Genomic DNA, 57671 nt, shown 5'->3' with positions numbered 1-57671 from the left:
GTAGCGGTGCTGGCTTCTACATTATGAAGGGCTACATGGATACTATTCCAAAGTCTTTGGATGAAGCTGCATACTTGGATGGATGCACAAAGTGGCAAGTATTCTGGAAGATTATTGTTCCAATCTGCAAGCCTATGATTGTGTTCCAAGCAATTACTGGATTCTTGGGACCATGGCTAGACTTCGTTATGGTGAAGACAGTAGTGAGAGACAATAAGGAAAACTACACAGTTGCTTACGGATTAATGGAGATGCTTACCAAAAAGTATCTACCTGATTGGTACGCTGCATTCGCGGCAGGTGCTGTGTGCATTTCCATACCAATCGTAATCCTGTTCATTATTATGCAGCGCTTCTACGAAGAGTCCATGTCTGGCTCCGTTAAAGGCTGATAATTTACAGGATATAAATTTACTGAAGGCTGAGACGCTTTCGAGCGTTTCAGCCTTCTCTTTCGCTAGACAACACGAACACATAAAAATAAAAAATAACTTAACACACTCGCCGTTTGACTTAATACGATAATGGCTATCGCATAAACCCTACCGTGTTTAGCCAAATAGTGCCGCAAAACATAAAAAAACTTGATAACAGAACAATAAGTAAATAATAAAATTTAAAAAACTGTATAATGACTAATACGATTAGATAATTTAGAAAATTTAGACAATTCGCAAAATAGCGAAAGAAGAAGGATACCCTATATGACGACTCCATCTTCGGCAACATGGCCTGTATACGAAGGACCTCTTGGATTTACTTTAAATGCTAAATCTACAACATTTACCGTATGGGCACCAACTGCACAGAATGTGACGTTAAGACTTTTTGAAACTGGAAACAACAGTGAGCCAATTCAAACACACGAATTGAAACCGTTGCATGACGGAGCTTGGCGGATTAATTTCCGTAAGCGTTTAGACGGCATATACTACGATTATCTTGTTACTTTCCAAGATGGCACAGTAAATCGAACTAGTGACCCTTGGGGTGTAGCAAGCGGTGTAAATGGTGAGCGCAGCCTTGTCATAGACGATGAGCGAGTGTCTCCTGCCAATTGGCATAAAGATAAGTCTCCTAAGTTTGTGCGCCATGCAATGGTTGTGTGGGAAACGCATGTTGCAGATTTCAGCAGCAACCCTAATGGTGGCTTTAAGCCAGAGCATAGAGGCCAATATCTCGCTTTTACTGATGAACATACATCTTTGCAAAATCCAAATTCTTCTGAATACAACTTCCCTACTGGCTTGGATTATTTAAAGCAGCTTGGCATTACTCATGTGCAACTCGAACCTATTTACGATTTTGCAACAGTTGACGAATCCACAATCGACAATGCGCGCAAAAATGGTGCTTCAGCAGAAGAATTAGATTCTCTATACAACTGGGGCTATGATCCTCACGCTTACAACGTTCCTGAAGGTGCTTATTCTAGCAATCCTTACGATGGCACTGCGCGAATTCGCGAATGCAAGGCAATGATTGCGGCATTACATGCTAATGGTCAACGCGTAATTATGGATGTTGTTTATAATCACATGTACAAGTCCGCAGAAAACGCTTTCGAATGCATGGCTCCTGGGTATTTCTGCAGGCGAGACTCTGACGGATCTTTTGCTAACGGCTCTGGCTGTGGAAATGAAATGGCTTCTGAACATCCTATGTTCCGCAGGTTTATTATTGAATCTTTGCTGCATTGGGCACGCTGCTATCACATTGATGGCTTCCGTTTCGATCTTATGGGATTGACTGATACTGAAACCTTAAATCAGGCACGAACTGCATTAGACAAGCTTCCTGGCGGTAAAGATATTGTTATGTATGGAGAACCGTGGGGTGCTTCGGATCCTGCTGTTGATGAGAAAGTTCCGATGGGAGATAAAGACGGCAGAGGCACTCTTAACGAGCGCATAGGCTGGTTTAGCGACGAGTCTCGCGATTCCCTCAAAGGCAATGTTATGAACCATCGCGACCGTGGATATGTTAATGGCAATGAGTTCTGGTGCTCAGATGCGGCTCGCCAAACTCTTAATGCATGGCGTGATACTCCTTCTGCAGGTAAAGAAGTTGGACAGATTGTTCAATATACTTCTGCTCACGACGATTTGACTTTGTGGGATAAGCTTTGTATCTCTATGCGCGAGAATGCTAGCGATTTTGAGTTTGACGCTCAAGATGTACAACAAGTTGCGGATATTTTGAACGCTAATATGTTTGCAGCTGGAATTGTTTTGTGCTCTGCAGGCACGCCGTTTATGCTAAGCGGAGAAGAGTTTGGACGCACTAAGCACGGTTGCGATAATTCTTATAATCGCGGTGTACTAATGAACCAGCTTGACTGGGCGCGCACTGAACGTTTCAATCCGCTTGTTCAATGGTATCGTGCACTTATAAAGCTTCGCGCTGAATATAGCTCATTGTATGACGGCAAACGCAAACAACTTGAAACGTCTAACCATACTGTTTTGGCTACGCGCATTGGCAATAATCTAATTGTTTGCGCAAATCCTATGTATCATGAAGATGCAACTATTCAACTACCTGCAATTCATAGTGCAAAATCTCAAGAGTGGCATTGCGTACTTAATTCAAGTGATTATTTTGCTAAGTGGACTGGAAAACAGCCTGACACCAAGGTAAATATTACAACTGAAAAAAGCGCTGCTACCCTACACTTGCCTATCAGAACTTTTGTTGTGCTTAGCAACAAGTAATTGCGTTTTAGTAAGTAAAAAAAATAATAAACTATCAGACGATTGCAACTAAACATGAGTAATCACAACACTTGTGTTTAGTTGCAATTACTTATAAAAACTAGCAAATATGTCGCAACGCTAATTTGCAAACGATGTCAGGTATTTATATAATTGACAGGCAGGGTGTATTTCAATCCAGAGATGTATTGATTTACGCACTATCGCCATAGTTGCACATTTGGCACGCTTACGACGATGTTAGGAATGTGCCAAATCATAAAGTAGAAGGAGCACCATGACAACAACAGCTACTGGCAAAGCTGATGCTGATAAGCCTATGGAAGAAAGCGCAGAACGTCTTGCACGTCCACTTATTAAGCTTGCTAAGGCGTGCGGCGTTGCCACTTTTTATATTGATCAGCAAGGAAGCTACACCGAAATTACAGATGAAGCATTAGTTGGAGTACTTGATGCATTAGGCATGCCTGCCGACACTCAAGACAATATTGCAATTTCATACGAGAAGGTTCAGCGCAAACGCTCTAGCGAATTATTGCCACCAACTGTCGTTTCGTTTAATGGCGCAAAAACTTGCGTACCAATTCACGCAGGAGATGCCAAAAAAGAGCAAATTCATATTTCTCTTACACTCGAAGATGGAACAGATTATGAAGGCTCGTTAGGCGATATTCAATCCGAAGACAATGGAGATTTGTTCATTGAGCTTCCGGATGATTTGCCAATGGGCTACCACACTTTGCATGCTAAAGTAATCAACACGAATGGCGAGACAGCTCAACACGCTGATGTTACATTGATTGCTGCACCTGCGCGTATTCCGTTGCCTGAAAGCGTTAAGCAAAAGCATCGTTGGGGATTCATGACGCAAATGTATTCTGCGCGTTCAAAAGATTCTTGGGGAATTGGCGATTACGGCGATTTGCGTCGCCTACTTAAGGATGCTGGAGAAATTGGTAAGGCTGATTTTATGCTGATTAATCCAATTCATGCGTGCGCTCCAGTAACACCTCTTGAGCCTTCACCGTACTTGCCTGAGTCTCGTAGGTTCTTGAATGTCACTTATATTCGTCCGCAAGATATTCCGGAATATGCTGAATTAAGCGGAGAGGATCTTGCCAAAGTGGAGCAATTGCATGAGTCTATTGCTCCTCAAAACAATAATCCAAATCCTATAGATATCAACGCTGCATGGGATGCCAAGCTTCCTGCGTTGCGTATTATTTTCAAGCAACCTCGTTCTACCGAACGCGAGCGCGAGTTTAGTGAGTTTAAGCATCGTTCTGGTGAAGATCTTGACGCTTTTGCAACTTGGTGTGTTGCGTTTGAAGTTTGGGGTGCTCCTTGGGGCGAGAATTTGTGGTTTGACACTACAGGCAAAGGCACTCCGCAAATTGAGCGACTTAAGCGCGAACACGCTGATTTGTTTGAGTTCCATCGTTGGCTTCAGTGGATTGCTGATGAGCAAGTTGCTGCAGCTCACGCTGAAGCTAAAGCTGCTGGTATGGCAATTGGTCTTATGCAAGACATGGCAGTTGGCGTACACGGCTACGGTGCTGACGTTTGGTGGAGTCCGGAACGATTTGCTAATGGCGTAAGCGTTGGTGCTCCTCCTGATTTCTACAACCAGCAAGGTCAGGATTGGGGTCAACCTCCATTCGATCCAAATTATTTGGATGAAACTGGCTATATTGCTTACCGAGACATGGTTCATAACGTGTTCTTGCACGCAGGAGCTGCTCGTATTGATCACGTTCTTGGATTGTTCCGCTTGTGGTGGATTCCACAAGGACAAGGTGCTAGAAACGGCGCATATGTGTACTACAACGTAGATGCAATGCTCGCAGTTCTTACTGTTGAAGCAACTCGCGCAGGCGGCGTTGTTATTGGCGAAGATTTGGGCACTGTTCCGAAGTATGTTTCTAAGGTTCTTGCATCTCATGGCGTGCTTGGCACTGTTGTTGAATGGTTCACTCACGACGACGAAGCTGAAGCTGCTACTAAGAAGGCTGGAAAGAAGCAAATTATTTTCGCTAATCCGTCTACATATCGAGAGTATGCTCTTGCTTCCGTTACTACGCACGATATGCCACCTACAGCTGGTTATCTTGCCTTTGAGCATGTCAAGCTTCGCGAGCAGCTTCATCTGCTTACAGACTCCGTAGAAACGTTCCAGGAGGCTGCTCAAGCTGAACGCGATGCAATGATGAAGATGCTTCTTGAGAACGGCTGGATTAGCAAAGATGCTGCTGAGGATGTTGAAGGCCATGTACAAGAGATTGTGGAAGCTATGCATGCGATTATGCTCACTTCCCCATCTTTGCTTTTGCAAGTTGCTTTGGTTGACGCTGTCGGCGAGAAGCGTTCACAGAATCAGCCTGGAACTAGTACAGAGTATCCAAACTGGCGTATTCCACTTGCTGATGCTGATGGTCGTGTAGTTCACACCGATGAAGTATTTAAGTCACCACGAGTGCTATCTATGACGGCAGTTATGCGCGGCGAAAATACACGGAAGCATGTATAATCTAATAGTTGGTTTACTGATGAACTGACTCTATTCCCCCCTCGTAAGGAATATGATTTGCATAGTAGCAAATTAAAATATTTCTTACATGATGTCCTATGTGAGGCGAGCATCTATAATAGTGCTCGCCTCATTAATTTTTTGCCGATTACCCCAATTTTTTAATTATTCATATAACTGTCAACTACTCTTGCTTAATATACTTTGCAAATACCCGCTCTAAAATCGGAGTATGCAGCATAATAAGCGATCCCCAACCAATGAATACCAACAAAGGCAAACCCTGCGGCAAATATACGATTGATGCAAATATTAACACAATAAACACTATATCTAGCAGTGTCATTATAAGAGTTTCTTTCCAATACGAAATACCAAAAATAAGAGAATTAACCACTGTTTTATCAATTGAATTTTTAAAACGCGCTTGTAGTGCAAACACCCATTCGGCAACAATAACCCACAATATGCTCAGAATAAATTTAATAATTAAAAGTGGAGTAGACCACACGCAAAGCCATAGCCAAATAATAGCAAGCAAAACTGGCCCCATTACAGCCCAAATAATAGTAGATTCCAAAAAATTGCTAGCAAACGCGCGAAAATAAGCTGCAGTAATATGTCCTTCACCTTGCTCTGTACGTCTTGCAGCATCATGACCGGCACAAAGAGAAGCACCGATAGTAATTAAAGGAATGCTTGTTAAAATCATCAATATTGTAAGCCACACGGCATCAGCAAATGTTTCCATGCTTTGCGCAAACTTTGAATCTGGGCTTCCAAACGAGAAAATCATTCTATACTATCTCCTGGTTTTATGACGCAATTCCTATGCTCTACTATCTATAGATACCTTTAACAACGAACTCTACCACCTAATTACAAACTAGCGTAACTATTAAAAAAATAATGACGGTGTGCACAAACGTAATAGTATGTGCACACCGCCGCTTTTACTGCCACTTGAATTTTGGAGGAGAATTAATTTATCCCTTTACTGCACCAGACATAACACCTTTGATAATGTACTTCTGGCAGATGAGATAGAAGATTATGATTGGAACAATTGCCATAACCAAGCAACCCATCATGGCACCCATCTCAACAGATCCATAACCACCCTTCAAATACTGAACAGCTATAGAAATCGTCTTATACTTGTTGAGATCGAGCGTCAAGAATGGAAGCAGGAAGTCATTCCAAATCCACATTGCCTGCAAGATTGAAACCGAAATAATAGCAGGTCGCATAATCGGCACAATAATCTGGAAGAATATACGTGGTACAGAAGCACCATCAATCATTGCAGACTCTTCGAGTTCTTGCGGAATACCCTTAATCACACCAGTGAAAATAAACACTGCAAGTCCTGCACCAAAGCCTAAGTAAATAATCCACAATCCCCATGGAGTATTCAACTTTAAAGTGTTCGTAATGTAAGCAAGGGTGTACATAACCATCTGGAACGGCACAATCATGTTAAACAGGAACAAAACGTATAGAAGTTTTGCTGCCCAATTGTTCACACGAACAATCCACCATGCACACATTGACGTGCACAGAAGAATGAGGATTACAGAACCAACAGTTACAACAATAGTCCAGAGGAAACTCATTGGAAAATCAGTACGATTTGAACCTAATACGTAGTTAGACATTCCAACAAACGATTTTGAACTAAAAGTAAAAGGATTGCTTGCAATATCAACCTTAGACTTGAAAGAATTCAGTACCACTAAAGCTATAGGGAAAATCCATAACAAGCTTATAAGAGTGAACAGCACAGTCCATAACGCAGGATGCTTTGTTTTCTCGTTCATGCCGCTACCTCCTTTGACCTAGTGAGCATATTCTGAACCATAGCAATAACAGCCACGACAATGAAGAACATGACTGCCTGAGCCTGACCAACGCCTTCACATCTTGGAGTAGTGAAAGTTCTATAAATATTAAGAGCTAACATCTCTGTTTTCCTTGACGGACCACCGTTAGTTAATGCGAAGTTCTGATCGAAAAGCTTGAAGCCGTTGGTAATTGTTAAGAATGTGCAAACAGTAATAGAAGGCATCATCAATGGAATAGTAATCTTGAATAAAGTCTGCCTTGGGCTTGCACCATCGACAGCAGCTGCTTCCATAACATCTCCAGGAAGAGCCTGCATTCCTGCGATATAAATAATCATCATATAGCCAATTTGCTGCCAGCAAACAACAATCACAAGGCCCCAGAAACCGAATACTTCAGAGAACGTAATCGTACGATTGAAGTAGCCGAGTATACCATTTAACAAGAGCTGCCAAATATAGCTTAAAACGATACCGCCAATAAGATTTGGCATAAAGAACACGGCTCTGAATATCGTCGTGCCCTTGAACTTCTTAGTAAGCATGTACGCAATTGCAAAAGCAATAACATTAATAATTATTGTTGTAATAACTGCAAAAAGCGTTGTGAACAAAAACGAATAAACAAGATGCGGATCTTTTAAAGCTCTATAGTAGTTACGAAAACCCACAAACTTACCATCAGTCACAGTAGTGAATTTTCTAAAGCTCAAGTACACACCCATAATAAATGGCACTAAGAAGCCAACAACAAACGCAGCAAACGTTGGCAGCGCAAATAACCACCACCATTTACGTATTGCTTTTCCGCTCATACTAATCATGACTCGTCACTTTCTCCTCCTTGAGAGCGACATCCACGTAGACATCGCTGTCCCGAACCAATAACTTCATTCTACTACATGAATTAGCTATGTCAAACGTTGTCATTTTCGATATGTCACTTCAAACAAATATCAGAATTTAATTTTAAAAAATTGCTTATTATCGTTGGCATTCCAGCAAAATTTGCTAGAATAGAAATGTCTGCAAACGTTTGTTTGTTTCGAACTATAAAAGTTCGCACTAAACAATTAAACACAAGGCTGTGCTACACGTTTGTTATACGCGAATAAAGGAGTTCACATGTCGGCAAATATTCAAGATGTAGCGAATAAAGCTCATGTGTCAGTTTCTACTGTGTCACGCTCATTTACACGACCAAACTTAGTATCTGCATCCACTCGCAATAAAGTATTGGCCATTGCCGAACAATTGAATTTTTCTATTTCGAAATCTGCAGCAGCACTAAAATCTGGTAAAACCTTGCGCATCGCTTTATTGATTAGCGATCAAATTCGCCTATGGTTTTCTGCATCTATTATTCAAGGATTGAATCAAGTATTCCACACAGCTGGATACGATTTGTCAATTTTTCAGATTTCCAGCAGCAAAGAGCGTAGCGAATTTTTCACAATGCTCCCAACTAGACGTAATGCTGACGCTGTTGTTGTGTGTTCCTTTGACGTAAATACCAACGAAATCGCACAACTTAAATCAACAGGCGTGCCAATTGTTGGCATAAACTGCTTATATCCACAAAAATGCGATTTTGACGCGACTATCAATATTGACGATGACCAAGGTGCAAGACTTATGGCACGCCACTTAATCGGTTTAGGGCATCACAATATTGCATATGTGCGCACAACTCGTGACGTTTCACTACATTTCAGCGTATTGCAGCGTTACCATTCTTTTATTGATGAATGCCAAAATAGCGGAATCACACCTACAGAAATTGTGGCACCTGCTAATTCTGATCGCATAAGTGCCATAGTTTCTATGCTTCTTGGAAGTTCAATTATGCCAACAGCAATTGCATGCCAAGAAGATGGGATTGCAATACCACTTATGTTTCAGCTTGCCCGCAGCGGGTATTCTACTCCAAAAGATGTGTCAATTATTGGTTTTGACGATAGTTTTTATGCGCATGAAACTGGCTTAACTACTATTAGACAGGATCCAGTTGATATTGCTTCTACTGCGGCAAATATCACGCTTGCGCTTATAAACGCAGAGAAAGTTGAAGATCAGTATCGCATCGTTCCAGCGCAACTTATTGTGCGTTCAAGCACAGCTGCATTATTAAAAGAATAGACCTTTTGTAGTTTTCTAGAAAATATCGAAATAACAAAATATCGAAATAACAAAATCCGCTAGGACTTAGCACTATGATGTGCCAGTATCCTAGCGGATTTGCTTACGTCACCTTTGCTTGCTTACGTCAGCAGGTGCAACGTCTATTTATTTATTAATGGATCAGTCGTCATCTTCATGAGCCTGAGAATATTCCTTAGCCCAACCATCCACGAATGCTGTCTTAACCTTATCCCACTTGCCGGTGCCCTGAGCGTACTCAAGCAAAGCAGAGCCGAGGTCGTTCTTCCAGTTATCAGATGGCATTACGGTGAAGTTCCAGCTTACTGGAGTCTTACCAGACTTAGCATCTTCAACAGCTGCCTGAGTCAATGGGTTGTCGGACTTGATATCTGCGAAGCTCTTGAATGGAGTGGTGAAGCCCATCTTCTTGGACAAAGCATCCTTACCAGCATCGGAAGTAAGCAGCCACTTCAAGAAGTCCTTAGTTGCCTTCTTGTTAGCGTCAGACGTCTTCTCATTGATGCACCAATAGTTCTCAGAACCAGTTGCCAAACCTTGCTTCTCTTCGCCCTTAGCGCCAATATAAATTGGAAGCATACCAAGGTCTTCAGCCTTCATACCAGCCTTGGAGAGGTCACCCCAAGCCCAAGTACCATTCTGGTAGAACACAGCTTTACCCTGGGAGAACTCAGCATTAGCATCTTCACCAGTCTTGGAACCAATCTTTGTTGCTGGTGTAGTGGAGTCAGTAATGTAAAGATCGAAAATCTTCTTATAACCGTCAAGGAAGCTACCCTTTACCTTTGCAGGCTGCTTGGTAACATGATCTTCCTTGAACTCATAGTACAAAGGAAGATTTGCAAGGTGGGTCTTAAAACGCCAATCAGAGCTGGAATCAAAACCAGCAGAAGTGAACGCGCCTTCAACACCAAGATCTGACTTGTGCTTTTGAATATCATCTGCAACAGCCTTCAACTTATCGAAGGAGTTGATTTCTTCAGCAGACTTTACCTTAGCATCCTTAAGCTCGGTGTACTTCTTGAGCAAAGCCTTATTATAAATCAAGCCGTAGGTTTCCATTGCATATGGGATACCAACAACCTTATCTCCATCCTTCAAAGCAATATCCTTGTTCTGAAGTTGGCTATAAAGCTCAGTATCCTTCAAATCAGCAGTGTAATCCTTCCAGCTTGCGTAACCAACTGGACCGTTGATCTGGAAGAGTGTAGGAGCTTCATCACCCTTACTGATTTCGCTCTTCAAAGACTGCTCATAAGTTCCGGAAGCAGCAGTTTGAACCTTAACCTCAACACCTGTTTTCTTGGTGTATGCCTTAGCTACTTCCTTCCACTGATCTGCAGCTTCTGGCTTAAAGTTCAAGAAGTAAACCTTACCTTTAGCAGAGCTGTCACTTGAGGAGGATCCGCAAGCTGCAAGCGCGCCAAAAGCCATTGCCGAGCAAGCTACCAGTGCAATTGTTGATTTAATTGTACGATTCATCATCGAACCTTTCTCCTATGCCGACAATCCCGTCATTGGACTGCCACACCTCTAGGTGTCCTTATCGACAATATTTATTATGCCTCAACTGCTGCAATATTGCAAACGATAGCATAACTAAATTAACGCGTGTCGTCATAAAAACACTACACTCTAATATATTCGATAAAATTAGCACGTATTTTTGGAAATAATTAAAGGGATTACGCAACAATTTGGCAAACGATTGCGCAATCCCTTAAGGATCATAGTTTAAAACAAATTATTCAATTAAGTTAACTCTGCCCATGAGCAATCTTATATTCCTTAGCCCAGCCGTCAACAAATGCGGATTTAAGAGTAGACCATGCCTTATTAGCGCCAATAGAAGCCATACCGTCTTTTGTTGCTTGAGCGTATGTAAGCAGATCAGAGCCAACATCGTCTTTCCAACCGTTAGATGGCATAGTAACAAACACCCATTTAACAGGCACTTTGCCTTCTTTAGCAGTGTAATCAGAAGCAGCCTGAACAAGAGGATTTTCTGCTTTAGGGAAACCTTTGAAAGGAGTAGTAAAGCCCATTTTATTAGCTAAAGCATCCTTACCATAATTTGTAGTAAGTAACCAACTAAGGAAGGCATTAGTTGCCTGCTGATTCTTTTTTGAAGCCTTGCTATTAATGCACCAATAGTTTTCAGAACCGGTTGCCATGCCTTGTTTCTCTTCACCAGGAGCACCAATGTAAATTGGTAGCATGCCAACATCGTCAGGCTTTATGCCAGCTTTTGAAAGATCACCCCAAGCCCAAGTACCATTCTGGTAGAACACAGCTTTACCAAGAGCAAACTCATAAACAGCATCCTCGCCAGTTTTAGTGCTTAACTGACTTACAGGAGTTGTGGAATCAGAAATATAAAGGTCAAAAATCTTCCTGTAATTATCAAGGTAGTCGCCTTTTATTGACTGCGGCTGGCCATTAATATTATATTTAGCAAACTCATAATACAAAGGCATATTTGAAAGATGCGTCTTAAAACGCCAATCAGAGCTTAAATCAAATCCCGCAGACGCAAAAGCACCGTCAATTCCAAGCTCATCCTTGTGTTTTTGCAAATCGTCTGCAACAGCCTTCAACTTATCAAAATTAGTTATTTGATCTTCAAAAGATGTGCCGTCTTCTTCCGGCTTCAACTTTGCGTCTTTAAGATCCGCATACCTAGCGAGTAAAGCTTTGTTGTAAATCAAACCGTAATTTTCAGTAACGTATGGAACACCAACAACCTTATTGCCATCTTTAAGAGCAAGATTTGAATTAGTAAGCTGCGTATAAAGAGGAGAATTAGTTAGATCCGCAGTGTAATCCTTCCAGTTAGCGTAGCCAACAGGACCGTTAATTTGAAATAACGTAGGCATTTCATCTGGATTATTTTTATATTTCTCGACTGCGGTTTTTAGTCCCTTTTCGTACTGACCGCCAGTTGGTGTATTTATGCTTACTGTAACACCAGTCTGTTTCGTGTACTTTTCAGCAACTTCTTGCCATGCAGCAGTAGCTTCAGGCTTAAAGTTGAAGAAAATAACTTTCCCATTAGCAGACCTATCGGTATTTGCTCCAAAAGACTTAGAAAAACCGAAAGCAGTAAACGCGCAAGCCGCCAAAACAGCGCAAACCACTAGCGCAATAATCGACTTAACTGAACGACTCATCATCGAACCTTTCCACATACTGCTAATCTCTTCCAAACTAACTAATTACTGCTATTGAATACTGAATAAATCACAGTAGTGAGCTAATATTACAGCAAACGCAAGACTCAAATAGATAAATTCTTTGCAAAAAAATTTGCGCAAATCGCACTAAAATATATGAAAATATCTGAAATTCTAAACCGTATTTCAGCAATTCCAATGCACAATCACATTGTCGCCTTTGTACTCGCCAAGCACAGAATAATGCGCAGTATCCATACGAAGAAGTCGCGCAAAATCTGGGTTTACTCCAAGCCAGCGCGCAGTAAGAATACGCAACACATGAGCATGCGCAACAATAAGCACGTCCTTACCTAATTTCAATTTAGGCATTGCCATATCAATAATCTTTTGAGTACGATCCGAAACCTCTTGCAAGCTTTCTCCAGAAGTTCTGTGCACATCCACTGCTTCTCCACTAGGAAGCACTTCTTTAGCATCACTAACCATGTGGGAAGGAAGAACTTTAGGACCATGCTTCCACACATCCCAAGCCTCAACTCCACTTAGTTCAGAAATATCAGCGCGCGTGCGCCCTTCTGCAGCACCATAATCCCACTCCAGCGCACTATCGCAAATAGTATACGAATCAAAACCAGCAAACTGAGCTGTTTGCTGCGCGCGACGAAGCGGACTTACAAGCACACAATCCTTATCAAAACCTTTTGTGAACGCACGCTGCAATCTAGCGCCAGCCTCTTTTGCCTGCTCGACACCGACTTCAGTAAGCGGCAAATCCGTGCGACCAGTATGCTGGCCAGACACACTCCAAGCTGTTTGACCGTGACGCAGTAACACCAGGCAACCCTGCTTTGAGCATTCTTTCTGAGAGGATTCTCTAGTGCCGTTATTTTGCATAGTCTTCACATTCCTCACCAGCGCCATGTACACACATCGCACTGGACGCCTAGCAGCACGATTGTTTTACGTAAGCATTTCTTAACATGCAGCTACTTTGCCGCAAATCAAGATCACTGTTCCATGGTACCGCCAAAATTGGTATTTCGTTACCACTAACATAGAAAATATGACGCAATTATCATCGGCTAATACTAAAACTCAACGAAGCCATCGTGCGGCTCAAGCTACCGTACAACGACTTAATGCAGCAAATCGTAAGATTGAGGCCCTTCGCGAGCGCCGATTGAGAAATCAAAATACTTTAGGAGATTCATTACTAAAATCTGTACTTCCTTCTTTTGCAACGTTTATTGCAGGGCAGATTGCGCATTTAATATGGGAAAAACATGTTGATACTAGAAAAATCAATTTAAACTCTAATAGTCGTTCTAACAATCTTTCTAAAGAAAAAATTGCGCAAAAGCAGCGTATTAAGCAAGAAGAGCCGCTGCTACTGTCTCTTGGATTTGCAGTATTTTCTGCGATTCTTACTACGATTGTTGGTCGCTTAGCAAGCCACGGAACCTTGTTTTATATTGCGCGAAGGCAAAGAAAAAGACAATTGCGCTCACAAAAACGATTTTAATTTATTAAATTTTATAAACTAAATGGCCTTATTTTGAAACGAGAATGCTGAAAGGAATAAGAAATAACGTGCCAAATTTACGCCACAACGAAACTATCGATACTTTACTGAATCGCCGCTCCATTCGCGCTTTTTGCAACGAAGCAATTGACAACGATACAGTTGTCACTCTTGAAGCTGTAGCTCAGCGCGCTGCTTGTAGCCAGTTTTTGAACGACTGGTCAGCGATTAAAATTACGGATAGCTCAATTAAGCAAAAGCTTTCCGAAATTGGCAACCAAACATATATTGCTACAGCTCCACTACTGTACGTTTTTATTATTGATCAACATAGAAACGCTGCAATTGCGCACAAAAATGGCGTAGATACCAGTAGCGACGAGTTTATGCTTAAAACTCGCTACCGCTTTACACAGGCTCAAAATGACGTTATTTTGGCGCTTCATGCCATGGAAACTGCCGCGGAATCTTTGGGGCTTGGTTGCGTAATTCTCGGTTCAATTTTGAACAGTAGAACTCAGCTTATTGATATTTTGAATTTGCCTAAATACACGTACCCCGTGCTCGGCCTGGCAATTGGTAAGCCTGCGCAAAGCCCAGAATTAAAGCCGCGAATGAGCGCTGACATGCAGATTTTTGAGAATACCTACCCTGCTGACGACGCTGAATTATTAGAAAATCTTGCTGATTTCGACAATCGCGTGCATCAATATTACGATTTGCGAAATGCTAGCAGACCAGTTGATGCTTTCAGCGCACAAATTCTTGCTATAGCAGCAGACGATATTGCCAAAAAACACGAAGCAGAAGATGTTGAGCAGGTTGCAAGGCAAGGTTTTAACGTTGCGTAAGATTTAGCACCGTTTTAATTTAGTGCCGTTTTAACTTAACGCCGTCTTGGCTTGTACCCGCGCTTTCTAGATTTCGGCTTTGCGCTTGCGGATGGCGAGCGCATATCGGAATACATGCGATCTACCGGATTCTTATGCGTCAAATGCCAGCAACCGCAATATTCACAAGCATAAACCCACAACTGCGCACCGCGCTCTCGTAGACTCTGCTCCGCAGCCATAAGAGCCTGCCCTTTATTCTTGTACATGATTTTTTGGGTAGATTCGCAGCGCCTCGGAGTAAAGAAATACATAGCTTTTATGGTAGCAAACCGCTTAACAGAGCTTATACAAAACGCACGCAATGGCGTAAATCATGCATTATTCCTGAACTTAAGCCATAAAACACATTCACAAAAGTTCAAAATAAATTCAATTTATTATAATTTAGTTCAATTTTTCTACTATATTTCTACTATTTTTTACTATTTCTCGTCATTTTTTGAAAAATTACTATACAAAAATAATTTTTGCGACTAATATTGAGCAAATAGTTCAATTTAATACTTATATTTTGAACTTTGTTATAAACTTGTTCAATTTATAAATGCCGATTTTACAAGAAAGACAGATTATGGCACAGAATTTTGCTGATGAGCTTAAGAAAGCTATGAAGCGCAAAGGGTACAAGCAGATTGACGTAATCGAGCTTGCAGCAAAAAACGGTCATAAGCTTGGCAAAAGCCAGTTAAGCCAGTATTTAAGCGGCAAAACTGAGCCTCGCAAAGACGTGCGTAACATGCTAGCTGAAATTCTTGGAATCAGCGGTGACGGAGTAAAAGGCGGTCATTCTTGCGCAAAAGTCGAGCAAAACTGCCAGTCTGCAGAAGAACCACAATTAAATCAGCCACAGCTTACAGAAGCTGAACTTTCCCAAACACTCAAACATAGAACCTTCAACAAATCCACCAAACTTGAGCACGTGCTTTACGACGTTCGAGGCCCTGTTGTTGAAGAAGCAAACCGCATGGAAGCAAACGGAACACACATTCTAAAGCTAAACATTGGAAATCCTGCGCCTTTTGGCTTCCGCGCTCCAGACGAAGTAATTTACGACATGCAGCAGCAGCTTATTGACTGCGAAGGCTACTCAGATAGTCGCGGACTTTTCTCTGCGCGCAAGGCGATTATGCAATACGATCAGCTTAAGGGCATTCCAGGCGTGCAAATGGAAGATATTTACACCGGAAACGGTGTTTCCGAGCTGATTAACCTTTCTATGCAAGCGTTGCTTGATTGCGGCGACGAGATTCTTATACCAAGCCCAGACTATCCTCTGTGGACCGCGTGCGCGAGCTTGGCTGGCGGCACTCCTGTGCACTACATATGTGACGAAAAGTCGCATTGGTACCCAGATATTGCCGACATTCGCTCTAAAATCACGCCGCGCACTAAAGCAATCGTGATTATTAACCCGAATAATCCTACGGGCGTGCTGTATAGTCGCGAAGTTTTGGAAGAGATTGTTAAGATTGCGCGCGAGTTTAATTTGATTATTTTTGCGGACGAGATTTACGACCGTCTTGTTATGGACGGCAAGAAGCATATTTCGATTGCTTCTCTTGCTCCAGACGTGTTCTGCGTAACTTTTAGCGGACTTTCTAAATCGCATATGATTGCTGGCTTCCGCATTGGTTGGATGAGCCTTTCGGGAGATAAATCCAAGGCTCGCGACTACATTATGGGACTTAACATGCTGTCTAATATGCGTTTGTGCTCGAACGTTCCTGCACAGTCGATTATTCAGACTGCTTTGGGCGGATACCAAAGCGTTGAGAAGTATTTGGAGCCGGGAGGTCGCGTGTATGAGCAGCGCGAATACTGCTATAACGCGCTTCAGGAGATGGATGGCGTAAGCGTTGAGCGACCGGATGCTGCTTTCTACATGTTTGTAAAACTCGATCCAGACCGCTATAACATTCACGACGACGAACAGTTTGCGCTTGATTTGCTACGCGATCAAAAGTTGCTGATTGTGCACGGAAAAGGTTTTAATTGGCAGACTCCAGGCTACTTCCGCGTAGTTTACTTGCCGCGCTTGCAAACGCTTCGCGACGCAATGAGCAAACTCTCCAACTTCCTCTCCTACTATCGCCAGTAACAGCAACCCCCACCTATAAACTGCGACAAAACACTCATTTCGCTCACGGTCCATAAAAAGGTGTATATCAAGAGGCATATATTATTCAGAATATGAAAGACATTCATAACATGAAGAAAGAAAAAAGAGAAGGAAATGAACGCTGCGGCACGAATTCGCACAACTCTTATTATTGCCGTTTTATCGCTTAATGCCTTTCTTATAACAAGCTGTAGATTTGGCGTAAGCCTATATCTTTTAATACATGTCGACTTATCTCACGCAGCGCTTAACGCGGTATCAGTAGCGCTTATGACCTGCATAGCAGCACCGCTTGGCGGCATTATCGCAGATAAATATCCACCAACTAGATTGTTTATAGCTCTAACGTTCTGCTTTGCCTTGCTGTGTACTGGATACGGTTTCGCTTTAGTAGCACAGCATAATCTTATTGCTATTACGGTTACACTACTCGGCATAATATTCGGGTTCTTTACTGCATTTTCTTCGCCTAATCAAAAAGTATTAATGGCATATAGCGCGCCAGCTGGCGAAAAAACCAAATTTTTAGCAAGCATGCGCATGTGGATTAATCTCAGCAGGCTTGCTGCACCTGCTATCACTGGCATATTTGTTGATATATGCAATCCGCTCATTTTCTTTACGAGCATTGCTATTGTGATGATACTAGCGGCGCTACCTCTACTGTTAGTTAATCTAAACCAGCAAGCACAAAATAGCGCAAACAATACGAAGACAGGAAGCAGTAAAACTGCTGGTTTTGCAGCTTCTCTACACTATATGAAATCTACACCATGGTTAATAGTCTTAGGAGTAGTATCAGCATTACAATCTGGATCATGGCTTGCTGCATTTAGACTAATGGGAGCACACCATTGTCTCACACTTTTTCATTCGGCATCCACGTGGGGATCAATAGTCAGCATATTTAACATTGGCATGATTGTAGGTTCGCTATTATGCAAATATATTGTGCTGCATTATGAGATTTTATACTCTATTTTACTACCTGGATTCCTTTCTATTCCTTTACTTATTTTCGCACTTAATAATTGGATTGCTCTTTTTCTTTGCTCTGCTTTCATTGCAGGTATTATTTTTGACGCCACTATTGTCTATGGGCAAACAGCTCTTCTCGACGGCATACCAACACACATTCTCGGCGCAACTACTACTTTTACTTCTATTATGGAGCAATGCGGCATTATCGTAGGGTATGCAAGCGTACTAGCATGGGGAAATCTAAATTCATCATTATTCATAATGATTGCAGCTGGCGTAATACTTGTTTCAACAGGTATAGCCTTATGGATTATTCAAGCTCGTAAACAAACATACCCATCAATGCTTACCAAAGATTATTGGACACCATCAACATGGGTAAAAAGAAGCATATAACAAGCTATTTAGTGCGAAAGCACAATAAAGCTATACAAATGCAATTACATCACAGGACAATTAGCTTGCACATCCTGTTGGAATCCTGACGGATCTCCCAGTTTTGCTTTACGCATGTGCTCTTTAAAAAAGTTTCGCGTTGCATCATCACAACGGTCTGGACCCATAAACGGCATGCTAGGCACTTTTTCAAGCTCATGCAGAGCTTTACTTGCCGCTTGCTCATCATTAGCATACGTGTCTAACCATTGCCGTTCCCAAGCACACTGATAATAATTAGATGCTTGCGTATCACCATATCCACTCTGGAACTGGCCGTCTTTTTCTTCTCCAACCAAGTTTGCAGGAGCTTTATATTTTTCAGGCCAACTAAGCTTTGCCACAGATTCCTGATATTCCTTCTCTATATGAGCAAAATCAACAATCTCTCTAGGCGAACTATTTTGCGAGCGCGCACCACCCACACCACTCGCATCATTATTGCCTATTCCTCCACACGCATTAAACATAAGAAGCGCACTAAGCACACCAACAATAAGAGTTGCTTTACCAATAGTATGATTATTCATTATTCCTTCTTTCTTATTTTTTGAAAATTAACGCAATGCTAATGCTGGTTGTAAACGTGATGCTTTTATTGCCGGCACCACACTTCCAGCAAGCGCTGTAATAAAAGCCGCAATAACAGCTCCAATAGCGGCTTCATATGGGTAAACTGGCGGACTAACTGGGCTTGCTACATCCCAAAAACTTGATGCTATAGACACAAGGCCAAAAGAAACAGCGACAGCAGCAATCGAAACTATCAGCGCTAAAATAATCGCACTGCCTAACACGAGTGAAGCAATCGACCATCTAGTAGCACCCAAGGCTCTGCGTATAAGCAGTTCATGCGTGCGCTGCTCCAACGATGCTAAACCAATATTGATTAAACCTAACGCGGAAACAAAAAGCAATAATGCTGCTACGATAGCAAAACTTAATTGCAATACTGTTATAACATTCTCGTAATCATCACTATTATCATGTCTTCTAATTTCGTTTACTTGTCCATCGCAACAGTCGTAAAGAGCATCTGAAACATAAGATTTAATTGATTTTTGAGAACGATTTTCTTTATTCAACCAGTAGATTGAGCCTTGAGTTTCTTTTCCAGAATATTCCCAAAGAGTTGGAGCGTAACGTAATAATCCTAGAATATTCACGTATACTTTTGCTGAGTCTACGCCATCGTTCACAACTCCAACAATCCTTATAGGACTCATTTGTGTTGTTTTACGAGAAGTAATAAATGCTACTTCACCAATCTTGTATCTTTTGCTAGCAGATTGGTTTACTACCATTTCTAATGCGTTGCTTTTAGCGCTATTACTAAACCATCTTCCACTTACAATAGGTAAGTTATAAACTTTGTTGTATCCTGCCGTAGTGTAAACAGCGTCAACATATTGAAGATTGCCAGTCTTATATTCTTTGCTTATTTTTACACTCTTCGAGGCTGGCATAGAAGCGCTAAACAGTAGTCCAGTGTTTGGTTGTAGCATAACGTTAGCGTTACGGTTTGCGGATTCAATGCGATTTAAGAATTTGTTAAATACTGAATATTCGTCAAAATTTTGTGCTGAAAAAGTAATCTCGTATGTTGGTCTACGACCATTTAGCTGTTCATTAGTTGCAATAAGATAGTCCTTACCAACCGTACCGATAAGCACTGACGCAATAACGGCAATGATGCCTATAAACATTGAAAAACCTGTGAGGAAGGATCTCATAGGAGAAAGGCGCAAATCTTTAAGCAACATAATCATAAAGAACACCGCCTTCCATAGTAAAAATGTGAGAGCAAGAACGAGCCACTTTCATATCATGAGTGACTAATAGTAATGTTGTTCCAGATTCTTTAACACGATCATGCAACACTTGAAGCACTTTTTCTCCCGTACTACTATCGAGCGCACCAGTTGGCTCATCGCAAATAAGTAATTCGGGATTAGTGACGAGAGCACGCGCTATCGCGACTCTCTGCTGTTCACCGCCTGATAGCCTTCCAGGGTATTCGTTGAGTTTATCTTGCAATCCAACAGCACATAATGCTTCTTCTATCGTTTTTCTTCTTGTCTGCTTGCTTTGTTGTAGTCCTGCGTACAAAAGCGGCAACTCAACATTTTCTCTAATGCTTAAATGCTTAATAAGCGAATAGTTTTGGAAAACAAAACCAATATTTCTAGCGCGCATATGCGATACTGTAGTATCACTACACTTTTGGATTGACTTGCCAGAATAGTAGTATTTTCCAGTAAAATTTTTATTCAAAAATCCAATAATAGAAATAAGACTTGTTTTGCCGGAGCCAGACCTGCCAACTACCGCGTATGTTTCACCCTGGTTAAGTAACATAGAAGCAGAGTTAACAGTGGTAAGCCATTCTCCATTGCCTAGTTTTACACGCGCTGACACGTCTTGTAGTTCAACCAATGGAACAGGATTGTTTCCCATAATCATTGCACTCCTGGAATGAGATCAGGAGAAACACCTGCTACAACATCACCCTCATGCAAACCAGACGTAATCTCAATATTAGCGCCGTCACTTATTCCAAGACCAACTTCTTTACGCTCCCAATTATCGCCTTTTTTGTATGAGACTAAACCTTTTTGAACTCTTCCAGCAACCGCACTAACGGGCAGCGTTAGAACCGATTGTTTATGCTTGCCATTAAAAACAAGCGTCGCATTTTGGCCTGATTCTACTTCTGTGCTTTTATCTATTAAACACGTTAAAACTTTTGACGATACACTAGGTGTACTTTGCGCGCTCGACTCATCTGTTTGAGTCGAATCAGCATTATCATTCTTGCTACTACCCGAGGCTGCAATATCGGTAGAAGTTCCACCGCTTTGTACTATTTGCAAACAATTGGTTGGTCCAACACCGTCTTCAATTTGGAAGCGACCTTTAACATCTGTAATATCCGCAGAACGAAGTAAAGCTTTTGCATTAAGGCTTATTGAAAAACCTTCATATTTAAGAGTGAATAGTGGGAAAGATTTAGGCACGTCCGCAGACGATTCAGCTACTGACACAACTTTAGCGTCTACAGGAGCAATAATTTTGTTACCAGCATTGTAACCTAGAACACTTCCAGCTTTTACAGCACTTCCTGCCTTTACCGATGGAGAAAAATTCCCTCTACTTACAGCAGTGATAACAAAGGTAGACGATTGTTCTATTGTTGCTTTACCCGACACAACTTGTGTTAAAGGCTGTTTTTTGACTGAAACAAGCGGAACTGAATCATGTGATGCCTGCTGTTGACTATCATCAACTGCTCTACCAGAGCATGCAGTAAGCAAACACACTGGCAGAGCAGCAAGCAAGAGTACTTTCATAAATTTACTCATAATACAAATCTCCTTACTCACCAAACTCGTAGACACATAGTATGCGTCGAAACAAGCCTCTCAAACTGATCCAAAATAAATAAAGTGCTTGATAATGTTACAATTGACGCTTTTATAATTGTCACTTTATTGAAGATTTAAGCTTTTGCTTAATAGCCTATAATCGCCGTAAAGAGTTTGCATCAGACTAAATGATGATTTTATTTATGATTCTTGGAGCTTGCGTAATACCAGAGAATGATTTGTTTTGCATAGAGTTTATACACTACTGAGCGACTTCCGTGCGCATAGCCCCCAACCACATTGTGATTAAATCACTAAGCTTTAAGCGAACTTATTCGCTGCGGAGTAACCCCCATAAGCTCCAGTAACTACCTTTATACAATCTGCTTTGTAAAGGTTTTCCTAGACAAGATATTCATCATACAAATTCAAGTACTATTATTACTTAAATAATGCTTTTCTAAAGGAGCAATATGATAGCAAAGCATATTACTGTTGGCATTGTTGATGATGATTGTTTTTGTCTACACGGCCTAAAAACATATATTGAACAGGTTGTTCCGTCCTGCAATATTTGCTGGTTGTCCACGTGCGCCGATCAAGCAATTCAGTTTTGTCAAAATCAATGCCCAGACGTGCTGCTAATTGACATGTATATGTCTGGGGTTTCGGGAATTAAAATATTATACGAATTGCGAAGAAGATACTCACTCCCAATAATAATTGCTATAACTTCATTCCCTATCAACGATTATGCTTTAAAAGCATCAACAGCAGGCGCGCAAGGCATTGTTGGAAAGAACCACCCAGAAACCATTTGCGCCATGCTTAGCAGTATTGCCCATGGCACGTTCAAGCCACAAATAATAGGAGATCTTCATTTTGACGACACGACGACAGCATTTCAGCGTTTGCAAAATAAGCCAAAAAATGGACGCCTTGCTTTAACGAATCATGAGACTGAAATTATAAAGTTGTGCAGTAAAGGCATGACTAATGCGCAAATCGCCAAACGTTTATTTGTTGAAACTTGTACTGTGGAAACTATCCTTCGTCGCGTGTTCAAAAAATTGAATGTGACAAATCGTTCACAACTTATTACTACATGGCTGCATGATGAATATTTAGGAAATGATACACAATGATTATTTTCTTAATGCGGCGTTTGCGAGAAAAGCTTATTGACAATAAAACATTTTTACTATTGGGGTGTTTGTCAAGCGCAATGGATGCATATATTTACTCAAATAGCGACAATAGCACAATACAACTTGTTATAGTTTACATGATTCTTGCTGCTATAAATCTGTTTCTTTGCTTGCTCCCGCATTTTATGAGCATGTGCTATATTTTTGTACATCTCAGCATTCTTGTTATTCCTAGTCTGAATCTTCCACCAGTAACTTTCGGGCTCATCATATCATTTGTTTTTATTTCGTATTTATATCCGATTCAATTTACACTACCTTTATTCTTAGTAATAGATGCATTACACTACGTTGCATACCGATACTTATCAACTTTGTCTTTCAAGTATCTTATTGCTTACCTTTTAATAAATATATTTTGCGTTTGCACTGGTATTATTTTGCGCATTTCTCACCAAAAAATGGTTCTTTATGAAAAAGATAAGCAAACAATTAATAATCTTCATCTGGCTGTGCGAATGCACGATAGATTAACTAATAAGATTGCAGATATTGCACTACAAAGTAAAATAGCATTACTTGACAAGTCTATTTCTAAAAAACAGCGAAGTGCTATTGAGGCAATAAATGATTTGGCAGATCAGGCTTTTGAAGAAGGACATAATATTATCGACATTCTACGTGGAAATACTGCTAAGCAAGATGCTCGAAGCGAGTTCATCCAGCACATTGAAGATACACTACAAATGAACGACTCAATCAATACATCTTGTGGATTAAAAGGAAGATCCATATGCAATATATCTAGTAACGATATTCCTGAAGACATTAGCAATGAAATCATCTGTGAAGTTATTGAATTAATCGAAGAACTATATTTGAACATGCGAAAATATGCTTCTTTAGTTTATTACATCAGAATTTCGATACGCGAAAAACAAATTGTTATAGAACAGTTCAATGTTCGATTTTTGGGCGGAAAAAGTAAAGATGCAATTCGCTCAGTATCTCAAAAAGGACTTCTGCTTCATCGCGATACCATAAAGCATTTAGGCGGTTCACTCTATTTTCGAGCCTTTGGTAAGTATTGGGAATGTAATGCAGTTATTCCTTTCAAAAATGAACATAACTGTATAGATAGTATGCTTTACTGATTCAGTTTAAAAGATTAATGAATCTTAAGCAGTTTTAGTTAGTAATTATTTGTAAAGGTTTTCATATACAAGATATTGTTCACCTTTTAGCACGCCATTAATTTATAAATTGTCAAAGTTTTATATACACAATTATTTTCTTGTATTAGAAGGAGAAGAATATGAGTAATTTAGAAGATACAAAAGCACAAATTCCGTCCGTATTTTGGACAATAGCCAATGGTGTATTTCTTGCTAGCGGAATTGCGCTGATTGTAATGCGTAATGATTATCTATGGGGGGTGCCTCAAATTATCGCTGGATTATTTGGTCTTGCAACCATGTTTCTCATTAAAAAACCGTGGTGCGCGCAGCTATATTTTATCGTATCTTCACTAGCTGTAATAGCAAATGGGCTTATGGAAATATTCGGCATAATCCACGGATCTGGATACGGTTATGTTCCGCTGATTATTGGCATAATCGTGCTTCTATTTATAGGCCTTGACAAGGATGAAAGTTCAAAAGCTCTTGGAATTGCCAAGAATAAATAAAAGCATTAGACTGCGATTTTAACTTAAAAACATATCACAATTTTCAAAGGTCAAGTTGCATCCATGCATCCTACGGCTTGACCTTTACTTATTTATCCGTTATTTATTTGTTTTGCATAGAGTTTATGCGTTACTAAGCGACTTACTTGCGCATAGCCTCAACCACATTGCTTTGAATCACTAAGCTTTAAGCGAACTTATTCGCTGCGGAGTAACCCCCGTAAGCTCTGCAACATCACGAACCGTCAATCCCTGATTCCTTAGTATGCGAACCGTTTCACACATAAGCATAGATGCCTCTTGCTGAGTTTTTATAGCTGCCGATTTTGCATCTAACATGCGCTGAAGCATAAGCTCATCTTGCTCACTAAGTTTCGGAGTTACTTTCACGCCATTGACTTTAACATTTAAAGTTGCAGCAGCATCTTTTACCATTGCTGCAACCTGATCAAGCCTACGCACTTGAGTAAATAATCCTGGTATTTCCGGCACTTCTATCTGATATTTTCCAAAGTACTTTGGATTTTGCAAGATAGGTTGGTTCGTGCGAAGTTACTTTTCCTGCGCAAGCTCGATTGGCGGATGCTCCGCGCGGAAAGCATTTACGTGCGCTTCAGACGCATACCCTAACGCAAAACCAGTAATCAGCGCATACTCCGGAGGAATGTCGAATACTTCGTCAAGCGGTGAACGCCATGTAGCAAGAACGCCAAGGGGGCATGAATCTACGCCTTGCTCTTTAGCTGCCAACAGTAACGTTTGTAGCATAATTCCAGCATCCAGCGCAGCAAACGGCAGAAAATCGCGGCGAACAAGCACAAATCCCATAACTGGCGCACCGAACGCCTGGAAGTTGCGCAAAGTGTGAGCATTTCGAGCAGGAAAATCTTTGCGATCAATATTTAAATGTTTATACAACGCCAACCCTAAACGAGCGCTACGCTCTTTAAGTGATTGTGGATACGGAGCCATTACAAGAAAATCTCCATCCGGCTGGCTCATTTTCTGCGCTATCAGGCGCTCTTCTTCGCTAAGGGTAGCGTCTTTAGTACGAAACATTGCTTTGCATTTTTGCACATATGCGTCGATTAGCTGCTGCTTGCGTTCTCCTTGAGCAATAGCGAGCATGTAGCCACGCGTATTGGACCAGCTCGGTGATTGTGCAGCTGTTTGCAAAATAGTTTCAAGTATTTTAGAATCGACAGGTTTATTTAGAAAATCACGTGCAGAAAATCGCGACTTTGCGAGTGCTTCAAAAGTTTGTGTAGTCATGCTTTTAGTATATCGCACCGAATACGCACGCAGTGTTCTCTCTCGTGTTTGCGCGACGACCTGCTTGAGTGCTTATAGCGCGAGAGTCCCGGCATTTTTGACCACAAATGCCCGCAGTTTTTCCTCGTGTTTGGAGTGTGTCGGTGTGTGTTGCGCTCCATTTGTGAGAACACTCTCTCACGTTTGGAGGGTTAACCCTCGCTCTACGCTCCATTTGCGAGACGACACTCGCACTATACGTGCTCGCTACGAAACTCGCGTTGGAAGTCCACTGGACTTCCAACTTAAGCGAGTTTCCGCTCCGAATTGCCTTCGCGCGCTAAATCGCAGCGCTCAGACAGGTCGTCGCGCCCACGTTTGAAGGATTACAGATAACAGTATACGAAAACGAAAGAACAGTATGCGAATATGAAAAAAGCGGGGAGTAAAAAACTCCCCGCTAGAAAAATAATGCGGCAGCGTGCTAGTCTCCCACACCCTATCGAGTGCAGTACCCTCGCCGTGTCAGGCCTTAGCTTCCGGGTTCGGAATGGGACCGGGCGTCTCACCTGAGCCATGACCACCGCAAAACTAGATTATACACTCAAAACCATTGAGTGGCAACACGTGGCGGTTAGGGAACCGGACATGAACGCGCGTAAAAACTCTTTTACCAACTGATCGTTAAGCAAAACATTCAGTACTCATTAACGCTAGAAGAATAATACTCATAAGGAACTCACCCTCCCCACTAGTAAAAGTGAGGAAGAATGTCACCATCGCCCGTTAGTACTAGTCAGCTCCACCCCTTACAGGGCTTCCACATCTAGCCTATCAACCACGTGTTCTACATGGGGGCTCACACACTAAAGTGCAAGGAATGCTTATCTTGGAGCAGGCTTCCCGCTTAGATGCTTTCAGCGGTTATCCCTTCCGAACGTAGCTAACCGGCAGCGCCACTGGCGTGACGACCGGCATACCAGAGGTTCGTCCACCCAGGTCCTCTCGTACTATGGGCAGGTCTCCTCAACATTCCAACGAGCGCAGAGGATAGAGACCAAACTGTCTCACGACGTTCTGAACCCAGCTCGCGTGCCGCTTTAATCGGCGAACAGCCGAACCCTTGGGACCTGCTCCAGCCCCAGGATGCGACGAGCCGACATCGAGGTGCCAAACCATCCCGTCGATATGGACTCTTGGGAATGATCAGCCTGTTATCCCCGGGGTACCTTTTATCCGTTGAGCGATGCCACGTCCGTACGCCGGCACCGGATCACTATCTCCGACTTTCGTCCCTGCTCGACCCGTCAGTCTCACAGTCAAGCCCGCTTGTGCGATTACACTCAACACCCGATTGCCAACCGGGCTGAGCGGACCATTGAGCGCCTCCGTTACTCTTTAGGAGGCAACCGCCCCAGTTAAACTACCCGCCAGGCACTGTCCCTGACACGGATAACGCGTCGAGGTTAGACGCCAGATATGGAAAGAGCGGTATTTCACCTGTCGACTCCACGCAAGCTAGCGCCCACGCTTCACAGCCTCCCGCCTATGCTACACGATCCACACCTAACGACAATACCAAGGTATAGTAAAGGTCCCGGGGTCTTTTCGTCCTTCTGCGCTTAACGAGCATCTTTACTCGTACTGCAATTTCGCCGGGCTCCTGGCCGAGACAGTGGGGAAGTCGTTACGCCATTCGTGCAGGTCGGAACTTACCCGACAAGGAATTTCGCTACCTTAGGATGGTTATAGTTACCACCGCCGTTTACCGGGGCTTAAATTCACCGCTTCACCGAAGCTAACGGATCCTCTTAACCTTCCGGCACCGGGCAGGCGTCAGAGCGTATACAGCGGCTTACGCCTTCGCACGCTCCTGTGTTTTTGGTAAACAGTCGCTACCCCCTAGCTTGTGCCACCCCCAACAGCTCAACAATGTAAAACCATATCACCATCAGGGGTCTCCCTTATGCCGAAGGCACGGGAGTAATTTGCCGAGTTCCTTGGCCAGGATTCGCCCGATCGCTTCGGTATACTCTACCAGACCACCAGTGTCGGTTTAGGGTACGAGCGGAATCACACCTCACGTTGAAGCTTTTCTTGGCAAGCAGGATCACCGGAATCAGCCTTACAGCCTACCCATCACGCCTCAGCTTAACATCCCCCGGATTTACCTAGGAGACAGCCCACACGCTTAGCCACGGAAAACCACCTCCGCAGCCGGCTACCTACCCGCGTCACTCCCACGCTAACCTACTACCGATACAGTCCCAACACAAACCCATCAACAACCCCGAAAGGCAATCAACAAGAAAATGAAGGTTAGTACTCTCAGATTCAGTTCGAACGGTGTAACACCGGTACGGGAATATCAACCCGTTCATCCATTCGACTACGCCTGTCGGCCTCGCCTTAGGACTCGACTCACCCGGGGACGACGAACGTGGCCCCGGAACCCTTAGTCATTCAGCGGACGGGATTCACACCCGTCTCTCGCTACTCATGTCTGCATTCTCACTCCTGTAAAGTCCACGACAAGTTCACACTGCCGCTTCACCCCATACAGGACGCTCTCCTACCCCGCATGAACAAAATTCATGCAGCCGCGTCTTCGGTGGCGTGCTTAAGCCCCGCTACATTGTCGGCGCGGAACCACTAGACCAGTGAGCTGTTACGCACTCTTTCAAGGATGGCTGCTTCTGAGCCAACCTCCTGGCTGTCTATGCGACTCCACATCCTTTCCCACTTAGCACGCGCTTCGGGACCTTAGACGACGATCAGGGCTGTTTCCCTTTTGACGACGGAGCTTATCCCCCGCCGACTCACTGCCGTGATAAACCTAACAGGTATTCGGAGTTTGGCTGCTATTGGTACCCGGTATGGGCCCGCAAGCATCCAGTAGCTCTACCCCCTGTAAGCAATAACACGACGCTGCACCTAAATGCATTTCGGAGAGAACCAGCTATCACGGAATTTGATTGGCCTTTCACCCCTAACCCCAAGTCATCCCCCCAGTTTTCAACCTAGGTGGGTTCGGTCCTCCACACGGTCTTACCCGCGCTTCAACCTGCTCAGGGCTAGATCATCCCGCTTCGGGTCCAGGACATGCGACTCAAACGCCTTTTAAAACTCGCTTTCGCTACGGCTCCCCCACCCGGGTTAGCCTCGCCACATACCACTGACTCGCAGACTCATTTTTCGATAGGCACGCCGTCACCCCACAAAGAAGGCTCCGACGGATTGTAAGCGCACGGTTTCAGGAACTATTTCACTCCCCTCCCGGGGTGCTTTTCACCTTTCCCTCACGGTACTAGTACACTATCGGTCAGACAGGAATACTTAGGCTTACCCAACGGTCTGGGCAGATTCACGCGGGATTCCACGAGTCCCGCGCTACTTGGGAATAAACATAAAGAGACATCGCACGACAAGCTACGGGGCCATCACCCTCTACGGCTGGGAATTCAATCCCATTCACCTAGCACGACATTTTATCACTCTCCTCAACCCCGTCAGAGGCTGAACAGTCCATCCCACGACCCCGAATGCGCAACACCTGACGGCTATCACACGCACCCGGTTTAGCCTGATCCGCTTTCGCTCGCCACTACTCACGGAGTATCCTTTCCTGCAGGTACTGAGATGTTTCACTTCCCTGCGTACCCCCCACAAAAACTGTGGTGACCACTCATAACAGTGGCCGGGTCTCCCCATTCGGAAATCCTCGGATCAAAGCCCACTCGGCAGCTCCCCGAGGCATATCGCAGCCCGTCACGTCCTTCATCGGTCCTGTCTACCAAGGCATCCACCATACGCCCTTACCAGTGACAAACACTAAAGTAAGAACCCATCAGCAAAATTCTCTAGACAAAAAATCATCACACTAAACGATCACAAAACGATCAAGCGACTCCAACAAAAGGAGCCGGTTGAAATTGATAAAAGCAAAAAAATCGAAACCAAAAAAGTCTCGCATTTTACTCGCGTCCACTATCCAGTTCTCAAACCACCACAACACCACAAAACCAGCATCAACACTCAAAAAGCATCAACCTGAAATCCTGTGAGTCAAGGACCGCAACCCCAAAACAAGGGGGGTGGCAATCCGGGAACCCAAAAGCATGCCCAACAAACTCATATAAACGTTAACCACTGTTTTCCACACCAGTAACCACACTCAACCGAGCGTGCACAAAAACTCCGTAGAAAGGAGGTGATCCAGCCGCACCTTCCGGTACGGCTACCTTGTTACGACTTAGTCCCAATCACGAGCCTCACCTTAGACGGCTCCATCCCAAAAGGGTTAGGCCACCGGCTTCGGGTGCTGCCCACTTTCATGACTTGACGGGCGGTGTGTACAAGGCCCGGGAACGCATTCACCGCGACGTTGCTGATTCGCGATTACTAGCGACTCCGCCTTCACGTAGTCGAGTTGCAGACTACGATCCGAACTGAGACCGGTTTTAAGGGATCCGCTCCATGTCACCATGTCGCATCCCGTTGTACCGGCCATTGTAGCATGCGTGAAGCCCTGGACGTAAGGGGCATGATGATCTGACGTCATCCCCACCTTCCTCCGAGTTAACCCCGGCGGTCCCCCGTGAGTTCCCGGCATAACCCGCTGGCAACACAGGGCGAGGGTTGCGCTCGTTGCGGGACTTAACCCAACATCTCACGACACGAGCTGACGACGACCATGCACCACCTGTGAACCTGCCCCGAAGGGAAACCACATCTCTGCAGTCGACAGGCACATGTCAAGCCCAGGTAAGGTTCTTCGCGTTGCATCGAATTAATCCGCATGCTCCGCCGCTTGTGCGGGCCCCCGTCAATTTCTTTGAGTTTTAGCCTTGCGGCCGTACTCCCCAGGCGGGACGCTTAACGCGTTAGCTCCGACACGGAACCCGTGGAATGGGCCCCACATCCAGCGTCCACCGTTTACGGCGTGGACTACCAGGGTATCTAATCCTGTTCGCTCCCCACGCTTTCGCTTCTCAGCGTCAGTAACAGCCCAGAGACCTGCCTTCGCCATTGGTGTTCTTCCCGATATCTACACATTCCACCGTTACACCGGGAATTCCAGTCTCCCCTACTGCACTCTAGCCCGCCCGTACCCGGCGCAGACCCACCGTTAAGCGATGGGCTTTCACACCAGACGCGACGAACCGCCTACAAGCTCTTTACGCCCAATAATTCCGGATAACGCTTGCGCCCTACGTATTACCGCGGCTGCTGGCACGTAGTTAGCCGGCGCTTATTCGAAAGGTACACTCACCCGAAGGCTTGCTCCCAATCAAAAGCGGTTTACAACCCGAAGGCCTTCATCCCGCACGCGGCGTCGCTGCGTCAGGGTTTCCCCCATTGCGCAATATTCCCCACTGCTGCCTCCCGTAGGAGTCTGGGCCGTATCTCAGTCCCAATGTGGCCGTCCGCCCTCTCAGGCCGGCTACCCGTCGAAGCCTAGGTGGGCCATTACCCCGCCTACAAGCTGATAGGACGCGACCCCATCCCATGCCACTAAACACTTTCCCAACAAGACATGCGTCAAGTTGGAGCATCCAGCATTACCACCCGTTTCCAAGAGCTATTCTGGAGCATGGGGCAGGTTGGTCACGCATTACTCACCCGTTCGCCACTCTCACCAGTCAGCAAGCTGACTAGATCCCGTTCGACTTGCATGTGTTAAGCACGCCGCCAGCGTTCATCCTGAGCCAGAATCGAACCCTCCACGAAAAACTTCAATGAAGAGCCAACAAAAGGCTCCAATATTAAAAAGAAAAAGACGAGACATTCTTTAAGGAAAGAACATCCCAACAAAAAACCTCACCACCATTTAACCATCTCTCAGGCACCCTGCAATCTGCAAGGCAGGCAATGAACTGGCAATAATTAACTAATAAGTAGTACAGACACGCTCTTGAGTTCTCAAACCACCACCACACCAGCCGGCCCATCAACCTCAACCGAGGAGAACCAGCCGCGCTGAGCAGCAAGAGATAAACTTACACCAACCCACGCTAAAACGCAAACCCACCAAAAACAAACACCCCAAAACCATTGAAAACAAGCCAAAACACCGGCGTGTCGAAAACCACGCAAAAAACACCAAAAACCTACACAAAGCCAGGAACAATAATCAAAAATAGCCCCAAAAACCTCAAAACCGGGAGTGTCGCGCACCCACGCATTAAGAAAAACAGCAACAAAGACACAATTAATACAGAATCAACGCGAAAAAGACACAATAAAAGCCGAAAAAGATGAGATATACGATTAAAGATATACGCAAAATGTATGAACGCGATATATGGAATACATACGAAATAAGAAATACCTGTATAAATAGATACTTATTAAATAAACTTTTATAAAGAATACAAAGCACATAAAAACACAAAAAGCATAAAGCGCATAAAGAAAAGAAGAAAAGAATAGGATATTAACAGACATTAATAAAAAGAAGGATCAGAAGAATGAGCAACAAGCAATCGAACAGCAAACGCCATATTGTTGTACTAACCGGAGCAGGAATCTCCACAAGTGCTGGCATTCCTGATTTTCGCGGACCAGATGGCGTATGGACTAAGCACCCAGAGCAAATGAGCGTTTACGATATAGACGCGTTTTTAAGCAGCGAAGAAGAACGCATTTACTCTTGGCGCTGGCAAAAAGAGTCACCTGTTTGGAACGCTCAGCCAGGAACAGCACACAAGGCACTTGTAAAACTTGAGAAAGCTGGAATGCTAGATTTAATAGCCACCCAAAACTTTGACGCACTTCACGAAAAAGCTGGCAATAGCCCAGATATTATAGTGAATTTGCACGGAAGCATTGGAACCTCACACTGCATGAGCTGCCACGCGAGCTATAAAACAGCCGATATTATGGCAGATTTAGACGAGAATCCAGATCCGCATTGCAGACGCGCTCTTCCATACCGTAGCAATATGCCTTGCAACGGTTTAATCAAAACAGACGTTGTATATTTTGGCGAGGCACTTCCTGAGGGAGCAATGGAACGAAGCGCGCAAGCAATAGTTAAAGCGGACGAGCTGTGGGTTATTGGTTCCACGCTAGAAGTATTTCCAGCTGCTTCTCTCGTACCGTTAGCCGCGCGTGCAGGAGTGCCTATTACGATAATGAACCTGGGCTCTACACAATACGACTATTTGGCAGAGCGTATTATTCGCGAAGATATTGCGAAAGCTCTGCCAAAATTAGTAGACGAAACTATTGCAAAGTGACTATTGCAAAGTAACGCTATTAAAACTATTGCAAAGTAACAGCTATACCTTCCCAAGGCGCAAGCGTACCGTTTTTAAGCGATGTAAGCGCGTGATTCACGTCGTAAGTTGTAACCATTACGTCACGCCCCACAAAAGCGTTAGAGGCGCGATTTTGCAATAATTGCGCGCTCTGCGTAGGTATAGGCACGGTTGAATCAGTCATATTAATCATTACGAGCATGCGTTCTGTAGATTCCGCATTAGATTTCGCAGAATTTGCAGCAGATTCCGCAGCAGTCTCTGCAGAGTCATCCTGCTTTTCGCAATCAGATTTAAGCTCGCGCACGAAAGCGTACACGCACTCGTCATCCGCATCGACCAAATTCCAAGAGCCAGCAGAAACAATCGGCTCCGAATGGCGCAAAGCAATTAAATACTTATAGAAAGCGTAAACAGAATCTGAATCTTCCATCTGCTCAGCTGCATTAATGTCTACGTAGTTAGGATTCACACTAATCCACGGCTCTGCGTTATTTTGCGACGTAACATTAAAAGGCATAAAACCCGCGTATTTAGAAGCATTCCACTGCATTGGAGTTCTAGAATTATCGCGACCGCGCTTTGCGAGCGCATCCATCATCGACTCAGCCGACTGAATATGCGCTTCTTCTACGCGCTGCTTAAACATATTCAACGCTTCCAAATCGCGATACTGCTCGAGACGCGTAAAGTGCGCGTTAGTCATGCCTATTTCCTCGCCTTGGTACACGTAAGGCGTGCCGCGGTGCATGTGAAGAAGCATGGCAATCGCCTTAGCAGAGCGCACGCGCATCTCCTCACTAGCCTCACTACCCCAGCGAGAAAGCGCACGCGGCTGATCGTGATTATTAAAGAACAAGCTCGCCCAACCAGCATCCGCTACCGCTTGCTGTTGCTCTGCCATCACGCGCTTTAATTCCGTAAGCTTTAGCGGCACAGGGTTCCACTTAGTTCCGTTTTCGCAATCGATATCCACGTGATTGAACAGGAATAACATGTCGAGTTCACTGTGAGTAGGGTCAGTAATATAAGTATTACGGTGCGGAGAAATTCCCGGAGCTTCACCAACAGTTAAGAAACCTTCGCGCCCTTCGAAAACTTCTGCACGCATCTCACGTAAGAATTCGTCTAAACGAGGACCATCCGAGCAGAACGGGAACGGCGAAGAATAGCCGTCAGCACCAGCTGGAAAATCTTCAATCTGGCAGCCAACTTCCCCAGGCAAACGACCTTCAGAATCAACATGCTTGGAAATTTGCGTAATCACATCCATGCGGAAGCCGTCAATTCCGCGATCCATCCACCAATTCATCATCTTGTACACGGCAGCGCGAACCGCGGGATTTTCCCAATTCAAATCTGGCTGCTTTGGAGAATACTGGTGAAGGAAGTATTCTCCGCGCCTCGGATCGTAAGTCCACGCGGAACCGCCGAAATACGAACCCCACTTATTCGGCTCCGCACCCGGCTCACCAGGCACACAACCTTCACGCGCAGGCCTCCACCAATACCAATCAGCGTAATCACTAGAAGCATCTCTTGAAGCCTGGAACCAAGCATGCTCGTCAGAAGTGTGATTTACTACTAAATCCATCACAACTTTAAGCCCACGCTTGTGCGCGCCAGCCAAAAGTTCGTCCATATCTTCCAAAGTGCCAAAAAGCGGATCAATATCTTGATAATCGGAAATATCGTAACCGTTATCGTCTTGCGGAGACTTGTAAACAGGGCTGAGCCAGAGCACGTCAACACCTAAATCAGCCAAATAGTCAAGGCGCGAAGTGATTCCCTTCAAATCACCAATGCCGTCACCGTTCGTATCTTGGAAGCTTCGCGGATAAATCTGATACACTACTGCATTCGCCCACCAAGGGTTTGGCGTAGCGCCGCTTGTGCGCACGGATTCTGGCAAGTTTGCTCTGTCAAAAGTAGTCATATAAACCCCATTAATTTACGTTAATAAGTATTTTTATTACAGTTTTATTTATTACAAATAATTTTATTTATTTAATAGTATTGATGATTTTAGACTCTAAATTTTATCAGCATATTAGATGTTACGCGCGGATCATAAAAAGCGGCCCGCAGTAAAAACCGCGAGCCGCTCCTCCTTCTCATTCATTGCAAGAGCTATAGGGATACTCTCTAAATTATTGCTGATTATGAAGCTTGAACGCGAGTTCTGCCAAATGAACTCCGTGCGTTAAGAATTCGTGAGTACGGCAAACGTAATCATTTTCGCGACCGAGCTTTGCTATGTAACCATTAATGTAATCGACTTCAGTCTTTCGTCCGCGACTCATATCTTGGTACATAGAAGGATAGTGCAAAGGATTTGCAACACGACTTACGTAATCGATAGCCTCCAACTCCTGCTGACGCGTATTAACCATACGAATTCCTGCACGATCGCACACGTCGTACGCTTCGTTAATAAGCTGTCGAGCCATATCCATAGTCCCAGGGTACGAAATAAACTGGCCCATTTGAATCTGATACATTGTGCACAAAGTGTTAACTACGGAATTGAAAACTACCTTCGCCATGCACGTACCCTTGAAATCTTCCGTAATAGTAGGATTCAAGCCTGCAGCTTTAAAGTCGTCTCGCATAGCAAGCTCAACATCGCTCACCTGCTCGTTTAACGCACACATGTTCATGGTACCAACGCCAACTTTACCAATAAAATCAACGTCGCCCGGACCGTTCAAAACGGTTGCAATCATTGCAGTTCCACCATAAATATGGTCATCCGGGAAATATTGCTGCAACTTTTCGAAATGACCCCAACCATTCATAGCAGCAAACACAACCTGATGCTCTTTAAACAAATGCTTACAACGCTCCAACATTTCCGCAAGCTGCATTTGCTTCATAAACACGATCCACACGTCTGGATCGCCGTCATAATCTTCAGGCGTATACATATTAATCGGCACTAAATGACGGTTTTCGTGGTCGCGGCTCACCATTACGCCGCCTTGCTCGCGAACTTTATTCACATTTTCATCCCAGGCATCAATGAAATCAACATGAATGCCAGCCGTTTCCTGCAACAAAACGCCATAGCGATATCCCATAGCTCCCGAACCGATCATTGCATATTTCATGCCACTCATAGTGACACCTCCTTTTAGATAAAAATGTGCTTAGGCGAAATTCGTGCATACATGGAAATTCGTCGAAGCGGCTGTGAATATAATAAAAAGCAGTAAGGCTGATTGTAGTGACTAAAATCAGCCAACTGCTTTTTGGTTTTTATAGCATATTACACAGTTTTAGGAGAATGTCAAAATTCTGTACATCGGCAAGGCGCGAACGTCAACTGAATATACTTACAATTTATGCATGCATCACCTACTTACAAGTGAAAAAATTGACGAATTTGAGCAACTGTACCGTAGGAAGCTTGTGCGCCAAATCCAGTAGCAGCATATGCAGCTACATAAGAAGCGAGTGACGCCGCATCAACCAACCGCATATCCACAGACAAACACGCAAGCACAGTACCCATAAAAGCATCGCCACAACCCGTAGTATCAACGGCATTGACATGCTGAGCCATAATTCGATGCACCGAATTATCAGCATAATCCAAAACCATAGACCCACGTGAGCCAAGTGTTACTATTGCCTCATTAAAGCCAAACTCATGCATTGCATGAAGCGTATGCTTCCAATCAAATGAATCCCAATCACCACTATCTGGTTCTGAAATATGCAATAGCTGTGCCATTTCATGCTCATTGACCAGTAAGATATCTGCAGATCGTATAAGATCTCGCGGTAATGTATCCAAAAAAGGCGAATTATTAAGCAAAACTTTTACGCCATGCTCATGTGCTAAGCGAGCGCACATCGTAACCGATTCTAATGGACTTTCCAAGCAAAGCCCTAATACTTTTGCATTAGTAATAGCAGCTTGCACAGATGACGACTGAATATAATCAATATCAACTTGCGAGTTAGATCCAGGCGCATAAACAATAGTATTTTCGCCACTTTGCGCATCCACTGTAATCACTGTTGCGCCACTGTTGCAATTGGGTACATGACGTACATACGTCGTATCAACACCAGATTCTCGCAAAGCACCAGTAAGAAAATCAGCATTAGCATCATTACCTACAGCACCGAACATACATACGTGCGCACCAAGCTTTGCAGCAGATACTGCCTGATTACCTGACTTACCTCCAGGCAGTATTCGTATTTCGTCACCTTTAATGGTCTCACCAGGCATAGGAAGACGATTAGCAACAATAGTATAATCCGCATTCATAGAACCAACTATCGCTACAGTAGGCATCTTCATATTTCGTAACGCAGGCAATGTCTCACGTTGCAAAGCCACGTTAACAGGCTGAATGACTTTAATCTTTTCTAAACTCTCCAACGAGTCAAGCATATGATAACTACACATAATTCTCCCTAAATATTGCGCAAAACAAAGCTTAGAATGGAACACCACAACGCAGCAACACGTTAGAATACGGAGTAGTCTCACCCGTTCGAATCACGAATTTAGCTTGCGAAACAAGAGACTTAAATCCTTGTTCGCCATCATGAGGCACATAAGTCAATGGCACACCAAGCAAATCCTTGACCCATGTTTCTGGAACATCATCACAAGCTTCTTCCGCCATAATACCAGACTCAAGAACAAGATCGTCCTTTATTGATGCAAGCACATCAGGAAATCGCGGTATTCCAAAAACCAAGGCTAAATCAATAACTTCTACGCCCGCTGGGACAGGCAAGCCACAGTCAGAAACAACAAATTGATCCTTATGCCTCAATTTTGCAATAGCAGCTGCTAATTGTGCGTTCAAAATACCATGAGTTAACATAATTCACCCCATATCGTGGCTCATGAAAGCGACATCAACAATGATCATCACCTTTATAACAAATGCGCCACCACGAACATATATGATAAAAATCTTATTAAGAAAACAATGGCGTTGAGAACGCTAAATCATACGGTATTAATAAATTTTACTGTTACAATTATTTTCACGAAAACATCATGAATGCTCTCAGCGCCATATAAATTTTGCATTAGCTATATTAATCCATAAAACTACTCAACATAAACTTTAATGTTTATACACAGAATTACATAGTTTTATGCAAATATGTATTACTCAAAATCACCCACATTCTTTACTGTCACTGTTTTCACAGTAATTGGCTCAGTCTTTGGAACACTTTGCCCTTTAATAGCTTTTACAGCAGCAGCAACGGCAGAACGACCAAGTTCCTTTGGCTGCTGAGCAATTGTTCCAGCCATTGTGCCGGCTTTAATAGCTTTCATACCGTCAGCAGTGCCATCGAAACCTACTACTTTAATTTCTTTACCAGCTTTAGCTCCTAATGCTTGAATGGCACCTAATGCCATCTCGTCATTTTCGGCGTAAATGCCGGTTGCATTCGGGTGCGATTGCAACAAATTAGTAGCCACATTTAATGCTTCAGCACGGTCAAAGTTAGCAGTTTGTTCTGCTACAACTTTAATATTTGAATATTTTTTAATACGATCTTTGAATCCTTTGCCACGGTCGCGAGTAGAAGCCGCTCCAGGAATACCTTGCAAAACCAAAACTTCACCCTTTTCGCCCATACTATTAGCTAGCGTGTCAGCAGCCTGAGCACCACCAGCAACGTTATCGGAAGCAATATGCGAAGTAACTTTTTCACCAGTTACAGAACGGTCAACAGAAATCACAGGCAAGTTCGCGCTTAGCAACGGGGCAACTGCAGGACCAGCAGCATCAGAATCTACAGGGTTAATAATAACAGCTTTTGCACCTTGTGATTGAGCATTCTGCGCTTGATCCTGCTGCTTTGCAGAATCATTCTGAGCGTCGGAAACTTGCAAATCAACACCAAGTTTCTTTGCTTCAGCTTGGGCACCATCACGTAAATCCACAAAGAACGGATTATTCAAAGTAGAAACTAGCAATGCGACTTTATCGCCACCATTAGTACTACCACATGCACTCATGCTGACAATAAGTGCAGATGCTGCTGCAACCGCGCAAGCAATCTTTACGCCTCGACGCATAATTGGATAATTCATCATATCTCCTTTGATTATTGCCCTGTGCTACCGCAAGTTTTTAGTTCGATAAATCCACAATGTTGCAGTGACATAAGGCTGATGTTTCACCATCTCTTTACCTTATTGTTACGTAGTTTTGAGTTATAAAGTTCAGTTATAATATTCCAAATCGTTTCAATTCTTGCTGAAAATATTGATTACTCGCCACTTACGAATCAACATTTGCAAGATTCACCTCCTTCCTACGAGAAGATCAAGTTTATAAAAGTATTAATTTGCTGTCAGTGCGTATCTTCCTTGCGGCGCAAAGTGTCAAGGCTCACAGCAAAGGCAATAACCAAACCAATAACTACTTGCTGCCAGAAGGAGGAAACATTCAAAATATTCAAGCCATTACGAATTACAGCCAGCAAAATTGCTCCTACGAAAGTGCCAGAAATCTTACCTTTACCGCCTGAAAGCGAAGCACCACCGATAACAACAGAAGCAATAGCATCCATTTCATAGCCAGTGGCGGCCTGAGGCTGAGCGGAATGTAAACGACCGGCAATAACTAAACCAGCGATGGCAGCGAAAATACCGGAAAAAATAAACACCATAATTTGTGTTTTATGAATATTGATACCAGAAAGGCGAGAGGCCTCCATATTTCCACCAACAGCATACATAGAACGACCAGTAGTGGTGAAGTTCAGTATTACTGCAGCAATAACACCCATGATAATCATCATCACGATTGGCATTGGAATACCTAATATGTTGGCACCAAAGAAATTCACCATGCCAGAGGTAGAAATAGGACGACCGTCTGAAACAACAAGGGTAAGTCCACGCGCAACAGACATCATTGCCAATGTAGCAATAAACGATGGTAACTTAAGAAAAGCGTTCGCAACACCTGAAATAAGACCAAAAAGCGCACCGGTTACTATACCTACAACAACAGTTAACACTGGCGGCAACCCCATAGAAACGCCTGTATACGCAACCAACATGCTAGAAATTGCAGCCACCGCACCTACTGACAAATCAATACCAGCGGACACGATGACAAAGGTTTGACCGAATGCCAAAATAGCAACTGTCGCAGCTTGAATACCCACATTGAGAATATTCACACTTGTCAAAAATGCTGGCGTGGCGCACGAAAGCGCAGCACACAAGATAATCAAGCCGATAAGAGCGCCATTACGTGACGCAAACTTTTTCGCTGCAGGCAAAAATCCTTTATCAACTGCACCGTATCCCAAATGCTCAGATTTTGCACTACTCGTAGCAGCCATAATTTATACTCCTTTAACAAATTTTGCTATAACTCACTGCACTACTGTGTGCAATAAATTGTTGTATGCAAGTTTTACGTTTGATTGGTAACTTTAATTTTTAAGATTTCAATATGGCTCATGTATCAGTTTCATATTGAAAGCAGTAAGGTTTTACTCATTCCTGTATGCTCAAATACCAGATGTATTAAGGTGAGTCACTGCAAGCTCCATCACACTTTCCTGCGTAGCCTCGCTTGCAGCTAATTCACCGCTGATTCTGCCGTTCGACATCACCAATACGCGATCTGACATGCCAAGCACTTCAGGCAAATCTGAGGATGCCATCAGCACAGCACCTCCATTTTCTACGATACTGTTAATCAACTCGTAAATTTCTACACGAGCACCAACATCAACACCACGAGTAGGCTCATCCAGCAATAGCACTTTCACGTTCGCCATAGACCATTTGCCGAACACGATTTTTTGTTGATTACCGCCAGATAGCGAACCAGCGGGTTGATCAATGTTTGCCATACGAATACGCAATTTTTTTGCAGTTTCTTCTTCGCGAGTACGCTGCCCTTTCAAATCCGCAAATCCTGCATGTGCTGTAGGAACTAATGTAGAAATTCCCAAATTTTCTGCAACAGATGCTTCAAGAATCAACCCTTGTACTCGACGATCTTCTGGGACTAAACCAAGACCAGCTGCGATGCTTCCTGCAATATTCGCTTTCGCAATAGATTTACCATCAACAGTTATTGAACCTGAATCATAACTATCTGCACCAAATATTGCACGAAGAACTTCGGTACGACCAGCACCTACCAAACCTGCAAGACCCACAACTTCGCCAGCATGAACGCTGAAGGATACATTTTCTAACGTACCTTTTCGCGTTAAGCCTTCTACTTTTAGCAGCTCTTTGCCTTGACTACGTTTGCCATGAGGGAATTGATTTGTAATATCACGACCTACCATGAGTTTTACAAGTTCCTTCTCAGGAACTTGCGCATCAACAGTATCGACGTATTTGCCATCGCGAAGTACAGTTACAACATCACCAATACGCGCAATTTCATCTAAATGATGAGAAATAAACACCATTCCAACATTTTTGGATTTTAAATCTTCCATAATGTTAAATAACTGTTCACATTCTGGTTTTGTTAGAGCAGCTGTTGGTTCATCAAGAATAAGGATAGATGCATGTTGCATAAGTGCTTTGGCTATTTCTACCATTTGTTGACGAGCTACACCAAGTTGTCCCATTGGCTTATTGACATCTTCATCTAAACCGATAACTTGCAATGCAGATTCCGCACGAGCACGCATCGTCGCCCGACTAACAAAACCAGCTTTCGTAGGAAGCATACCAAGGAACAAATTTTCCATAATAGAAAGTTCTGGCACCAAATTTAACTCTTGGTGAATCACAGCAATGCCCAATTTGCGAGCAGTATCCACATTAGGAATTCGCACTGTTTCACCATTGATCTCAATATGACCTTTATCTGGCTGATAAATGCCACTCATCATCTTAATAACTGTTGACTTGCCCGCACCATTTTCACCAAGGAGAACATGCACTTCACCTGGTTTTACTGTTACAGACACATTGTCAACTACCGTAGAATTACCGAATATTTTCGATACTCCTACTAGCGATAGTTCCGTCATGTCCTACCTCTTTCTTCGCTACAGCACCACTGCTGCCACGAAAATGCAATAAATTACGCTACATTACGCTTGTACTTTGGATGAGAATTATGCCGCAATGTGCATGCAAAAACGTAACAACAACGGTACGCTCAGGCGATTGCTGCACACGCTTACAAAGTCACGGTACAAAAATCAATAACAATAGTGTCAAGCTATAGAATAACAGCCTTACAGCTACGCATTTCCTAACGATTCACGCGGAATATACATAGTTTCTACTCGCTGCGATTGAACATCAACATTATGTTCTAACATATCCAAAAAAAGTGCAGCACTAGTACGACCAATGCGCTGAACTTGTTGCGAAATAGTAGAAATACGCGGCGTTGCTAAGCGGAATATTTCAACATCATCAAACGAGATAAGTGAAATATCACTGCCTATCACTAATCCTTCACGAGCCATTACATCCATCACTCGCAGCGCATCTGGCGAATAGCCGATAATAAGCGCTTTTACACCAACGCTAATCATGCGATGCAACACGCTAGCACATGAGGATTGTTCAAATCCCGTAGATTCTACAAATACATGTTCTTCGCCAAATATCTCCGAAGCCACTGTACGAAATACTTGTTCACGTTCTTGCAGTGACGGTGAAGCGATAATTGGACCCGACACGTAGCCAACTGAGCAAAAACCATGTTGTTTAACATCCAATAATGCGTCACGAATACCTTGCTCTGGATCCGAATCCACAACTGGCACATGCGTTAAATCGCCAGTCCGAGGTTCCACATGTCGATCCATAAACATAAGTGGAAGATGCTGCTCCATCAACATTCTCATAGCATCAGTTTCCTCACCTTGAGGCACAATAATCGCACCATCAATGCGTTGAGAAAGAATACTTGTAATGAATGAATCTTGACGAGCTGCACTCTCAGAAGATGTTCCAATAAACGCACAATAGCCGGCATCAAACAACGAGTCTTGCACAGTATACGCAAGCTCAGCAAAATACGCATTGCGTATATCTGGCACAAGTAACCCCACTGTCTTAGTACGAGATGACCGCATCGCCTGAGCGCGAGAATCTGGTATATAACCTAGTTCCGCAACTGCACGCTCAACTTTCGCCTTAGTGTTTGCCGATATACGACCCGTATTATTCAATGCGCGAGAAACAGTTGATACTGATATACCAGCACGTTGCGCAACATCGCGAATCGTAATGTACGACATGACACCTCCAGCTCATCTCTTATGCTCAACCAGTGTTAACAATTTTGCACTGTTATCGATATGTTTTGATTTTAGCTTGTACTCCATGTTTTATACTACGTTTTTCCATATACTCCTCTCGTCGGAGAAAAACAGCACTATGCAACCATGCATAAGAGCCTCTGTGCAATCTTATTCTCAACGAGCAGCTTCATCAGCGCTGAATAGAATCCGCAAATTGAGATAACGTTCCCACAATTGTCGGTTTCTTCAACTTACCTCATGCGGTAACGTTACCGCAACTATAACATTTTGTTAGAATGAACACAAGGGGAACACGCTAAAAATTACTTTTCATGCACTGCGCTATCTTGAATTAAATGCAACATTAAAAAATAATGCAACACTTATCTAACGTTGATGCGCAAAAAAGTTTCGCAAGAGCCTAGCACACTCAGATTCGCATACTGAACCAATGACTTCCGGGCGTGAGCCAACATGAGGATCTCGTAAAATATCCCACACAGACCCACACGCACCAAGTTTGGCATCCCACGCCCCGAAAATCACGCGTTTAAGACGCGTTTGCAGCACAGCCCCAGCACACATGGGGCAAGGTTCAAGAGTTACTACCAGAGTACAGTCAGATAGATTCCAAGATTTACGCGAGATAGCAGCATCTTTCATAGCAAGCACTTCAGCATGAGCCAAAGGATCAGCACTCTGCTCCCGCATATTTGCGCCTTTGCCAATAATATTACCGCCACCATCAAGCACAACTGCTCCAACTGGAACTTCGCCTGCAGAAGCAGACTCTCGAGCCAAATTCAAGGCTTGATTCATTGCAAATACTATCTCATCGCGCATATTCATGAAATCACTTTACAGATTAATTTACAGATTAAGAAAAAACAAAATCGAATAAATTTACATAAATCTAAGTAAATTTACATAAGCCCAGAAGAAATATCGTGAGTTACGAACCACTTGCGAATATCGCCAATTTCGTTCATATCAACAGCGTGATCCAACCCGCGATAACGACGTTCTTCAAGCCAAGTGTGCTCCTCAAGCCACGCTGCAGCAGCCGAGAATTCGTAAGGAGGAATCACGCCATCCTCTAATCCATAGCCGAAAAATACAGGAGTATTACGCTCAGCTAAATCGTCATCTTTTAAAGCAATTTCAGATGCAGAAGCAGGAACATCAGGAGCTATGAATCCGGAAAGCGAAACGGCTGCACGGTAGCGTGAAGGATTCAAACGCAAAACATGCACTGCGAGCGCAGCTCCTTGCGAAAAACCAAATGGCACAATGTCGCGATTTGCTGGAATATTTTCACGCACCCACTCGTCGATTGAGACAGCAGCAGCATACATGTCGTAATCTAAATCTTCTCGCTGCGGCACAGCATCGTGGAACCAACTGTAAGCACCTTCTGCCAGCTTAAGCGGAGCGCGTAAAGCAATTGCATCATTATATGGTGCCACTACTCGCAACAAATCCAATAAATCTTCCTCATTAGAGCCCCAACCGTGAAGAAGCAGAAGCAGCGGATGCGTTGGATGAGCTGAAGCATCCCCTTGCGAATACTGTGCATTTGTAACTTTTAAAGGCTCACCAAAATAACCAGGCACAACATGCGATTCACGACCGATATGAGATTTGTAAGAATTGTTATTTGCATTATTGGTATTTAGTTCATCGTTAGCGTTCATTACATCACCGTCGCTTGTAATAAATAGAAGTTTGTACAATACTCGAGAAGTTTGTACAACATTCGCACTTTTTGCACTGCAGTTGCAATATAGTTGCTTTATATTTGCACTATACTTGCACAAAAGGCCAGAATCGTAAGAGGCAAAACCCTTGCAATTCCAGCCTTTTTGACGAGTGCGAACGGCGGGACTTGAACCCGCACGAGCATACGCTCACTGCCACCTGAAGACAGCGCGTCTACCATTCCGCCACGTTCGCATACAAAGTGCAAGGCTATCATATTTAACATAAATTCGCAATATTTAGCCTAGCATTTTGCGCTCAAAACTACTCTCAGCCTTTTGCACCTTTTTCGTAATAATGAGCAAGAGTTTCATCGCGAAACTCTTCAAAATATCCGCCGTCAATAGAAGCTCGAATATCGTCGAGCAGCTTCACAAAGAAACGCTCGTTGTGAATAGTTGCAAGCGTAAATCCGTTCATTTCACTAGCGCGCAGCAAATGATCCACATACATTCTGGAATAATGCGTACAAGTGTAGCAATCGCAGCCTTCTTCAAGCGGACGCTGATCATGCTTAAACTCAGCACGTTTTACGTTGTAGCGACCATGTCGAGTAAAAATTGCGCCGTTCCTTCCGCAACGAGCAGGAGCAACACAGTCGAAAGTATCTCCACCATTCTCAACACACGCAAAAATATCGTCAACTGCGGCAATACCAAGCACGTGACGAGGTCGATTTTCCGGCATAGCATCGCAAATCCATGCGCAAGTATCACCAATAATCCGCTTCTCAATAGCGCCGCCGATTCCAACTCCATCAAAATCTAAAGAAGCAATTTCTTCAGCTGCATGCCTACGCAAATCCTCATAATTCGCGCCCTGCACAACGCCGTATAACGCTTGATAAGGCTTGCCAACGCGCTCCTGCGTTAAACGCTGATGTTCAGCAACACAACGCTTAGCCCAGCGGAACGTACGCTCCACCGATTCCTCCTGGTAGCGACGCGTATTCATCAAAGTAGTAAGCTCATCGAAAGCAAACATAATATCCGCACCCAGCTTATGCTGGATTCCCATAGAAATTTCAGCACTAAAACGGTGCTTGGCTCCGTTAAGAGGAGACTTAAAAGTTACGCCATCCTCGTCAACAAAAGCCATACGCTCCTTACCTGCTGCAATAACATCATCCGACTTCATGCCGGTAACGTCCATTGCAAGAGTCTTCTTAAAACCAGCACCTAAAGAAAGAACCTGAAAACCGCCAGAATCCGTAAAGGTTGGCTTATCCCAGTTCATAAACTTTCCCAATCCGCCAGCTTCGTCAAGAACATCCGCGCCAGGACGTTCGTACAAATGAAAAGCATTTGAAAGCATGCACTGAGCACCCAAATCCTTAATGCTTTCTGGCAACACTGCCTTCATTGCAGCTTGCGTTGCAACAGGTACAAATGCTGGGGTCTGAATATCCCCATGAGGCGTGTGAATTACGCCGGTGCGCCCATAGCGAGCGCCGTCACGACCTTTACCTTCAGCAGTATTGGAAAGTCGCGTTTTAGTTGTAAACGAAAATTCTTTGCGGTCACCAGGTTTCCCCGGCTCAGCTCCGCGTGGATGTTCAAGAAGACTTGTCATAGCATTTACTTTATTAGAAGGCATGACGAGTATAAATAAAAAACACGCACAATTTATATTTTTATGTGGCAATATCCAAATTAATTTGCAAAATTTATGAAATTTACAAGGCAAATTATTTAAAAAATTATAAAAAAACATACTATCTCTTACATAGATAATGGCATGGTTTATTATGGTGTGTTAAGAGTCTTTTGTAAGGAGGATGAATGGCTGACGATATGTATGGTGCAAATCAGCAGGAATCCAATGAAACTGCAAATAATGGATATTACGAGCAGCAGGAACAGCCGACGCAACCAGCACAACCAACGCAAACAACGCAACCAGCACAAACATATAGCCCAGCTCCTGAATTCGGAGCTTACGGCCCAACAAATAACGAAAATGAAGTTGGTACAAACACTACACAGTATCCAGCTAACAATTACGCCGTAAACCAAAATAACGATGCGGATAATACAAATATCAACAATGCTCCTACGCAATACATTGGATCACAAAATTACTACGGAAATAATAATTTTAACGGCTTCGGAAATCCGTATAATTACGGCACAGACAATAATTCTTACCCAAATAATGAAGTTGGCAATCAAACACCAGCGCAGCAGAATTTTAACAATAATGCAAGTAACGAAGAAAATGAAAATATAGCAAAAACAAGCATTATTAGCACAAATGCAGCAAATACAAACGACACAAACAAAAAAGGTAACAAAAGAAAAACAAAAAGCTCTTCGTCAACTGCTTTTGTCGCCATTTTATCCTCCGCAATTTCTGCAATAGTTTGCGTAGTTGTAGTCCTATTTGTAGTCTCGCAAGGTCTTATTTCAATTCCACAAAGCGGCTCTTTCGCAAACATCGGCTCTCATTCTTCTGGCCCTGGGACCGCAGTAGTTAAAGGTGGTCAATCTCCAGATTGGCAAGGAGTTGCAAAAAATGTTTCCGGAGCCGTTGTTTCTATACAAACTCGTTTAGAGAAAGGCATGGGGAAGGGTTCTGGAGTAATCATTGATTCAAAAGGTTATGTTGTAACAAACAATCACGTAATTTCTGATGCAAAAGAAATTCAAGTAACCCTTTCTAATGGTCAAATTTATTCAGCTACATTAGTCGGAGCAGATAAAACTACTGATTTGGCAGTACTTAAATTAGACAATTCACCAAATAATTTAAAGACAGTCCAATTTGCAGATTCTAATCTACTTTCCGTTGGTGAACCAGTTATGGCAATCGGAAATCCGCTTGGATATGACGATACAGCTACCACAGGCATTGTTTCGGCTTTGAATCGTCCAGTATCAGTTATGGACGACCAAAGCCGCTCTGAAATTGTAACTAATGCAGTACAAATTGATGCAGCTATTAATCCAGGAAATTCAGGCGGCCCAACTTTTAACGCTGCCGGAAAAGTCATAGGTATTAATTCTTCTATTGCAGCAACATCAGCTCAAGGGGAAACTACAGGATCAATCGGCATCGGCTTTGCAATTCCAGCAAATTTGGTGAAGCGAGTAGTTACAGAAATTATTAAAAACGGTTCTGTAAAACACGTAGCACTGGGAATCATGATTAAAAGCACAGCAGTTGAGTCCGAAGGAATTACTCGCGGAGGAGCTCAAATTGTTTCTGTCAATCAAGGAAGCCCTGCTGAAAAAGCCGGACTCAAAGCCAATGACACTATTGTTGCCTTTGACGATAAGCCTGTATCCAATAATTACGCACTCCTCGGGTATGTGAGAGCAACAGCGTTCAATCAAAAAGCTACGCTCACAATAGTTCGTAACGGCAACACACTTAAGTTGCAAGTTACATTCAACCAAGAAGAAGCTGCTGTTAATGGCACAAATAAGCAAGAAAAGAAATTAAAGAAAAACCAAAAGAAGCCTAGTAAAAAACGCGGCAGTAAGTCGGACGATGACGACGATGACGATTTACAACAACGTGGAGGTGACGATGGTGACGATGGTGGAATATTTGATCCATTCGGTTTCTGGTAAATAAAACCGCATGTTTTACATTAAAAGTAAAACATTGTAATAAAAGATGCCCCTAAATAAGTTACTTAACTTACGCAGGGGCATTTTCATAATGTAATTAAATATATTTAAATGTATTTATATAAATGCGCTAATTATTTTTTACGCTCGTATACAATAATTCTTCCTTCTGAGGTCCCTGCTTTCCAAGATGATTTTGTTTTAGCAATAGTACGCTCAGTATAATGGTCAATATTGTAGTTTAAATACACAAAATAATACCAAGGCTTATCTGATTCTGTGACAAAGAATTTAGGTTCTTTCTTTGCTCTGCAAGCATCCATTTCATTTGATGCCTGTTCTTGATATGGCTGCTCATTTGTAATAAACGAGCTATTCTTATAACTGCAATCAATAAGATTCTTTGAGAAATAAGGATTTGCTGTAATAAGCTGCCACGAATATTGATGAATATCTTCAAATTCAGGAACAATAACATTACCTTGTTTATCGGTTTTTTCGTCTTGATGCAGCCAAGACGTTACGAATCGCATGTTTTCAGCATGATTTTGCTTAATAAATTGCGCAAGTGCGCGCGAACCTGAATAGTCGAATCGAATATCGTTAACGCAAGAATACGCGTTCCAAATCAAGCTTGGGGACAATAAAACAACAGTAATAATGCCAGCAATAACTTTGTTTCCAACAGATTTACTTGCAGATCTACTGTTGCTATTTTCGTTGCTATTTTCAGCTTTATTTGTATTTTTATTTACAACTTTGAATAATCTAAAAATAATCGTCGGCATATCTTTAGATTCCAGTGACTTACGCGCAATGCACATCCAAAGTTGAGCTACGAAGAATGCAAAAACGATTCCTGCGTGGTGCAAAGTGAAATACTGCGTAGCAACTACTGCAAAAGTCAAGTAAGGGAGTATCAAAGAAACAAGCATGCCCCTTCGATAAGTAATTCTTACGGCGAAAGCCCATATTAAAATCGAAATAATAACGCAAATAATCGCGGACGGTACGCTTAGTGTAAGTCTGCGTAAAGAGACATCGCCGGCAAATTGGGTAAACATACTTTCTGATGGCATAACGAAAATAAACGACAAGAATTGCGTAAGAGGAGAATTTCCGTCGAATGTTTCACGTGATGCAAAAGCGTTAGCAGCAGGCCAAATGCAAATAATGCTTGCAATTCCAACTAAAGCAAGAATTATCCAGCTTACTAATCTGTTAATGTTAGAGAATATTTCAGCAAAAGCTTTTTTAATTCCTGCAGATTTTGCAGCTCGCCAAATCCAAGCTAAAGCAAAACCTGCCGATAAAGCAATACCGTACGCGCTGATTGCACATAAAAGTACAAGACTTAAAGCGAGTTTCCAAGTATCAGAAGGTTTAGAATCAGATTGTTTCCAATAATGTGCAACCATAAACAAAGCCGCGCAAAGAAGAGCATATGGACGCGAGGTAACGCCATATTGGAAGCACAAAAAATACGTAAATGGAAGCAAAAATACAGCCAATTTACTAAAAGGCGCGCGGAAAATAAGCCAGCCACCCAAAAGCGCAGTACATAAAAGCTGCACTCCTTTAAGACCTATCTCGTATGGCACTCCTGTTTTTGCAGGGATTGAAAGAAGCAAAGTCCAAAGCGGTGGATGGCCTTCATAATGTGGGCGAAGAGTTAACAAATCAGCAAACGAAGAATCGCGTGCAATAAGCCAACTTTGAGCTTCATCGAACCAAGGCTCATGGAAGCACATCACTACTACAACAACAGCCATGTACGCAATAAAAATAATCGCGCGCGCATGTTTTACGGACCATAGTTTATTTGGAATATTTAAAGTTTTAGTCGTATCCGTAGTTGCAGTTGCATCTGTAATAACTGCATTCGTATTCACAGTAGTATTTTCGCTCATAGTTGTTCTGTTTTCGCAGCCAAACGACGAGCGTTAGCAACAGCGTACAAACTAATGCCTGCTGCAACAGAAGCGTTAAGAGATTCAACCGCGCTAGAAATTGGGATTCCAGCAATAGCATCGCACGCTTCTCGTGTAAGGCGACTCATACCCTTGCCTTCGGAACCGAGCACAACAACTAACGGGTCAGTTTCAAAACCAGTTTCTCCAACAAGCTTATCGCCTCCGCCATCAAGACCAATTGCATACCATCCGCGCTCGCGCAAACTTTGAATTGCCTTATTTAAATTCACAACTCGAGCAACCGGCAAATGAGCTGCAGCACCGGCAGAAACTTTCCAAGCGGCAGCAGTTACGGAAGCACTTCTGCGCTCAGGTAAAATTACGCCATTAGCACCAAAAGCCGCTGCAGAACGAATAACAGCACCCAAATTTTGAGGATCTGTAACGCCGTCCAAAGCAATAAACAATGGTCGAGCATTAATGCGAGCAGAATCTGAATCAGCAGCTTCCATTGCGCGCGCCTTCTTTTCAGCGCGTTCAACCAACTCTTGCAAAGAGTGATACTGGTAAGGCTGAACTTTCAAAATAATGCCCTGATGATTCGTGCTATGTGCAATACGATCCATTTCAAGGCGATCCGCTTCAAGCAAACGCAAACCTTGCATGCCTGCTAACTTCACGATTTCGCGCGTGCGATCATCGTGCTCAATGCGATTAGCTACATACAATTGCGTGCTTGGAACTCCAACTCTTAAAGCCTCTAAAGCAGCATTGCGACCAATTACCAACTCGTCTGAATCGCTACCAAGCTTATCCACGCGACGACGCGCAGCCAAACGAGGATCCGCAAACGTGCGCTTAATAGCAGCCTTCTTAGCAAAATAAGCTTTGTGATACACGCGATCTTCAGCCTTCGGAGTAGGCCCTTTTCCGCGTAAAGCATTGCGATGTTTTCCACCCGACCCCTTGGTCGGTCCTTTTTTCGTAGTCATACTCCTATTCTCACATGCCCCCGAGGCATTGCTATTAATGGCTTTCTGGAGTCGGCAAAATTTGCTGATTCTAAGCTCGGCGCGTTGTATGGCATAATAGAACGGTACTTAATTGTTGCAAACTATTGCAATATTCCACAACCGCGCAATAGTTACAATACGAAGCGCTAAAAATAGCGTTAGCATTGCGATTATTGACTACTCCGCGGCACTCCCAAGGGGGAAGATATGGTTGATCACGCTCTTGATCAATCCAATAAAACGGCTGACGCTTCAGCTAATAGCAAAGATCCATCATTGTGTGATGTTCAACAAGTAGCTAAATCGCTTAACGTAGATATTTCATGCGGTTTAAGCTCTGAGGAAGCCACAAAAAGACTTGATCAATTCGGTCCGAATGCGCTTGCTGCTGCTCCTAAAATTCCAGCATGGAAACGATTCCTTGATCAATTTAAAGATCCGCTCGTTTACTTGCTTATTGCAGCAACTATTATTTCTGCAATCGCGTGGTTTGTTGAGCGCGCACAACATAAAGGAAACAGCGGTGGGGAGATTCTGCCGTTTGATTCAATCGTAATTATCATTATTTTGATTGCAAACGCAGTTCTTGGCTACATTCAAGAGTCGCGAGCAGAAGAAGCAGTCGAAGCTTTAGCTAGAATGAGCGCTCCGCAAACTTCAGTTTTGCGCGATGGTAGCGTGGTGCGCATTAATACTGCAGAAGTTGTGCCAGGCGATATTTTAGTGCTTGGCGAAGGCGATGCCGTGTCTGCAGACGGTCGACTTATAGCAGCAGCCTCCTTACGCGTAGCAGAAGCAAGCCTTACAGGCGAATCTGTAGCAGTAAGCAAACGCCCAAACACACTTTCGTCTGCAAAAGCTTTAGGCGATCGTACAAATATGGTTTTCAACGGAACTGCTGTTACACAAGGAACCGGTCGCGCTGTAGTCACCTCTACAGGCATGCGCACACAAGTTGGCAAAATCGCGGATATGCTTTCAAAATCAGATGACGAAGCAACACCTCTCGAGAAAGAAATGGTACACGTTTCTAAAGTTCTTGGAATTGCGGTGTGCATTATTGCGGCTGTTGTTCTTGCTTCCATGTGGCTGATTGAAGGCTTCCACAGTATTCAAGATATTATTGATTCTCTGCTGCTTTCTGTTTCCCTAGCTGTTGCTGCTGTTCCAGAAGGTTTAGCTGCGATTTTGACAGTAGTTCTTGCGCTTGGCGTGCAACGAATGGTGAAGCATCATGCTGTTGTAAAAAAGCTTTCATCCGTGGAAACACTTGGTTCTGCTTCTGTTATTTGCTCCGATAAAACAGGTACTTTAACTCGAAACGAGATGACTGTTGAGCGCGTAATAACACCTAGCGGCGAAGTTCAGCTTACAGGAAGCGGTTACAAGCCTGAAGGTCGCATGATATTAATTGGTTCTGTAGATGCTGACTTAGCAGTGCCGCAAAATCTTGCTACAGAAGTATTAGGCGCGTTAGGCTCCGGATGTTTAGCTAACGACGGCGATTTACACTATGACGAAACTACTAAAAGTTGGCAGCCTGTGGGAGACCCTACAGAAGTTTCGCTAGTAGTAGCAGCGCGTAAAACAAAGGCAGACAAACGTTACGCTCATTTGACTCGAGTTGCGGAAGTACCTTTTACTTCTGAACGCAAACGTATGTCTGTTGTTGTTAAAGATGGTTCGGATTCTGGAAATCTGATTGTTTGCGCTAAGGGCGCTCCGGACGTGCTGCTTTCTTATTGCACGCGTATTGCAGTAGCTGGTGCCGTGCGTCCACTTACTGACGGCGACCGCGAAGATATTTTAGCAACTGTTGAGCGTCTTTCCGGAGAAGCTTACCGCACGCTTGGAATGGCTTATAGGCCGCTTGGAGTCGATAGTCTTTCAAAAGTTGATGGCATGATTTCTAACGCCGCAGGTCAAATCGCGGACGTCGCAGAACAAAGTGACGTACTAGAATCTGATTTGATTTGGAACGGCATGGTTGGAATTATTGATCCTCCGCGAATTGAAGTTCGAGATAGTGTAGCTCAAGCTCATCGCGCTGGAATCCGTACTGTTATGATTACAGGCGATCATCCTCTTACGGCTACGCGTATTGCTCGAGATCTTGGAATTATTGGAAAAGATGAGCATGCGCTTACAGGCGACGAACTTGACGAGTTGCTCTCACGCGACGACGACAACATTGCTTTTGATGAAGCAATCAGTAAAACTAGCGTGTATGCGCGAGTAGCTCCTGAGCACAAGTTAGCTATCGTTTCTTCGCTTCAACGTCAAGGGAATATTGTTGCGATGACAGGCGATGGCGTGAACGATGCTCCTGCAGTAAAATCTGCCGATATTGGCGTAGCAATGGGCATTACGGGTACAGAAGTAACTAAAGAGTCTGCCAAGATGATTTTGGCTGACGATAACTTCTCTACAATTGTTGCAGCAGTGCGCGAAGGTCGCGGAATTTTCGACAATATTCGTAAATTCTTGCGATACTTGCTCAGTTCTAACGTTGGCGAAGTTTGTACGGTTTTCGGCGGCGTAGTTTTTGCTGGCGCGCTTGGAATTACGCAGCCAAACTCTGTTGGAGTTACTTTGCCTTTGCTTGCAACTCAGCTTTTGTGGATTAACTTGCTTACGGATGCAGCTCCTGCACTCGCGATGGGCGTTGATCCGCAAACTGACGACGTAATGGATCGAAAGCCTCGAAAGCTTACCGATAGCGTTATTGACCGACGAATGTGGGGAGATATTGTATTTATCGGCATAATCATGGCTGCTATTACGTTAATTGGCATGGATATGCATTTGGCAGGCGGATTCTTTACGGACCGTTCTGTTGGAATTATGGATCACGCTGCTCAGCTTACTCACGCTCGTACAATGGGCTTCACAATTCTTGTGTTTGCGCAAATGCTGAATGCGTTAGCATCTCGTTCAGACTCACAAAGCGTATTTGTAGGCTTATTTGCAAACCGTTGGCTTTGGGGTGCTATAGCAATTTCTGTTGTGCTTCAGTTGGCTGTAATTTACATACCGTTCTTGAACGAGCCATTTGGCACTGTTCCTTTGAGCGTAACGGAATGGTTCGAGTGCCTCGGTCTTTCAATGGTTGTGTTAATTGCTTCCGAACTTAGAAAGTGCTTCTTGCGTTTTCTTGCTAAGCGTAAAGCGGCTAAATCCTTAACTGCAGTTGCTTAAAAAGCAAGCAATTAGCTAAAAAATATCAGCTGATTTATAAATACGCGGTACAGTACGTAGTTTTCTTACATAACCTACGTCTCTGTGCCGCGTTTTGTGTTTTTATTTTCTATAAAATTTTTTGCTTATTGCTCATGAATATTTATTTGTTTTCAGGAAATAGCTTGCATCATACTCACAGACCGCGGCACGCGCTACAATTGTGCGTATTGTATTTTTCGCGCAAAATAGCAATAAATATTTCGTGCGAACAATGAAGTTGCTGATGTATAAGCTTTATTGCAAGGAGATTTGACGTCATGCTGTTGTCTGATCGCGACATTCTCAAAGCTCATGATGAGGGTCACATTGATTTGACCCCGTGGACCCCGGAAATGGTACAGCCAGCGTCAATTGACGTGCGCCTCGACCGTTTCTTCCGATTATTTAACAATCATGCTTACACGTATGTTGATCCTGCAGAAAATCAGGGAGAACTTACAGAACAGTTCGAGGTAGCTCCTGACGAGCCATGGATTCTTCATCCTGGAGAGTTCGCACTCGGCGCTACGTGGGAGTATGTAAAACTTGACGCTACTATTGCTGCACGTTTGGAAGGCAAAAGCTCGCTTGGTCGTCTTGGCATTTTGACACATTCCACAGCTGGCTTCATTGATCCAGGTTTCGAAGGTCATATTACTTTGGAGCTTTCAAACGTTAGCACTTTGCCAGTTAAACTTTGGCCTGGCATGAAGATTGGTCAAATGTGCTTCTTCCAGTTAAGCTCACCATGTGAAAACCCATACGGTTCAGCTGTTAACGGATCACACTATCAAGGTCAGCGCGGTCCAACTCCGTCACGTTCGTATGAACATTTCTATCGTGCTGATTTAAGCGAATAGTATTTTTAGAAAAATGATTCCGTTTTTAGAAAATTAATTCCTAAAATAGCAAGATTTAGAAGAAAAGTAGATAATTCTCAGGTAATTATCAGTTAGCGTTACTGTTCTGCTCAGAATAGTGTGGTTATATAATATTGTCGACAAAAAGACAGGTGCAAAGCACCTAAAAAATTATTCTTTTCTTCTCTCCTTTATTTCCCCGGCGCATAGACGCCGGGGTTAAATTTTTTCCGCACGAAACGCCGAATTAACACTAAAAGGTTGACATTGTCACAGCTACGGCTAAACTTGTGCAACAAGATTGGAGGTTGATGAACATGAATACTCGTTTCTGGCGCAGCTGGCGTAGTTAAAAGCGAGTTCACATATCGGTGTGGGCTTGCTGATTTTAAACAAATCAACGGGGCTATGCCGGATTCATCATCAACATTATTTGAGCTGAATGGCATATAAGCTGCCATCCAGCTTTTTTATTATCTGAGCACACGCCCTTCAAAATTACAAAATAATCAACACAACAAATAACAAACCTAATGCCGATTTCCTCGGCACTCACAAGAAGGGCAAAATTATGGTAAACGCAGTTGAACAAAACATGTATTACGGTGAATTTGGCGGACAGTACGTACCAGATATGATTCGTCCAGCACTCGACGCAGTAGCAGCAGCTTACTTACAATACAAAGACGATCCAGAGTTCCGCAATGAATTGGCGGGATTATTAAAAGATTACGACGGTCGCGAAACACCTTTATACTATGCTGAATCTTTCACAAAATATTTAGGCGGCGCAAAAGTATATTTAAAGCGCGAAGATTTAAACCATCTCGGCGCTCACAAAATGAATAATGTTCTCGGACAAATTTTACTCGCTCAGCGCATGGGTAAAAAGCGCATTATCGCTGAAACCGGAGCCGGTCAGCATGGCGTTGCCACTGCTGCTGCAGCAGCACGATTCGGCATGGAATGCGAAATTTTTATGGGCGCACTTGATTGCGAACGCCAAAAACTTAACGTTTTTAGAATGACTTTGCTCGGTGCAAAAGTTCATGCTGTTCAAGAGGGCACAAAAACTTTAAAAGATGCTGTAACTGCAGCATTTATGGATTATGCACAGCACTTGGATGATACCTTCTACATCGTTGGTTCCGCAGTGGGACCTTACCCTTATCCACAAATGGTTCGCGATTTTCAAAGCGTTATTAGCAAAGAGTCAAGAAGGCAGATCCTAGAAAAAGAAGGCAGATTACCGAATGCTGTAATTGCTTGCATTGGTGGCGGTTCTAATGCAATTGGTTCTTTTGCAGCATATATTGATGATCCGTCTGTACGATTGATTGGTGCTGAAGGCGCAGGTAAAGGTGCTGATACTCCTCAAAATGCTGCTACTATGACGAATGGAAAAATTGGCATTACGGACGGCATGAAAACTTATGTTCTTATGGATGATGACGGTAACGAGCTTCCAGCCTACTCTATTTCTGCAGGATTAGATTATCCTGGAGTCGGCCCAGAACATTCATATTTAAAGGATTCTGGTCGCGCAGAATACTACGCGATCACTGATGATGAAGCAGTTCAAGCTTTCCGCGCACTTTCTAGAGTTGAAGGAATCATCCCAGCTTTGGAAAGCTCACACGCAATAGCACAAGCTATGAAGATGGTTCCAAAGATGAGTAAGGATGACATTGTTTTAGTAACAGTTTCCGGCCGTGGAGATAAGGATGTGAATCAAGTAGCACGCTATCTTGGCATTGAATTATAAATCATTAATTTAGCAACAAATAAAACGAGGCAAATAAAACGAGGCAGTAACTCTCAAAATAAAGTGAGAATAAAAGAAAAGTAAGAGAAGAAGAATACGGCACTTCTGTAGCTAACTTAGCAAACAGAAGTGCCTATTTTCATTTTTAAACAGAATATCCTACTTATTTTTTATGCAAATCAGAACATGCTGAACTAATTATTTTGCACAATTCTTCCATAATTTTGTCTACTGGAGAAGCT

44 protein-coding genes, 1 tRNA gene and 3 rRNA genes (2 of these 48 cut by a window edge) are annotated in these 57671 nt (G+C 43.3%); 16 read left to right on the top strand and 32 right to left on the bottom strand.

The genetic code is table 11. From position 1 onward, the window contains the following. The 3 genes from HXT26_RS00460 to malQ all read left to right on the top strand — a co-directional run. Positions 1-392, top strand: the 3' end of a protein-coding gene (locus HXT26_RS00460) for a sugar ABC transporter permease (RefSeq protein WP_004104797.1). It extends 532 nt beyond the left edge of the window; only the last 392 of its 924 coding nucleotides appear in the window; its start codon lies beyond the left edge, outside the window; its stop codon occupies positions 390-392. A gap of 312 nt (positions 393-704) precedes the next feature. Then, positions 705-2714: a type I pullulanase gene (gene pulA / locus HXT26_RS00455; RefSeq protein ID WP_174163522.1), complete on the top strand. Its 2010-nt coding sequence runs from the start codon at positions 705-707 to the stop codon at positions 2712-2714. A gap of 277 nt (positions 2715-2991) precedes the next feature. After that, positions 2992-5241, top strand: coding sequence for a 4-alpha-glucanotransferase (gene malQ / locus HXT26_RS00450; RefSeq protein WP_174163519.1), 2250 nt, complete (start codon positions 2992-2994; stop codon positions 5239-5241). Between the two features lie 184 nt (positions 5242-5425). Here malQ and HXT26_RS00445 read toward each other — a convergent pair whose 3' ends face one another. The 3 genes from HXT26_RS00445 to HXT26_RS00435 form a co-directional block, all read right to left on the bottom strand. Then, positions 5426-6037 carry a DUF624 domain-containing protein gene (locus HXT26_RS00445; protein ID WP_004104802.1) on the bottom strand — a complete coding sequence of 204 codons (612 nt, stop codon included), beginning with the start codon at positions 6035-6037 and terminating at the stop codon, positions 5426-5428. A gap of 190 nt (positions 6038-6227) precedes the next feature. Further along, positions 6228-7061: a carbohydrate ABC transporter permease gene (locus tag HXT26_RS00440; protein ID WP_004104804.1), complete on the bottom strand. Its 834-nt coding sequence runs from the start codon at positions 7059-7061 to the stop codon at positions 6228-6230. Continuing rightward, positions 7058-7909: a carbohydrate ABC transporter permease gene (locus tag HXT26_RS00435; RefSeq protein WP_004118392.1), complete on the bottom strand. Its 852-nt coding sequence runs from the start codon at positions 7907-7909 to the stop codon at positions 7058-7060. Before HXT26_RS00435 ends, HXT26_RS00440 begins: the two co-directional genes overlap by 4 nt. A gap of 301 nt (positions 7910-8210) precedes the next feature. On the opposite strand from HXT26_RS00435, the gene HXT26_RS00430 reads away from it, so the two are divergent. After that, a complete protein-coding gene (locus HXT26_RS00430) occupies positions 8211-9224 on the top strand; it encodes a LacI family DNA-binding transcriptional regulator (RefSeq protein WP_004118390.1) in 1014 nt (337 codons plus the stop codon). A 162-nt stretch (positions 9225-9386) separates the two neighbouring features. Here the strand turns inward: HXT26_RS00430 and HXT26_RS00425 are convergent, their stop codons facing one another. The 3 genes from HXT26_RS00425 to HXT26_RS00415 all read right to left on the bottom strand — a co-directional run bounded on the left by HXT26_RS00425 (position 9387) and on the right by HXT26_RS00415 (position 13315). Further along, positions 9387-10730: an ABC transporter substrate-binding protein gene (locus HXT26_RS00425; protein WP_004104821.1), complete on the bottom strand. Its 1344-nt coding sequence runs from the start codon at positions 10728-10730 to the stop codon at positions 9387-9389. Between the two features lie 272 nt (positions 10731-11002). Next, entirely contained in the window at positions 11003-12418 is a 1416-nt protein-coding gene (locus HXT26_RS00420; protein ID WP_004104823.1) for an ABC transporter substrate-binding protein, read from the bottom strand. Between the two features lie 186 nt (positions 12419-12604). Continuing rightward, complete coding sequence (locus tag HXT26_RS00415) at positions 12605-13315, bottom strand: histidine phosphatase family protein (protein ID WP_004118385.1); 711 nt, start codon at positions 13313-13315, stop codon at positions 12605-12607. Positions 13316-13484: 169 nt separating this feature from the next. Here HXT26_RS00415 and HXT26_RS00410 point away from each other — a divergent pair, with 169 nt between their 5' ends. Continuing rightward, positions 13485-13943, top strand: a complete 459-nt coding sequence (locus HXT26_RS00410; protein ID WP_064340163.1) for a hypothetical protein — start codon at positions 13485-13487, stop codon at positions 13941-13943. A 44-nt stretch (positions 13944-13987) separates the two neighbouring features. After that, positions 13988-14794 carry a nitroreductase family protein gene (locus tag HXT26_RS00405; RefSeq protein WP_004104837.1) on the top strand — a complete coding sequence of 269 codons (807 nt, stop codon included), beginning with the start codon at positions 13988-13990 and terminating at the stop codon, positions 14792-14794. A 35-nt stretch (positions 14795-14829) separates the two neighbouring features. On the opposite strand, the gene HXT26_RS00400 is transcribed toward HXT26_RS00405, so the two are convergent. Then, complete coding sequence (locus HXT26_RS00400) at positions 14830-15087, bottom strand: hypothetical protein (protein WP_041160536.1); 258 nt, start codon at positions 15085-15087, stop codon at positions 14830-14832. 320 nt (positions 15088-15407) lie between these two features. On the opposite strand from HXT26_RS00400, the gene HXT26_RS00395 reads away from it, so the two are divergent. After that, on the top strand, positions 15408-16934 hold the full coding sequence (locus HXT26_RS00395; RefSeq protein ID WP_174163504.1) for an aminotransferase class I/II-fold pyridoxal phosphate-dependent enzyme: 1527 nt from the start codon (positions 15408-15410) through the stop codon (positions 16932-16934). 135 nt (positions 16935-17069) lie between these two features. Continuing rightward, on the top strand, positions 17070-18332 hold the full coding sequence (locus HXT26_RS00390; protein ID WP_174163499.1) for an MFS transporter: 1263 nt from the start codon (positions 17070-17072) through the stop codon (positions 18330-18332). 44 nt (positions 18333-18376) lie between these two features. Here HXT26_RS00390 and HXT26_RS00385 read toward each other — a convergent pair whose 3' ends face one another. Genes HXT26_RS00385 through HXT26_RS00370 form a run of 4 tightly spaced genes read right to left on the bottom strand, consistent with a single transcriptional unit; the run spans position 18377 to position 21733 of the window. Beyond that, positions 18377-18901, bottom strand: a complete 525-nt coding sequence (locus tag HXT26_RS00385) for a hypothetical protein (RefSeq protein WP_174163495.1) — start codon at positions 18899-18901, stop codon at positions 18377-18379. 27 nt (positions 18902-18928) lie between these two features. Then, positions 18929-20140 carry an FtsX-like permease family protein gene (locus HXT26_RS00380; RefSeq protein WP_174163491.1) on the bottom strand — a complete coding sequence of 404 codons (1212 nt, stop codon included), beginning with the start codon at positions 20138-20140 and terminating at the stop codon, positions 18929-18931. Next, positions 20124-20834: an ABC transporter ATP-binding protein gene (locus HXT26_RS00375; RefSeq protein ID WP_422112001.1), complete on the bottom strand. Its 711-nt coding sequence runs from the start codon at positions 20832-20834 to the stop codon at positions 20124-20126. The genes HXT26_RS00380 and HXT26_RS00375 overlap by 17 nt, the downstream gene beginning before the upstream one ends. After that, positions 20831-21733, bottom strand: coding sequence for an efflux RND transporter periplasmic adaptor subunit (locus tag HXT26_RS00370; protein WP_064340329.1), 903 nt, complete (start codon positions 21731-21733; stop codon positions 20831-20833). Before HXT26_RS00370 ends, HXT26_RS00375 begins: the two co-directional genes overlap by 4 nt. A gap of 476 nt (positions 21734-22209) precedes the next feature. On the opposite strand from HXT26_RS00370, the gene HXT26_RS00365 reads away from it, so the two are divergent. From HXT26_RS00365 to HXT26_RS00355, 3 genes are all read left to right on the top strand, one after another. Further along, positions 22210-22881 (top strand): response regulator transcription factor, encoded by a 672-nt coding sequence (locus HXT26_RS00365; protein WP_004118376.1) that lies wholly within the window; start codon positions 22210-22212, stop codon positions 22879-22881. Beyond that, positions 22878-24038: a histidine kinase gene (locus tag HXT26_RS00360; protein ID WP_101886215.1), complete on the top strand. Its 1161-nt coding sequence runs from the start codon at positions 22878-22880 to the stop codon at positions 24036-24038. The genes HXT26_RS00365 and HXT26_RS00360 overlap by 4 nt, the downstream gene beginning before the upstream one ends. A 161-nt stretch (positions 24039-24199) precedes the next feature. Next, the gene (locus HXT26_RS00355; RefSeq protein ID WP_004112863.1) at positions 24200-24571 is read left to right on the top strand and encodes a hypothetical protein; all 372 of its coding nucleotides are present in this window, start codon (positions 24200-24202) and stop codon (positions 24569-24571) included. 180 nt (positions 24572-24751) lie between these two features. On the opposite strand, the gene HXT26_RS00350 is transcribed toward HXT26_RS00355, so the two are convergent. The 6 genes from HXT26_RS00350 to HXT26_RS00325 form a co-directional block, all read right to left on the bottom strand. Continuing rightward, entirely contained in the window at positions 24752-25102 is a 351-nt protein-coding gene (locus HXT26_RS00350) for an XRE family transcriptional regulator (RefSeq protein WP_231880178.1), read from the bottom strand. 21 nt (positions 25103-25123) lie between these two features. Next, a complete protein-coding gene (locus tag HXT26_RS00345) occupies positions 25124-25843 on the bottom strand; it encodes a nitroreductase family protein (RefSeq protein ID WP_116442874.1) in 720 nt (239 codons plus the stop codon). 450 nt (positions 25844-26293) lie between these two features. Next, a 5S ribosomal RNA gene (gene rrf / locus HXT26_RS00340) occupies positions 26294-26410 on the bottom strand. Between the two features lie 179 nt (positions 26411-26589). After that, a 23S ribosomal RNA gene (locus HXT26_RS00335) occupies positions 26590-29651 on the bottom strand. Positions 29652-30025: 374 nt separating this feature from the next. After that, a 16S ribosomal RNA gene (locus HXT26_RS00330) occupies positions 30026-31552 on the bottom strand. The 16S, 23S and 5S rRNA genes sit together here, the layout of an rRNA operon. A gap of 192 nt (positions 31553-31744) precedes the next feature. Beyond that, on the bottom strand, positions 31745-31891 hold the full coding sequence (locus HXT26_RS00325) for a hypothetical protein (RefSeq protein ID WP_162720529.1): 147 nt from the start codon (positions 31889-31891) through the stop codon (positions 31745-31747). A gap of 401 nt (positions 31892-32292) precedes the next feature. Here HXT26_RS00325 and HXT26_RS00320 point away from each other — a divergent pair, with 401 nt between their 5' ends. Further along, a complete protein-coding gene (locus tag HXT26_RS00320) occupies positions 32293-33063 on the top strand; it encodes an SIR2 family NAD-dependent protein deacylase (RefSeq protein ID WP_116971278.1) in 771 nt (256 codons plus the stop codon). A gap of 25 nt (positions 33064-33088) precedes the next feature. Here HXT26_RS00320 and HXT26_RS00315 read toward each other — a convergent pair whose 3' ends face one another. The 12 genes from HXT26_RS00315 to tgt form a co-directional block, all read right to left on the bottom strand. Next, positions 33089-35020: an alpha-glucosidase gene (locus HXT26_RS00315; protein ID WP_422112000.1), complete on the bottom strand. Its 1932-nt coding sequence runs from the start codon at positions 35018-35020 to the stop codon at positions 33089-33091. A gap of 214 nt (positions 35021-35234) precedes the next feature. Continuing rightward, positions 35235-36203, bottom strand: coding sequence for a ketopantoate reductase family protein (locus tag HXT26_RS00310; RefSeq protein WP_422111999.1), 969 nt, complete (start codon positions 36201-36203; stop codon positions 35235-35237). A gap of 242 nt (positions 36204-36445) precedes the next feature. After that, on the bottom strand, positions 36446-37492 hold the full coding sequence (locus HXT26_RS00305) for a ribokinase (RefSeq protein WP_004119819.1): 1047 nt from the start codon (positions 37490-37492) through the stop codon (positions 36446-36448). Positions 37493-37538: 46 nt separating this feature from the next. Beyond that, positions 37539-37934, bottom strand: coding sequence for a D-ribose pyranase (gene rbsD, locus HXT26_RS00300; RefSeq protein WP_004106191.1), 396 nt, complete (start codon positions 37932-37934; stop codon positions 37539-37541). A gap of 293 nt (positions 37935-38227) precedes the next feature. Then, the gene (locus HXT26_RS00295; protein WP_004119817.1) at positions 38228-39166 is read right to left on the bottom strand and encodes a D-ribose ABC transporter substrate-binding protein; all 939 of its coding nucleotides are present in this window, start codon (positions 39164-39166) and stop codon (positions 38228-38230) included. A gap of 263 nt (positions 39167-39429) precedes the next feature. Next, complete coding sequence (locus HXT26_RS00290; protein ID WP_004106187.1) at positions 39430-40431, bottom strand: ABC transporter permease; 1002 nt, start codon at positions 40429-40431, stop codon at positions 39430-39432. Positions 40432-40602: 171 nt separating this feature from the next. After that, positions 40603-42096: a sugar ABC transporter ATP-binding protein gene (locus HXT26_RS00285; RefSeq protein ID WP_032842457.1), complete on the bottom strand. Its 1494-nt coding sequence runs from the start codon at positions 42094-42096 to the stop codon at positions 40603-40605. Positions 42097-42312: 216 nt separating this feature from the next. Beyond that, positions 42313-43323: a LacI family DNA-binding transcriptional regulator gene (locus HXT26_RS00280; RefSeq protein WP_004106183.1), complete on the bottom strand. Its 1011-nt coding sequence runs from the start codon at positions 43321-43323 to the stop codon at positions 42313-42315. Positions 43324-43713: 390 nt separating this feature from the next. Beyond that, on the bottom strand, positions 43714-44175 hold the full coding sequence (locus HXT26_RS00275) for a nucleoside deaminase (protein WP_004106182.1): 462 nt from the start codon (positions 44173-44175) through the stop codon (positions 43714-43716). Positions 44176-44249: 74 nt separating this feature from the next. Then, a complete protein-coding gene (locus HXT26_RS00270; protein ID WP_032842459.1) occupies positions 44250-45020 on the bottom strand; it encodes an alpha/beta hydrolase in 771 nt (256 codons plus the stop codon). A gap of 176 nt (positions 45021-45196) precedes the next feature. Further along, a tRNA-Leu gene (locus HXT26_RS00265) sits at positions 45197-45279 on the bottom strand. 75 nt (positions 45280-45354) lie between these two features. Next, entirely contained in the window at positions 45355-46680 is a 1326-nt protein-coding gene (gene tgt, locus HXT26_RS00260) for a tRNA guanosine(34) transglycosylase Tgt (RefSeq protein WP_004106178.1), read from the bottom strand. A gap of 185 nt (positions 46681-46865) precedes the next feature. Here tgt and HXT26_RS00255 point away from each other — a divergent pair, with 185 nt between their 5' ends. Then, on the top strand, positions 46866-48659 hold the full coding sequence (locus HXT26_RS00255) for a S1C family serine protease (protein ID WP_004106176.1): 1794 nt from the start codon (positions 46866-46868) through the stop codon (positions 48657-48659). Between the two features lie 134 nt (positions 48660-48793). Here the strand turns inward: HXT26_RS00255 and HXT26_RS00250 are convergent, their stop codons facing one another. Next, complete coding sequence (locus HXT26_RS00250) at positions 48794-50569, bottom strand: hypothetical protein (RefSeq protein WP_004106174.1); 1776 nt, start codon at positions 50567-50569, stop codon at positions 48794-48796. Then, positions 50566-51564 (bottom strand): 23S rRNA (guanosine(2251)-2'-O)-methyltransferase RlmB, encoded by a 999-nt coding sequence (rlmB, locus tag HXT26_RS00245; RefSeq protein WP_004106172.1) that lies wholly within the window; start codon positions 51562-51564, stop codon positions 50566-50568. The genes HXT26_RS00250 and rlmB overlap by 4 nt, the downstream gene beginning before the upstream one ends. A gap of 228 nt (positions 51565-51792) precedes the next feature. On the opposite strand from rlmB, the gene HXT26_RS00240 reads away from it, so the two are divergent. The 3 genes from HXT26_RS00240 to trpB all read left to right on the top strand — a co-directional run bounded on the left by HXT26_RS00240 (position 51793) and on the right by trpB (position 57429). Next, positions 51793-54783, top strand: a complete 2991-nt coding sequence (locus HXT26_RS00240; protein ID WP_004106164.1) for a cation-translocating P-type ATPase — start codon at positions 51793-51795, stop codon at positions 54781-54783. Positions 54784-55082: 299 nt separating this feature from the next. Further along, positions 55083-55664, top strand: coding sequence for a dCTP deaminase (gene dcd / locus HXT26_RS00235; protein ID WP_004119774.1), 582 nt, complete (start codon positions 55083-55085; stop codon positions 55662-55664). Between the two features lie 571 nt (positions 55665-56235). Next, positions 56236-57429 (top strand): tryptophan synthase subunit beta, encoded by a 1194-nt coding sequence (gene trpB / locus HXT26_RS00230; RefSeq protein ID WP_004106157.1) that lies wholly within the window; start codon positions 56236-56238, stop codon positions 57427-57429. Between the two features lie 163 nt (positions 57430-57592). Here trpB and HXT26_RS00225 read toward each other — a convergent pair whose 3' ends face one another. Further along, positions 57593-57671, bottom strand: partial view of a LysR substrate-binding domain-containing protein gene (locus HXT26_RS00225; protein WP_004106155.1) — the 3' portion only. It continues 824 nt past the right edge of the window; 79 of the gene's 903 nt are visible here — the last part of the coding sequence; its start codon lies off the right edge, out of view; its stop codon occupies positions 57593-57595.

Source organism: Gardnerella sp. DNF00497B (assembly GCF_049262725.1).
Taxonomy (GTDB): Bacteria; Actinomycetota; Actinomycetes; order Actinomycetales; family Bifidobacteriaceae; genus Bifidobacterium; species Bifidobacterium leopoldii.
Note: the sequence above shows the minus strand (reverse complement) of the source record. Positions and strands in the feature narration are given on the sequence as shown.

Bases quoted from the DNA above. Each gene is read 5' to 3' on its own strand.
- pulA (WP_174163522.1), top strand. From the start codon at position 705: ATGACGACTCCATCTTCGGCAACATGGCCTGTATACGAAGGACCTCTT.
- malQ (WP_174163519.1), top strand. From the start codon at position 2,992: ATGACAACAACAGCTACTGGCAAAGCTGATGCTGATAAGCCTATGGAA.
- HXT26_RS00445 (WP_004104802.1), bottom strand. From the start codon at position 6,037: ATGATTTTCTCGTTTGGAAGCCCAGATTCAAAGTTTGCGCAAAGCATG.
- HXT26_RS00440 (WP_004104804.1), bottom strand. From the start codon at position 7,061: ATGAACGAGAAAACAAAGCATCCTGCGTTATGGACTGTGCTGTTCACT.
- HXT26_RS00435 (WP_004118392.1), bottom strand. From the start codon at position 7,909: ATGATTAGTATGAGCGGAAAAGCAATACGTAAATGGTGGTGGTTATTT.
- HXT26_RS00430 (WP_004118390.1), top strand. From the start codon at position 8,211: ATGTCGGCAAATATTCAAGATGTAGCGAATAAAGCTCATGTGTCAGTT.
- HXT26_RS00425 (WP_004104821.1), bottom strand. From the start codon at position 10,730: ATGATGAATCGTACAATTAAATCAACAATTGCACTGGTAGCTTGCTCG.
- HXT26_RS00420 (WP_004104823.1), bottom strand. From the start codon at position 12,418: ATGATGAGTCGTTCAGTTAAGTCGATTATTGCGCTAGTGGTTTGCGCT.
- HXT26_RS00415 (WP_004118385.1), bottom strand. From the start codon at position 13,315: ATGCAAAATAACGGCACTAGAGAATCCTCTCAGAAAGAATGCTCAAAG.
- HXT26_RS00410 (WP_064340163.1), top strand. From the start codon at position 13,485: ATGACGCAATTATCATCGGCTAATACTAAAACTCAACGAAGCCATCGT.
- HXT26_RS00405 (WP_004104837.1), top strand. From the start codon at position 13,988: ATGCTGAAAGGAATAAGAAATAACGTGCCAAATTTACGCCACAACGAA.
- HXT26_RS00400 (WP_041160536.1), bottom strand. From the start codon at position 15,087: ATGTATTTCTTTACTCCGAGGCGCTGCGAATCTACCCAAAAAATCATG.
- HXT26_RS00395 (WP_174163504.1), top strand. From the start codon at position 15,408: ATGGCACAGAATTTTGCTGATGAGCTTAAGAAAGCTATGAAGCGCAAA.
- HXT26_RS00390 (WP_174163499.1), top strand. From the start codon at position 17,070: ATGAACGCTGCGGCACGAATTCGCACAACTCTTATTATTGCCGTTTTA.
- HXT26_RS00385 (WP_174163495.1), bottom strand. From the start codon at position 18,901: ATGAATAATCATACTATTGGTAAAGCAACTCTTATTGTTGGTGTGCTT.
- HXT26_RS00380 (WP_174163491.1), bottom strand. From the start codon at position 20,140: ATGATTATGTTGCTTAAAGATTTGCGCCTTTCTCCTATGAGATCCTTC.
- HXT26_RS00375 (WP_422112001.1), bottom strand. From the start codon at position 20,834: ATGATTATGGGAAACAATCCTGTTCCATTGGTTGAACTACAAGACGTG.
- HXT26_RS00370 (WP_064340329.1), bottom strand. From the start codon at position 21,733: ATGAGTAAATTTATGAAAGTACTCTTGCTTGCTGCTCTGCCAGTGTGT.
- HXT26_RS00365 (WP_004118376.1), top strand. From the start codon at position 22,210: ATGATAGCAAAGCATATTACTGTTGGCATTGTTGATGATGATTGTTTT.
- HXT26_RS00360 (WP_101886215.1), top strand. From the start codon at position 22,878: ATGATTATTTTCTTAATGCGGCGTTTGCGAGAAAAGCTTATTGACAAT.
- HXT26_RS00355 (WP_004112863.1), top strand. From the start codon at position 24,200: ATGAGTAATTTAGAAGATACAAAAGCACAAATTCCGTCCGTATTTTGG.
- HXT26_RS00345 (WP_116442874.1), bottom strand. From the start codon at position 25,843: ATGACTACACAAACTTTTGAAGCACTCGCAAAGTCGCGATTTTCTGCA.
- HXT26_RS00320 (WP_116971278.1), top strand. From the start codon at position 32,293: ATGAGCAACAAGCAATCGAACAGCAAACGCCATATTGTTGTACTAACC.
- HXT26_RS00315 (WP_422112000.1), bottom strand. From the start codon at position 35,020: ATGACTACTTTTGACAGAGCAAACTTGCCAGAATCCGTGCGCACAAGC.
- HXT26_RS00310 (WP_422111999.1), bottom strand. From the start codon at position 36,203: ATGAGTGGCATGAAATATGCAATGATCGGTTCGGGAGCTATGGGATAT.
- HXT26_RS00305 (WP_004119819.1), bottom strand. From the start codon at position 37,492: ATGCTTGACTCGTTGGAGAGTTTAGAAAAGATTAAAGTCATTCAGCCT.
- rbsD (WP_004106191.1), bottom strand. From the start codon at position 37,934: ATGTTAACTCATGGTATTTTGAACGCACAATTAGCAGCTGCTATTGCA.
- HXT26_RS00295 (WP_004119817.1), bottom strand. From the start codon at position 39,166: ATGAATTATCCAATTATGCGTCGAGGCGTAAAGATTGCTTGCGCGGTT.
- HXT26_RS00290 (WP_004106187.1), bottom strand. From the start codon at position 40,431: ATGGCTGCTACGAGTAGTGCAAAATCTGAGCATTTGGGATACGGTGCA.
- HXT26_RS00285 (WP_032842457.1), bottom strand. From the start codon at position 42,096: ATGACGGAACTATCGCTAGTAGGAGTATCGAAAATATTCGGTAATTCT.
- HXT26_RS00280 (WP_004106183.1), bottom strand. From the start codon at position 43,323: ATGTCGTACATTACGATTCGCGATGTTGCGCAACGTGCTGGTATATCA.
- HXT26_RS00275 (WP_004106182.1), bottom strand. From the start codon at position 44,175: ATGAATATGCGCGATGAGATAGTATTTGCAATGAATCAAGCCTTGAAT.
- HXT26_RS00270 (WP_032842459.1), bottom strand. From the start codon at position 45,020: ATGAACGCTAACGATGAACTAAATACCAATAATGCAAATAACAATTCT.
- tgt (WP_004106178.1), bottom strand. From the start codon at position 46,680: ATGCCTTCTAATAAAGTAAATGCTATGACAAGTCTTCTTGAACATCCA.
- HXT26_RS00255 (WP_004106176.1), top strand. From the start codon at position 46,866: ATGGCTGACGATATGTATGGTGCAAATCAGCAGGAATCCAATGAAACT.
- HXT26_RS00250 (WP_004106174.1), bottom strand. From the start codon at position 50,569: ATGAGCGAAAATACTACTGTGAATACGAATGCAGTTATTACAGATGCA.
- rlmB (WP_004106172.1), bottom strand. From the start codon at position 51,564: ATGACTACGAAAAAAGGACCGACCAAGGGGTCGGGTGGAAAACATCGC.
- HXT26_RS00240 (WP_004106164.1), top strand. From the start codon at position 51,793: ATGGTTGATCACGCTCTTGATCAATCCAATAAAACGGCTGACGCTTCA.
- dcd (WP_004119774.1), top strand. From the start codon at position 55,083: ATGCTGTTGTCTGATCGCGACATTCTCAAAGCTCATGATGAGGGTCAC.
- trpB (WP_004106157.1), top strand. From the start codon at position 56,236: ATGGTAAACGCAGTTGAACAAAACATGTATTACGGTGAATTTGGCGGA.